At 71.0% G+C, this 57,356-nt stretch carries 51 protein-coding genes, 3 tRNA genes and 1 pseudogene (1 of these 55 running past the window's edge); 25 read left to right on the top strand and 30 right to left on the bottom strand.

Annotation, left to right across the window (positions count from 1 at the left end):
- Together KG111_RS00275 and KG111_RS00270 are read right to left on the bottom strand one after the other, a co-directional pair.
- On the bottom strand, positions 1 to 1,024 hold the 5' portion of the coding sequence (locus tag KG111_RS00275; RefSeq protein ID WP_205291195.1) for a flotillin family protein. The gene continues 503 nt to the left of window position 1, outside the view; only the first 1,024 of its 1,527 coding nucleotides appear in the window; its start codon is at positions 1,022 to 1,024; the stop codon falls past the left edge of the window.
- Positions 1,025 to 1,118: 94 nt separating this feature from the next.
- Positions 1,119 to 1,616, bottom strand: coding sequence for an NfeD C-terminal domain-containing protein (locus KG111_RS00270; RefSeq protein ID WP_205291196.1), 498 nt, complete (start codon positions 1,614 to 1,616; stop codon positions 1,119 to 1,121).
- Positions 1,617 to 1,730: 114 nt separating this feature from the next.
- On the opposite strand from KG111_RS00270, the gene KG111_RS00265 reads away from it, so the two are divergent.
- Both KG111_RS00265 and KG111_RS00260 read left to right on the top strand, forming a co-directional pair.
- Positions 1,731 to 2,315, top strand: coding sequence for a TetR/AcrR family transcriptional regulator (locus KG111_RS00265; RefSeq protein WP_205291197.1), 585 nt, complete (start codon positions 1,731 to 1,733; stop codon positions 2,313 to 2,315).
- Between the two features lie 66 nt (positions 2,316 to 2,381).
- On the top strand, positions 2,382 to 4,781 hold the full coding sequence (locus KG111_RS00260) for an MMPL family transporter (RefSeq protein WP_205291198.1): 2,400 nt from the start codon (positions 2,382 to 2,384) through the stop codon (positions 4,779 to 4,781).
- Positions 4,782 to 4,851: 70 nt separating this feature from the next.
- On the opposite strand, the gene KG111_RS00255 is transcribed toward KG111_RS00260, so the two are convergent.
- The 5 genes from KG111_RS00255 to KG111_RS00235 all read right to left on the bottom strand — a co-directional run bounded on the left by KG111_RS00255 (position 4,852) and on the right by KG111_RS00235 (position 9,863).
- Complete coding sequence (locus KG111_RS00255) at positions 4,852 to 5,343, bottom strand: glutathione peroxidase (RefSeq protein ID WP_205291199.1); 492 nt, start codon at positions 5,341 to 5,343, stop codon at positions 4,852 to 4,854.
- Between the two features lie 46 nt (positions 5,344 to 5,389).
- On the bottom strand, positions 5,390 to 5,986 hold the full coding sequence (locus tag KG111_RS00250) for a nitroreductase family protein (protein ID WP_249666228.1): 597 nt from the start codon (positions 5,984 to 5,986) through the stop codon (positions 5,390 to 5,392).
- A gap of 165 nt (positions 5,987 to 6,151) precedes the next feature.
- Positions 6,152 to 7,321 (bottom strand): GGDEF domain-containing protein, encoded by a 1,170-nt coding sequence (locus KG111_RS00245; protein ID WP_205291200.1) that lies wholly within the window; start codon positions 7,319 to 7,321, stop codon positions 6,152 to 6,154.
- 149 nt (positions 7,322 to 7,470) lie between these two features.
- Complete coding sequence (locus KG111_RS00240) at positions 7,471 to 8,604, bottom strand: phosphatase PAP2 family protein (RefSeq protein ID WP_205291201.1); 1,134 nt, start codon at positions 8,602 to 8,604, stop codon at positions 7,471 to 7,473.
- 89 nt (positions 8,605 to 8,693) lie between these two features.
- Complete coding sequence (locus KG111_RS00235; RefSeq protein ID WP_205291202.1) at positions 8,694 to 9,863, bottom strand: GGDEF domain-containing protein; 1,170 nt, start codon at positions 9,861 to 9,863, stop codon at positions 8,694 to 8,696.
- Between the two features lie 108 nt (positions 9,864 to 9,971).
- Between KG111_RS00235 and KG111_RS00230 the strand changes: the two genes are divergently transcribed.
- The 3 genes from KG111_RS00230 to KG111_RS00220 are packed head-to-tail and all read left to right on the top strand — an operon-like array spanning position 9,972 to position 13,181.
- Entirely contained in the window at positions 9,972 to 11,021 is a 1,050-nt protein-coding gene (locus KG111_RS00230) for a formylglycine-generating enzyme family protein (protein WP_249666227.1), read from the top strand.
- Between the two features lie 58 nt (positions 11,022 to 11,079).
- Positions 11,080 to 12,699, top strand: coding sequence for a sulfatase family protein (locus KG111_RS00225; protein ID WP_205291203.1), 1,620 nt, complete (start codon positions 11,080 to 11,082; stop codon positions 12,697 to 12,699).
- Positions 12,700 to 12,752: 53 nt separating this feature from the next.
- Entirely contained in the window at positions 12,753 to 13,181 is a 429-nt protein-coding gene (locus KG111_RS00220; RefSeq protein WP_205291204.1) for a nuclear transport factor 2 family protein, read from the top strand.
- A 3-nt stretch (positions 13,182 to 13,184) separates the two neighbouring features.
- On the opposite strand, the gene KG111_RS00215 is transcribed toward KG111_RS00220, so the two are convergent.
- Positions 13,185 to 13,739 carry a DUF2243 domain-containing protein gene (locus KG111_RS00215; RefSeq protein WP_205291205.1) on the bottom strand — a complete coding sequence of 185 codons (555 nt, stop codon included), beginning with the start codon at positions 13,737 to 13,739 and terminating at the stop codon, positions 13,185 to 13,187.
- Positions 13,740 to 13,838: 99 nt separating this feature from the next.
- Between KG111_RS00215 and KG111_RS00210 the strand changes: the two genes are divergently transcribed.
- From KG111_RS00210 to lhgO, 5 genes are all read left to right on the top strand, one after another.
- Positions 13,839 to 14,897: an NAD-dependent epimerase/dehydratase family protein gene (locus KG111_RS00210; RefSeq protein WP_205291206.1), complete on the top strand. Its 1,059-nt coding sequence runs from the start codon at positions 13,839 to 13,841 to the stop codon at positions 14,895 to 14,897.
- Positions 14,898 to 14,986: 89 nt separating this feature from the next.
- Positions 14,987 to 16,126 (top strand): ABC transporter permease, encoded by a 1,140-nt coding sequence (locus KG111_RS00205; protein WP_205291207.1) that lies wholly within the window; start codon positions 14,987 to 14,989, stop codon positions 16,124 to 16,126.
- Entirely contained in the window at positions 16,123 to 16,806 is a 684-nt protein-coding gene (locus KG111_RS00200) for an ABC transporter ATP-binding protein (RefSeq protein ID WP_205291208.1), read from the top strand. The genes KG111_RS00205 and KG111_RS00200 overlap by 4 nt, the downstream gene beginning before the upstream one ends.
- 82 nt (positions 16,807 to 16,888) lie before the next feature.
- Positions 16,889 to 17,518, top strand: coding sequence for a TetR/AcrR family transcriptional regulator (locus tag KG111_RS00195; protein ID WP_205291209.1), 630 nt, complete (start codon positions 16,889 to 16,891; stop codon positions 17,516 to 17,518).
- An 18-nt stretch (positions 17,519 to 17,536) separates the two neighbouring features.
- A complete protein-coding gene (gene lhgO / locus KG111_RS00190; RefSeq protein WP_205291210.1) occupies positions 17,537 to 18,745 on the top strand; it encodes an L-2-hydroxyglutarate oxidase in 1,209 nt (402 codons plus the stop codon).
- Between the two features lie 75 nt (positions 18,746 to 18,820).
- On the opposite strand, the pseudogene KG111_RS18390 reads toward lhgO, so the two are convergent.
- Positions 18,821 to 19,480, bottom strand: a pseudogene (locus KG111_RS18390) (LLM class flavin-dependent oxidoreductase); the annotation flags it as partial.
- Positions 19,454 to 19,537: transfer RNA gene (locus tag KG111_RS00180), tRNA-Leu, on the bottom strand. The gene KG111_RS00180 and the pseudogene KG111_RS18390, both read right to left, overlap by 27 nt.
- Positions 19,538 to 19,698: 161 nt before the next feature.
- Between KG111_RS00180 and KG111_RS00175 the strand changes: the two genes are divergently transcribed.
- From KG111_RS00175 to pknB, 7 genes are read left to right on the top strand one after another with little or no spacing between them, the layout of a single operon-like run.
- Positions 19,699 to 20,427, top strand: coding sequence for an FHA domain-containing protein (locus KG111_RS00175; RefSeq protein WP_205291211.1), 729 nt, complete (start codon positions 19,699 to 19,701; stop codon positions 20,425 to 20,427).
- Positions 20,420 to 20,884, top strand: a complete 465-nt coding sequence (locus KG111_RS00170) for an FHA domain-containing protein FhaB/FipA (RefSeq protein WP_205291212.1) — start codon at positions 20,420 to 20,422, stop codon at positions 20,882 to 20,884. Before KG111_RS00175 ends, KG111_RS00170 begins: the two co-directional genes overlap by 8 nt.
- The gene (locus KG111_RS00165; RefSeq protein ID WP_205291213.1) at positions 20,885 to 22,390 is read left to right on the top strand and encodes a PP2C family protein-serine/threonine phosphatase; all 1,506 of its coding nucleotides are present in this window, start codon (positions 20,885 to 20,887) and stop codon (positions 22,388 to 22,390) included. It begins immediately after the preceding gene.
- Between the two features lie 22 nt (positions 22,391 to 22,412).
- Positions 22,413 to 23,798, top strand: coding sequence for an FtsW/RodA/SpoVE family cell cycle protein (locus KG111_RS00160; protein WP_205291214.1), 1,386 nt, complete (start codon positions 22,413 to 22,415; stop codon positions 23,796 to 23,798).
- Positions 23,795 to 25,306: a peptidoglycan D,D-transpeptidase FtsI family protein gene (locus KG111_RS00155; protein ID WP_205291215.1), complete on the top strand. Its 1,512-nt coding sequence runs from the start codon at positions 23,795 to 23,797 to the stop codon at positions 25,304 to 25,306. The genes KG111_RS00160 and KG111_RS00155 overlap by 4 nt, the downstream gene beginning before the upstream one ends.
- Before the next feature lie 7 nt (positions 25,307 to 25,313).
- On the top strand, positions 25,314 to 26,843 hold the full coding sequence (locus KG111_RS00150) for a serine/threonine-protein kinase (protein WP_249666226.1): 1,530 nt from the start codon (positions 25,314 to 25,316) through the stop codon (positions 26,841 to 26,843).
- On the top strand, positions 26,840 to 28,852 hold the full coding sequence (pknB, locus tag KG111_RS00145; protein WP_249666225.1) for a Stk1 family PASTA domain-containing Ser/Thr kinase: 2,013 nt from the start codon (positions 26,840 to 26,842) through the stop codon (positions 28,850 to 28,852). The genes KG111_RS00150 and pknB overlap by 4 nt, the downstream gene beginning before the upstream one ends.
- A gap of 40 nt (positions 28,853 to 28,892) precedes the next feature.
- On the opposite strand, the gene KG111_RS00140 is transcribed toward pknB, so the two are convergent.
- Positions 28,893 to 29,588, bottom strand: coding sequence for a DUF881 domain-containing protein (locus KG111_RS00140; protein WP_249666224.1), 696 nt, complete (start codon positions 29,586 to 29,588; stop codon positions 28,893 to 28,895).
- Between the two features lie 217 nt (positions 29,589 to 29,805).
- On the opposite strand from KG111_RS00140, the gene KG111_RS00135 reads away from it, so the two are divergent.
- Positions 29,806 to 30,309 (top strand): cell division protein CrgA, encoded by a 504-nt coding sequence (locus KG111_RS00135; protein ID WP_249666223.1) that lies wholly within the window; start codon positions 29,806 to 29,808, stop codon positions 30,307 to 30,309.
- 118 nt (positions 30,310 to 30,427) lie between these two features.
- Here KG111_RS00135 and KG111_RS00130 read toward each other — a convergent pair whose 3' ends face one another.
- The 3 genes from KG111_RS00130 to KG111_RS00120 all read right to left on the bottom strand — a co-directional run bounded on the left by KG111_RS00130 (position 30,428) and on the right by KG111_RS00120 (position 32,326).
- Positions 30,428 to 30,634 (bottom strand): hypothetical protein, encoded by a 207-nt coding sequence (locus tag KG111_RS00130; protein WP_205291218.1) that lies wholly within the window; start codon positions 30,632 to 30,634, stop codon positions 30,428 to 30,430.
- Positions 30,635 to 30,858: 224 nt separating this feature from the next.
- Positions 30,859 to 31,773: a rhomboid family intramembrane serine protease gene (locus tag KG111_RS00125; RefSeq protein WP_205291219.1), complete on the bottom strand. Its 915-nt coding sequence runs from the start codon at positions 31,771 to 31,773 to the stop codon at positions 30,859 to 30,861.
- 10 nt (positions 31,774 to 31,783) lie between these two features.
- Positions 31,784 to 32,326, bottom strand: coding sequence for a peptidylprolyl isomerase (locus KG111_RS00120; protein ID WP_205291220.1), 543 nt, complete (start codon positions 32,324 to 32,326; stop codon positions 31,784 to 31,786).
- Between the two features lie 137 nt (positions 32,327 to 32,463).
- On the opposite strand from KG111_RS00120, the gene KG111_RS00115 reads away from it, so the two are divergent.
- On the top strand, positions 32,464 to 32,784 hold the full coding sequence (locus KG111_RS00115) for a hypothetical protein (RefSeq protein ID WP_205291221.1): 321 nt from the start codon (positions 32,464 to 32,466) through the stop codon (positions 32,782 to 32,784).
- A gap of 15 nt (positions 32,785 to 32,799) precedes the next feature.
- On the opposite strand, the gene KG111_RS00110 is transcribed toward KG111_RS00115, so the two are convergent.
- The 3 genes from KG111_RS00110 to KG111_RS00100 all read right to left on the bottom strand — a co-directional run bounded on the left by KG111_RS00110 (position 32,800) and on the right by KG111_RS00100 (position 35,038).
- The gene (locus KG111_RS00110; RefSeq protein ID WP_249666222.1) at positions 32,800 to 33,171 is read right to left on the bottom strand and encodes a DUF3817 domain-containing protein; all 372 of its coding nucleotides are present in this window, start codon (positions 33,169 to 33,171) and stop codon (positions 32,800 to 32,802) included.
- Positions 33,168 to 33,995 carry an SURF1 family protein gene (locus KG111_RS00105; RefSeq protein WP_205291222.1) on the bottom strand — a complete coding sequence of 276 codons (828 nt, stop codon included), beginning with the start codon at positions 33,993 to 33,995 and terminating at the stop codon, positions 33,168 to 33,170. The genes KG111_RS00110 and KG111_RS00105 overlap by 4 nt, the downstream gene beginning before the upstream one ends.
- Positions 33,996 to 34,084: 89 nt before the next feature.
- Positions 34,085 to 35,038 (bottom strand): hypothetical protein, encoded by a 954-nt coding sequence (locus KG111_RS00100; RefSeq protein WP_205291223.1) that lies wholly within the window; start codon positions 35,036 to 35,038, stop codon positions 34,085 to 34,087.
- 217 nt (positions 35,039 to 35,255) lie between these two features.
- Between KG111_RS00100 and KG111_RS00095 the strand changes: the two genes are divergently transcribed.
- The 4 genes from KG111_RS00095 to KG111_RS00080 all read left to right on the top strand — a co-directional run bounded on the left by KG111_RS00095 (position 35,256) and on the right by KG111_RS00080 (position 41,133).
- Entirely contained in the window at positions 35,256 to 36,611 is a 1,356-nt protein-coding gene (locus KG111_RS00095; RefSeq protein WP_205291224.1) for an endonuclease/exonuclease/phosphatase family protein, read from the top strand.
- Positions 36,612 to 37,425: 814 nt separating this feature from the next.
- Positions 37,426 to 37,908 (top strand): very short patch repair endonuclease, encoded by a 483-nt coding sequence (locus tag KG111_RS00090; protein ID WP_249666221.1) that lies wholly within the window; start codon positions 37,426 to 37,428, stop codon positions 37,906 to 37,908.
- Positions 37,909 to 37,969: 61 nt separating this feature from the next.
- The gene (locus KG111_RS00085; RefSeq protein ID WP_205291225.1) at positions 37,970 to 39,724 is read left to right on the top strand and encodes a hypothetical protein; all 1,755 of its coding nucleotides are present in this window, start codon (positions 37,970 to 37,972) and stop codon (positions 39,722 to 39,724) included.
- 1,100 nt (positions 39,725 to 40,824) lie between these two features.
- The gene (locus KG111_RS00080; RefSeq protein ID WP_205291226.1) at positions 40,825 to 41,133 is read left to right on the top strand and encodes a hypothetical protein; all 309 of its coding nucleotides are present in this window, start codon (positions 40,825 to 40,827) and stop codon (positions 41,131 to 41,133) included.
- Here KG111_RS00080 and KG111_RS00075 read toward each other — a convergent pair.
- From KG111_RS00075 to recF, 10 genes are all read right to left on the bottom strand, one after another.
- Positions 41,122 to 42,294 (bottom strand): DNA cytosine methyltransferase, encoded by a 1,173-nt coding sequence (locus KG111_RS00075; RefSeq protein WP_205291227.1) that lies wholly within the window; start codon positions 42,292 to 42,294, stop codon positions 41,122 to 41,124. The two genes, KG111_RS00080 and KG111_RS00075, sit on opposite strands and share 12 nt — an antisense overlap.
- Positions 42,291 to 43,565, bottom strand: coding sequence for a DNA cytosine methyltransferase (locus tag KG111_RS00070; RefSeq protein ID WP_205291228.1), 1,275 nt, complete (start codon positions 43,563 to 43,565; stop codon positions 42,291 to 42,293). The genes KG111_RS00075 and KG111_RS00070 overlap by 4 nt, the downstream gene beginning before the upstream one ends.
- 147 nt (positions 43,566 to 43,712) lie before the next feature.
- Positions 43,713 to 43,788 (bottom strand) — tRNA-Ala (locus KG111_RS00065).
- 12 nt (positions 43,789 to 43,800) lie between these two features.
- Entirely contained in the window at positions 43,801 to 43,926 is a 126-nt protein-coding gene (locus KG111_RS00060; RefSeq protein ID WP_213450015.1) for a DLW-39 family protein, read from the bottom strand.
- Positions 43,927 to 43,982: 56 nt separating this feature from the next.
- A tRNA-Ile gene (locus tag KG111_RS00055) sits at positions 43,983 to 44,059 on the bottom strand.
- 111 nt (positions 44,060 to 44,170) lie between these two features.
- The gene (locus KG111_RS00050; RefSeq protein ID WP_205291229.1) at positions 44,171 to 44,689 is read right to left on the bottom strand and encodes a DUF3566 domain-containing protein; all 519 of its coding nucleotides are present in this window, start codon (positions 44,687 to 44,689) and stop codon (positions 44,171 to 44,173) included.
- Complete coding sequence (gene gyrA / locus KG111_RS00045) at positions 44,689 to 47,310, bottom strand: DNA gyrase subunit A (protein WP_240195655.1); 2,622 nt, start codon at positions 47,308 to 47,310, stop codon at positions 44,689 to 44,691. The genes KG111_RS00050 and gyrA overlap by 1 nt, the downstream gene beginning before the upstream one ends.
- Positions 47,311 to 47,436: 126 nt before the next feature.
- Positions 47,437 to 49,560, bottom strand: a complete 2,124-nt coding sequence (gene gyrB, locus KG111_RS00040) for a DNA topoisomerase (ATP-hydrolyzing) subunit B (RefSeq protein WP_205291360.1) — start codon at positions 49,558 to 49,560, stop codon at positions 47,437 to 47,439.
- Positions 49,561 to 49,877: 317 nt separating this feature from the next.
- A complete protein-coding gene (locus KG111_RS00035) occupies positions 49,878 to 50,501 on the bottom strand; it encodes a DciA family protein (protein ID WP_249666220.1) in 624 nt (207 codons plus the stop codon).
- The gene (gene recF / locus KG111_RS00030) at positions 50,494 to 51,645 is read right to left on the bottom strand and encodes a DNA replication/repair protein RecF (RefSeq protein ID WP_205291231.1); all 1,152 of its coding nucleotides are present in this window, start codon (positions 51,643 to 51,645) and stop codon (positions 50,494 to 50,496) included. The genes KG111_RS00035 and recF overlap by 8 nt, the downstream gene beginning before the upstream one ends.
- A gap of 78 nt (positions 51,646 to 51,723) precedes the next feature.
- Here recF and KG111_RS00025 point away from each other — a divergent pair, with 78 nt between their 5' ends.
- Both KG111_RS00025 and KG111_RS00020 read left to right on the top strand, forming a co-directional pair.
- On the top strand, positions 51,724 to 52,257 hold the full coding sequence (locus KG111_RS00025) for an NINE protein (RefSeq protein WP_205291232.1): 534 nt from the start codon (positions 51,724 to 51,726) through the stop codon (positions 52,255 to 52,257).
- 23 nt (positions 52,258 to 52,280) lie between these two features.
- The gene (locus KG111_RS00020; protein ID WP_205291233.1) at positions 52,281 to 52,712 is read left to right on the top strand and encodes a DUF2752 domain-containing protein; all 432 of its coding nucleotides are present in this window, start codon (positions 52,281 to 52,283) and stop codon (positions 52,710 to 52,712) included.
- Between the two features lie 45 nt (positions 52,713 to 52,757).
- On the opposite strand, the gene gnd is transcribed toward KG111_RS00020, so the two are convergent.
- The 3 genes from gnd to dnaA all read right to left on the bottom strand — a co-directional run bounded on the left by gnd (position 52,758) and on the right by dnaA (position 56,994).
- The gene (gene gnd, locus KG111_RS00015; RefSeq protein WP_205291234.1) at positions 52,758 to 53,666 is read right to left on the bottom strand and encodes a phosphogluconate dehydrogenase (NAD(+)-dependent, decarboxylating); all 909 of its coding nucleotides are present in this window, start codon (positions 53,664 to 53,666) and stop codon (positions 52,758 to 52,760) included.
- Between the two features lie 123 nt (positions 53,667 to 53,789).
- Positions 53,790 to 54,929: a DNA polymerase III subunit beta gene (dnaN, locus tag KG111_RS00010; RefSeq protein ID WP_205291235.1), complete on the bottom strand. Its 1,140-nt coding sequence runs from the start codon at positions 54,927 to 54,929 to the stop codon at positions 53,790 to 53,792.
- Between the two features lie 562 nt (positions 54,930 to 55,491).
- Positions 55,492 to 56,994, bottom strand: coding sequence for a chromosomal replication initiator protein DnaA (dnaA, locus tag KG111_RS00005; RefSeq protein ID WP_240195658.1), 1,503 nt, complete (start codon positions 56,992 to 56,994; stop codon positions 55,492 to 55,494).
- Positions 56,995 to 57,356 lie beyond the last annotated feature (362 nt).

The raw sequence follows: 57,356 nt of genomic DNA, 5'->3' as shown, positions 1-57,356 counted from the left end.
CCTCGGCCTTGGCCTGGGCGGCGGCGATGGTCGAGGCCTTGCGGGCGTCGGCCGCCGCGATCTCCGCCGTACGACGTGCCTCGGCCTCCTGCTCGACGCGGTAGCGCTCGGCGTCGGCGGGCTTGCGGACCTGGGTCTCGAGCTGGCGCTCGGTCAGCGCGGCCTGGCGCACGGCGACCTTCTCCTGCTCCAGCAGGATCGCCTGGTCGCGGTCGGCCTGGGCCAGCGGGCCGGCGGCGGCGGCCTGCGCGGAGGCGGCGTCGGTCTCGGACTTGATCTCGGCCTGCTTCAGCGCGAGCTGGCGCTGGGCGATGGCGATCTCCTCCTCGGCGCGGATCCGGGCCTGCTCGGCGGCCCGGCGGGCCTCGGCCTCGGCGATGGAGGCGGCCTGCTCGATGCGCGCGGCCTCGGGGCGACCGAGGTCGGCCAGGTAGGTGCCGTCGTCGGTGACGTCCTGGATCTGGAAGGCGTCCAGGATCAGGCCCTGCCCGGTCAGCGAGCTCTCCGACTCGTCGGCGACACGCTGCGCGAACGCGGCGCGGTCACGGATGATCTGCTCCACCGTCAGGCCGCCGACGATCGAGCGCAGCGCGCCGGCGAGCACCTCCTGGGTGAACGGCTCGATGTCGGCCTGCTGGGAGAGGAACCGCTGGGCGGCCAGCCGGATCTGGTCGGCGTTGCCGCCGACCTTCACGATCGCGACCCCGTCCAGGTTGAGCTTGATGCCCTGCCCGGAGACCGCGCCGCGGATCTGCACCGAGATGCGGCGGCTGGAGAGGTCCATCGTGGCCAGCTTCTGCACGAACGGCACCACGAAGACGCCGCCGCCGAGCACGACCTTCTGCCCGGACAGGTCGGTGGACAGCTCGCCGGTCTCCGGGTTGATCACCGCCTTGCCCTTGCGGCCGGTGACGATGAACGCCTGGTTGGGCCCGGCCACCTTGTAGCGGCTGGTGACCAGCAGCACCAGCAGGACGAGCAGGACGACGATGCCGGCGATCGGCACCAGGACGGATGAGCTCATGAACTCCACTTTCACTCGGGGCGGGGTGGGTGGTGCGGGGCTGGGTGCGGTGCCGGGTGGGCGCCGCGGGTCGAGCTCGGGGCAGCCGGGTGGCTCAGGGTTGCCAGACCTGGGTGACGCTCACCGCGGTCGGGGACAGCACCCCGGTGACGTCGACGGTCGCGCCGGCGGGGATGGGCTGCAGCGCGCTGGCGTTGACCTGCATGGTGTGCCCGCCGACCACGACGCGGACCACGCCGTACCCGTCGGCGGGGATGTCGGTGACCACGCGCGCGGAGCGACCGACGGAGTCGGTGATCGAGGGCGTGGCGTCGCTGGGACTGTCCTTGACCAGGCGGGTCAGCCACCAGGCGAACCAGCCGACCACGAGCCCGGAGCCGGCGCCGACCCCCAGCGCGAGCGGCAGGGGCAGCCCGGCGCCGTCGGCGGCCGCCCCGCCGAAGCCGAAGGCGGAGACGAAGCCGCCGATGACGGCGGTGGAGATCCAGTCCCCCTCGAGGGCGTCGAAGGCTCCGTCGAAGAGGTCGCCGACCACCAGGGACAGGGCGAGCACGACGATGCCGACGATGCCGACGACCAGGAAGACGGTCACGAACCCTCCGGGGATAGTGGGATGCGGCGATCGTAGCCGGGAACGCGGCGCGCGGAGATGGTGACCGGCATCACATTTGTGCACTTTTTGGGGGGCAGTGCAAGAATCGTGCCCGTGCCCGCCACCCCCAACCGCCGTCAGGCCAAGCGGCACCAGACCGCGCAGCGTCTGCAGCAGTGCGCGCTGCGGCTGACGCTGGACAAGGGGTACGACGGCTGGACCGTCGACGACCTCGCCGAGGAGGCCGGGGTCTCGCGGCGCACCGTGTTCAACTACTTCGACGGCAAGGCCGAGATCGTGCTGGGCCCGCCCCTGTACCTGGACCGCGAGCAGGCGGAGGTGTTCGTCGCCGGCGGCCCGACAGGCAACCTGCTCGCCGACGCGCTGGCGCTGGCCGCGGACATGATCGCCGCGCACACCACCGACGAGATGTTCTCGGCGAGCCGCAACGCCATCCTCAGCGACGTCGTACTGATCAAGCTGGTGCACGAGCGCTTCACGGCGATCACCGACGAGTTCGTCGACCTCATGCAGCAGCGCGAGGGCGACGCCTTCAACCCCGCCCGCGCCCGGCTGCTGACCAACCTCGTGGTCGCGATCTTCGACAACGCCGCCGAGCGTGCCGAGGCCCAGCCGGACCGCCCCTTCTCCGAGCACTTCCACGACGCGGTCATCGACGCCCGCGCCGTGCTCAGCTGACCCCCGCACCCCACCCGCGCGGCCGGTGAACCCCCGGCGCACGACGCACCCAGGAGAGACCTGACCATGGCCCGCCTGCTCTACCGACTCGGCTCCACCGCCTTCCGGCGCTGGCCGCTCTTCATCGCCGGATGGCTGGTGCTCATCGTCGCCGTCGGCGCCATCGCCGCCTCGGCCGCCAAGCCGTTCAGCGACGAGTTCACGATCCCCGGGATCCCCTCGGAGAAGGCTGCGGACATGCAGCAGGAGCTGTTCCCCGACGCGGGCAGCGCCTTCGACGACGCCACGGTCAACGTGGTCGTCGCCGCGCCCGAGGGCAGCACCTTGGACGAGCCGGAGTACGCCGACGCCATCGCCGGCCTGATCGCCGCGATCCCCGAGCTGCCGCAGATGGACCCCGAGGCCCCGCAGGCCGGCCTGGCCGACCCCACGGTCGCGGCCGAGCAGCTGGAGAAGTCCTTCGTCAAGGGCGCCAAGGCGGCCGGCGGTGACGTGGCGCAGGCGCGCGACAACGCCGCTGCGCTCTCCCCGCTGTCGAAGGACGGCCGGATCGGCACCTTGTCGTTCGAGTGGGACGTCGAGTCCGTCGGCGACCTCAAGCCGACCTCGGTGGAGGAGCTCAAGGAGCTGCTGGCCGAGACCAGCGACGAGTCCGGCCTCACCGTCGAGGCCAACGGCCAGGGCATGGCCGTCTTCGAGACGCCCGGCGGCACCGCCGAGCTGATCGGCCTCGGCATCGCGCTGCTCGTGCTGCTGCTGACCTTCGGCTCCTTCATGGCCGCCGGCCTGCCGCTGGTCAACGCGATCTTCGGCGTCGGCCTGAGCCTGGCCGGCGTGAGCGCGATGACCGCGTTCATGGACCTCAACTCCTCCACCACCGCGCTGTCCACGATGATCGGGCTGGCGGTCGGCATCGACTACACGCTCTTCATCCTGGCCCGCTACCGCACCGAGCTGCACCACACCGACGACCGGCGCCACGCCGCCGGCATCGCGGTCGGCACCGCCGGCTCGGCCGTGGTCTTCGCCGGCCTGACCGTCCTCATCGCGCTCGCCGCACTGTCGGTCGTCGGCATCCCGTTCCTCACCACGATGGGTCTCGCGGCGGCGGCGACCGTGCTGATCGCGGTGCTGGTCGCGCTCACCCTCCTGCCCGCGATCCTGGGCATGACGAAGTCGAAGGCGTTCGCCGGGCGGTTCCGCCGCTACAACCCGAAGCGCGACGACCACGGCCGTGTCCTGAACAACGGCGTGCGGTGGGCCCGCGTGCTGGCGAAGGCGCCCGTCGCCTGGATCGTGGCCGTCGTGGTGGTGCTCGGCGCGATCGCCGTGCCGATCTCGCAGATGTACCTGGCGTTCCCCAGCGACAGCACCGCACCGAGCGAGACCACCGAGCGCAAGGCCGCCGACCTCACCGAGGAGGCCTTCGGCCCCGGCCGCCAGGGCCCGTTCGTGGTGGTCGTCGACGGCCGCGACATCGACGACGACGACGAGCGCACCGCCGCCTTCAACGAGGTCGTCGCCTGGGCCTCGGAGCAGGACGAGGTCGCCAACGCCCAGATGGTGGCGACCAACGCACCGCTGGGCAAGGACGGCGCCCCGACCGGTCCCGCGACCGGCGCGATCATCCAGCTCACGCCGACCTCGGGCCCCGACGACCCGGCCACCCTGGACCTGCTCGACACCCTGCGCGACACCGAGGGTGACATCGAGGCCGCCACCGGGACCACCGTCGGCGTCACGGGGCTCACCGCGATCACCACGGACGTCTCCGACCAGCTCAACGGCGCCCTGCCGGTCTACCTGGCGGTGGTCATCGGCCTGGCGTTCATCCTGCTGACGCTGGTGTTCCGCTCCATCCTGATCCCGCTGACCGCCACCCTGGGCTTCCTGCTCTCGGTGCTGGCCACGCTGGGCGCGACCGTGGCGATCTTCCAGGAGGGCTGGTTCGGGATCTTCGAGGGCCAGCCGATCGTCAGCTTCATCCCGATCTTCGTGATCGGCGTGGTGTTCGGCCTGGCGATGGACTACCAGGTCTTCCTGGTCACCCGGATGCGGGAGGCCCACGTGCACGGGCTGTCGACCCACGAGGCCGTCGTCGACGGGTTCCGCAACAGCGCCCGGGTGGTCACCGCCGCCGCGGCGATCATGATCGCGGTCTTCTCCGGCTTCGTCCTCGAGGACGACGCGATCATCAAGTCGATGGGCTTCGCCCTCGCGCTGGCCATCGTCTTCGACGCCTTCGTCGTGCGGATGGTGCTGATCCCGTCGCTGATCTACGTGATCGGCGACAAGGTCTGGTGGCTGCCGAAGTGGCTGGACCGGATCCTGCCGAACGTCGACGTCGAGGGCGAGTCCCTGGAGCGCGACTCCGTGCCGGTCAACGTCCACGCCCACGACGCCAAGGACGACAAGGACGACAAGGACGACAAGGACGACAAGGACCGCGAGTACGCCGGGGCCTGATCCCGCCGCGACACCACGACGCCCCGCAGCCGACCGGCTGCGGGGCGTCGTACGTCTCGGGGCGTGTGTCTCAGGCGCCGGGGCGGCCCAGTGCCTTCTCGATGTCGCCGGTGAGCTTCTCGGGCTTGGTGGTCGGCGCGTAGCGGTCCAGCACCGTGCCGTCCTTGCCGATGAGGAACTTCGTGAAGTTCCACTTGATCTTGTTGCCCAGCAGCCCGCCCTGCTGCTCGCGCAGCCACCGGAACACCGGGTGCGCGTCGCCGCCGTTGACGTCGACCTTGGAGAACATCTGGAACGAGACGCCGTAGTTGCGCTGGCAGAAGTCCGCAATCTCGTCCTCGGTGCCCGGCTCCTGGTTGGCGAACTGGTCGCAGGGGAAGCCGAGGATCTCCAGGCCCTGGTCGGCGTAGGCGTCGTACAGCTCCTGCAGGCCCTCGAACTGCGGGGTCAGGCCGCACTTGGAGGCGGTGTTCACGACGAGGACGACCTTGCCGTCGTAGGCGGAGAGGTCGACCTCGTTGCCGTCGATGGCGGTCGCGGAGAAGTCGTGGAGTGTGGTCACCCCTGCATCCTGACAGGTCAGGGTGCACCTCGACCCGGACTCGTCCTCAGCTCTCGGTCAGGCCCGGCCACGGCGTGCCCCAGGCGTCACCGAAGGCGGTCTCAGCCAGCGGGCGGCGGGTGCGCTCGCGGCTGTCCCGCTCGGCGTCCCGCTCGCTGACCGCGCCCGGGTCGCCGCGCACCCCGACCGCGATCCCGGCGAGCAGGCGGGCGTGCTCGGGCAGGCCCAGCTCCGCGGCCACCGCGTCGTGGTCGAAGCCGGAGAACTGGTGCGCGGCGAGCCCCATGGCGTGCGCCTGCAGGGTGAGGTGGGCGCTGGCCTGGCCCAGGTCGTGCACCGCGTAGGCGGGGTCGCGCGGCTTCTTCGCGTCGGGCTCGGTGACCGCGACCGCGAGCAGCACCACCGACGCCCGGGGCACCCAGCCGGAGTTGCCCCGGCTGAGGTGGGCGACGAGCACCTGGTGCGCCCGGCTGCCACGCGGCGCGACCAGGTAGCGCCACGGCTGGGCGTTGCCGGCGCTCGGCGCCCACTGGGCGGCCTGCAGCAGCCGGGTGACCTGGTCGTCGCCCAGCTCGTGGGTCGCGTCGAAGACGCTCGGGCTCCAGCGCGAGCGCATCGGCTCGCTGGTCGGCACGGGGTTCACCCGGCCGATTCTCCCCAGTGCCTGGTCGCGGCCACCGCACCCCGGTGCACCGGCCGGGGCGGGGCGGGCTCAGATCCAGCCCAGGCCCCGGCGCCACGGATGCCCGAGGAGAGAACTCGTGACTCCGGCCCCCCACATCGAGGCGTCCACACCGCGGCGGCGGTGTCAGCTGCGGGCCGGGGAGTCGGTGGCGGTGGCGTCGGTGGCATGCCGGTCCTTGCCGGCCGCCTTGGCGCGGTACATGGCGCGGTCCGCGGCCTCGAGCAGGTCGCGTGTGCTGCCGCCGGGCAGGTGGCTGGCCACGCCGGCGCTGAAGGTGACGCCCAGGGTGCTGGCGTCGGGCAGGCGGGCCGGGCCGCGGCAGTCGCTGCGGAGCTCGGACAGCACCTGCGTGGCCTCGGCGGCGTCGCGCCCCGGCAGCAGGAGGACGAACTCGTCGCCGCCGAAGCGTCCGAGCACCGCGTCCGGGATCCGGGCCTCGCCGATCGACTCGGCGAGGCCGCGCAGCACCCGGTCACCGGCGAGGTGGCCGTCGCGGTCGTTGACGGTCTTGAGGTCGTCGACGTCGAGCAGGGCCAGGCTCAGCGGCTGCCCGGTGGTCTCGGCGAGGGTGAGCGCGTGGCCGAGCGCGGCGTCGAGGGAGGCGCGGTCCAGGCAGCCGGTGACCGGGTCCAGGCGCGGCAGCCCGCCCACGCTCCCGGCGGGCGGCACCTCGGTGAGCCGCTCCACGAGGACGCCGTACGCGAGCGCCCAGGTCGCCAGCGCCGCGAACAGGCTGATGTGGTCCGTGCCGCTCGGGGCGGCCTGGGCGACCGCGGTGACGCCGAGCAGGGCGAGCACCGTGACGACCACCCACCGGTCGCGGCCCGCGGAGGTGGTGAGCCGGGCGATCAGGAAGTAGAGCGTGGCCGAGACCAGGAGGGTGTCGTAGAAGACCACGACGTACCAGCCCGGACCGGGCACGAGGTCGCGCCGTCCGCCGACCTCGGCCCAGCCACCGAGGACGTCGAGGTCGCTCAGCGCCAGGTCGACGGCGGCGACCAGCAGCGGGACGCCGACGAGGACCGCCGCGAGCGCAGGCCTCGGCCGCCATCGCGGGGTGGTCATCCGCCGGCTGAGCACCAGCAGCGCCCCGCACCAGCCGGCCACGGCGGGCAGCCAGTGCACCGAGGTCCACAGCTCCTCGCCCGTCCACTGCTCGGACTTCAGCAGGCACCACGCCCCTGCGCACCCCAGCGCCACCGCGAGCAGCACCGAGTCCGGGCGGCGCCACAGCAGGGCCGCGAGGGCCAGTGCGGCCGAGACCGCGGCGAAGGACAGGGACAGTGCGAGCACGAGGGGACTCCAAAGGGCGACGTCGGCGCCCCGGACCCGCCTGCCCTGCAGGTCAGGGCCACCGGCTCAACGAGCGAGCCCGCGACGGGTCACTCAGCCGGTCACTCAGCCGGTCACCCAGCCGGTCACCCAGCCGGTCACCCAGCCAGTCACTCGGCCGGGACGGTCGGCCTGCTGTCCGGCTGCGGCTGCGGCTGATCCGCCGTCGCACGACGCGCGCCGGCGCCGGGCAGCGGACGGTGCCCGGTGGCGAGCGCACCGAGGTAGAAGGCGACCACCGCGATCGCGATCCCGCCGAGGTCGTCGGCCAGGTAGTGCCACCCGAAGTAGATGGTGGCGAGCACGGTGAGCCCGAAGTTGGCCCAGAAGATCACGTGCACGATGCGGCTGCGGATCGTGTACTGCGCCATCAGCGCCCAGAGCAGCGAGATGGCGGTGTGCAGGCTCGCGAAGCCGGCGACGCCCTGGTAGGCGCCGTCGGCCCACAGGAACCGGTGCCGGGCGTTGACCAGGGAGTCGACGAGGTCGCCGGTGGCCGTCGGCGTCAGGTCGGTGAACAGCGACGGGTACGCCAGGCCCGGGCCCAGCGTCGGCAGCGCGTAGTACGACAGCACGCCGAGGGTCCAGGCGATCGCCTGGGCGGTGACGAACCACCAGCCGAAGCCGATGTTGCGCGACCAGACCAGCCACACGGTGACCAGGATCGCGACCAGGGGGATGTAGGTCAGGTAGACGAACGACAGGACGTGCGCGGCGACGGTGGTGCCGAGCACCTCGTGCAGCACCGCGGACGGCTCGGTGCCGAAGAAGGCCACGCGGTCGAGCAGGAAGAGCTCACGGTCGTAGGTCGCGTCGCGCACCAGGGGCAGCATCGACTTGAGGTTGCGGTAGCAGACGTAGGTCACGTAGAAGCACGAGATCCCGACGAAGACCAGCGTCACCCGCTCGCGGGTCCAGTGCTCGCGGATCCGGGAGCGCACCACCGCCACCGTGCGGGAGGGGTGCAGCCGGCCGAGCCACAACGCCCGGGGCAGCAGGTCGACCACGACGGCGGAGAAGCAGAGCACCGGCAGCCGGACCCACGAGGGGCCCAGGAAGCTGCCCTCGGGGTCGGAGACCTTCTGGTCCAGCACGATGCCCGCCACCAGCGTCGTGACGCCGATCACGAAGGCGATGACCACGAGCGTGACCCACCGCCACCGCACCGCCCCGTCGACCACCTGCATCCGGTCGGCGGGGTGGCCCGTGCGCGCCTCGGTGGCTGCCTGACCTGTTCCTGACAAGGCTGCGAGCTCTCCGTTCCGCGCGTGCTTGGTCCCCCGTGGACGGTAGTGAACCACGCGCCCGGCGCCAACTCCGGGCCGGCGTGAGATCAGTCCTCCGGCACGCTCGCGGCGTGGCACCGGTCGCCGCCGGCCCGTTTGGCGACGTACATCGCGGCGTCCGCCGCGCCGAGCAGGTCCGCCACCGAGCCCCCGGCGGCGTGGGACGAGACGCCCGCGCTGAAGGTGGCCGGGGCCGTGCGTCCCTCGCCGACCCGGACCGGTTCGCGCGCAGCCTCCTGGCAGCGCCCGACCACCTGGTGCGCCCGGAGCAGGTCCGTGCCGGGCATGATCACGACGAACTCGTCCCCGCCGAAGCGGCCGAGGACGAACCCCGGGCGCAGCGCTCCGCTGATCCGCTCCACCGCGGCGCGCAGCACGGTGTCGCCGACGAGGTGACCGTGCTCGTCGTTGACGACCTTGAGGTTGTCGAGGTCGAGCAGCCCGATGCTGAGCGGGCGGCCGGTCCGCTCGGCGGCGCTCACCTCGGTGGCCAGGACCTCCTCCAGCGCAGCCCGGTCTAGGCAGCCGGTGACCGCGTCGACGCTGCGCACGACGCGGCGCACGGGAACGGGTCGCGAGGTGAGCCCGCCGAGGAGCGCGGCGTGCGCCAGCATGGCGGCGACGAGCACGCCGAACAGGTGCGTGTACGGCGTCCCGTCGGGCGCCGCCTGGGACACGAAGGTGCAGCCGAGGGCCGCCAGGACCGAGACCAGCAGGCCGCGATCACGCCGGGACGCCACCGCCACCCGGTCGATCAGGAAGACCAGGGCCAGCCCCACGAGCACGATGTCGTAGGCGGTGACGACGTACCACCCGGCTCCCTGGGTGATGACGTGCTCGCCGTCCTCCTCCCGGGCACCGCCGAAGACCTCCAGCGGAAGCAGCACCAGCTCGATCGCGAGGATGAGGAAGGGCACCGCCACCAGCACCCGGGGCCACGTGCCGGGGGGTCGCCAGCCCGGCACCGCGGTGCGCCGGGCCAGCACCATCACCGCGGCGCACCAGCCCGAGACACAGGGCAGCCAGAGCGCCGACCACCACATGAAGTCCGGCGCCCCAGGGTCGCTCTTCGCTGCGGCGACGCACCACCCGGCGCTGCAGCCGAGGGCCGCGGCGACGACCAGCGAGTCGCGGCGGCGCAGGAGCGCCACCACCACGGCGGCGCCGGCGGCCAGTGCGGCGACGACCAGCGAGACGACCACGGAAACGGGCAGCACGGGTCTCGATCTCCTCGGCGTGGACGCGGGCGGCGGTCTCCGCCGAGTCGGTGAACCTTTGCCAAGCGTACTCCGGACCAGCGGCCACCCCGGCCCTAGGCTCGGCCGGTGCCTCCGCACGACCCCGCTGCCGCCCCGACCACCAGCCCCCTCGCCAGCCATGACCTCGTGCCGGTGCCCGGGGGCGAGGTGCTGATGGGATCGGCGCGGTTCTACGCCGAGGAGCGGCCCGTGCACCGCCGCCGGGTGGAGGCCTTCGAGATCGACCGGCACCCGGTCACCGTCGCGCAGTTCCGGCGCTTCGTCGCCGCCACCGGGCACGTGACGACCGCGGAGCGCGCCCCCGACGCCGCCGACTACCCCGATGCCCTGCCGGAGCTGCTGGTGCCCGGCGCCATGGTCTTCACCCCGCCGGCGCACCCGGTGCCGCTGCACGACCCCGGCGCCTGGTGGTCGTGGGTGCCGGGCGCGTCGTGGCGGCAGCCGCAGGGCCCCGGCAGCACGGTTCCGGGCGAGGACCACCCCGTCACCCAGGTCTCGTACGACGACGCCAGCGCCTACGCCGCCTGGGCCGGGCTGTCGTTGCCGACCGAGGCTGAGTGGGAGCACGCCGCCCGCGGCGGGCTCGTCCAGGCGACGTACGCCTGGGGCGAGGAGGCGATGCCCGGCGGCCGGGTGCTGGCCAACACCTGGCACGGACAGTTCCCGCACCAGAACCGGGCGCCCGACGGGCACACCGGCACCTCGCCGATCGGCTCCTACCCGGCCAACGGCTACGGCCTGCACGACATGTGCGGCAACGTGTGGGAGTGGACCAGCGACGTGTGGACGCCGGACCACAGCGCCGCCGCCCGCACCGGACCAGCGACGGCAGTGGCCGCAGCCACGCCGTCGTGCTGCGCCCCGCCCGCACCGCGGGCACCCCTGCCCGAGCCGCCGGCGGCGCACGTGGTCAAGGGCGGCTCCCACCTGTGCGCGCCCAGCTACTGCCTGCGCTACCGCCCTGCCGCCCGGCAGGCGCAGACCACCGACGCCGCCACCACGCACCTGGGCTTCAGGTGCGTGCGGCGCCCGGCGTCCCGGGCGACCTCGCACGGTGCCACGGTTTTCCTGTCGCTGGAGCCACGGCCGGCACCCCCGAAACGCGAACAACCCTAAGTCGACCAAGTAACCTCACTTTTGGTCTCCCGGGGCCGGGACCGAAGGGGGGTGCGCCATGACACGGCGACGGGCACGGCGACGGGCACGGCAGCAACGGCGGACGGGGGAGCTGCGCGCCGCGCTGAGCATCAGCGAGCGCGCGCTGCTCGGCATCGAGGAGGCGCTCGCGCCGGTCCCGGGCACCGGCGTGCCGGTCGTGGCGCCCTCCCCGACCCCGGAGCTCGCGCCGGGCGTGGCGCGGCCGAACGTGCTGGTGATCACCGTCGACGACCTCGCCGCCATCGACATGCCCTACCTGCCCCGGGTGCGCCGGCTGATGGAGGCCGGCGGGGTCGCCTTCGCCGACGCACTGGCCCCCACCCCGCTGTGCGCGCCGTCGCGGGCCTCGCTGCTCAGCGGGCAGTACGCGCACAACCACGGCGCGCGCACGGTCAACGGCGTCGACGGCGGCTACCAGGCGTTCTCCGACGCCGACACCCTCGCCACCGCGCTGGCCGGCGCGGGCTACGACACCCTGTTCACCGGCAAGTACATCAATGGCTACGGCAAGGACGGCACCGAGCGCGACGTGCCGCGGGGCTGGAGCGACTGGCGGGCCACGGTGGACCCGTCGACGTACAACTTCTTCGACCCCAAGATGAACGTCAACGGCGTCGTGGCCCGCGCCCGGGGCTACACCACCGACGTGATGACGGCGCACGCGCGCGAGATGATCGGCGCCGACCGCGGCGGCCGGCCCTGGTTCGCCTGGGTGAACTATGTGGCCCCGCACGTCGGCGGCCCGGCGGGCAAGGGCGACCCGAAGCAGCTCTTCGGTGGCACCCCGGCCGGCGACCTCGAGACCACCGTGCCCGCGCCCCGGGACCGCGGCCGCTACCGGCGCGTGCCGCTGCCGCTGTTCCCCAGCTCCTTCCCCGACGGGGACCCCACGGTGCCGGCGCACGCGCCGGCCAACCAGCGCCGCTTCGACGCCCTGCAGCGCCGCGCCTTCGACGTGGTCTACCAGCGCCGGATCGAGGCGGCCCGCGGCCTGGACCGCGCGGTCGCCCGGCTCTTCGCCACCCTGCGCCGCACCGGACAGCTGGACCGCACGCTGGTCGTCTTCCACTCCGACAACGGCTACGCCATCGGGCCGCACAACATGAACGGCAAGCGGTTCCACTACGACGAGTCGCTGCGGGTGCCGCTCTACATGCGCGGGCCCGGCCTGCCCCGCGGCGTGGTGGTCTCCACCGCGGTCACCGTGCCGGACCTGACCGCCACGATCCTGGCCGCCACCGGCGTGACGCCGCCCCGCCCGCTCGACGGCGTCGACGTCCGGCCGTGGGTCACCGCCGCGCCGCACGTGCGGGTGGTCCCGATCGCCGCGTGGGGTGCGGTGGGGGCGCGCAAGGTCGCCAAGCAGATCTACGCCGGTGTGCGGGTCGGCAGCTGGACGTACGTGGAGTACCGGCGCGGTGGCGCCGAGCTCTACGACCGCGCCCGCGACCCGTTCGAGATCCACAACCTGGCCGACGACCCGTCGTACGGCGAGGTGCGGGCGGTGCTGTCGCGGCTGAGCGCCCGCTACGCCGAGTGCGCCGGGCCCACCAGCCCGCGCGAGCTGTTCGCCGTCGACCGCCTCGAGCCCGGGCCGGCCACGCCGCAGCGACCGGAGGAGGTCGCGACGGGCTGAGCCGCCCGCGGACAACCGCACCACGCGAGCGCCGCGGAGCGGAGAATGCCGTCATGACCGACCCGGCCGCACCTTCGGCCAGCCCCGCGCCCATCGCCGTGCCCGACCCCGAGGTGCTCGCCGCGAACGCCGCCCTGGCCCAGCGGTGGCTGCCGGCGTTCCTCGCCGGCGAGCGCGCGGACGAGGACGTCTACGCCGAACAAGTGACCACCTGGCACAACATCGGCGAGCGGACCGTGGAGGTGCAGCGCACGCCCTCGCGCACCCGGCTGAGCGACGGCGGCGCGGACCTTCGCACCGTCGACGTCCGGCTCCGGGTCGACGCGGACGGCTGGGTGCTGCAGGCGACCACCGTGGGCACGAGTGCCGCGGGGGAGGCCGTGCGGATCCCCGTGTGCCTGGTGGTCACGGTCCGCGAGGGCCGGATCGCCCGGTTCGAGGAGTACGCCGACTCCGCCGCCGTACGTCCGCTGCTCGGCTGAGACTCAGCGCTGCTCCGCGCTCCCCCGGCTCCCGGCCGGGGCGGGCGCCGGGCCGCGCTCCAGCGCCTGCATCCCGGCGCGCTGGAGCAGCCAGCCGGCAGCGATCAGCGCGACGGCGAGGGCGAGGAACCCCAGGTCCCACGCGAGCGGGCCGCCGAGGTCGTCGCGGACGTGGTGGATGCCGAGGATCTGGTGGTCCACCAGGCCCTCCACGAGGTTGAAGCCGCCCCAGCCGATCAGCAGCCCGCCGAGGTGCAGCCGCCAGCTGGGCGCGAGCCGACCCTGCTGCCACTGCGCGAGGGTGACGATGGAGGCGCCGACGACGCACAGCCACGAGAAGACGTGGAAGAAGCCGTCGGCGAGCGTGTTCACCTCCAGGCCGGCCACCGTGTCCACCGGGTTCCCCGCGGTGGAGCTGAGCATGTGGTGCCACTGCAGGATCTGGTGCAGCACGATGCCGTCGACGAAGCCGCCGAGCCCGATCCCGTAGAGGATGCCGGGCGCGCGCGAGGGGCGCTCGGGCGGATCGGGAGGCACCGGACGGGACGGGACGGTCATGCCTGCGCCGTACCCACGCGCGGCGATCCCAGAAGCCTGGCGCTTGACGGCCTTGGCACCGGCGGGTCCAATGTGGGCCCCGCCACCCCGAGGACGCCCATGACCGACGCCACCCGTCCGCGCCACCACCTCGTCATCGGCGCCTCGGGCTTCCTCGGCGCCCACGTCGTACGACGTCTCGCGGCCGCCGGGCACCCCGTGCGCGCCCTGCTCCGACCGACGAGCTCCACCCGCGGGCTCGAAGGGCTCGAGGAGCTGGCTGGGCCGGTGGAGGTGGTGCACGGCGACGTGCACGACGCGGACTCGATCCGCGCCGCGATGGCCGGCGTCGACGTGGTGCACTTCTGCGTCGTGGACGCCCGGCCGTGGCTGCGGGACCCGGCGCCGCTGTACCGGACGAACGTGGACGGGCTGCGCACCGTGCTCGACGTCGCCCGCGAGCATGACCTGCACCGGTTCGTGCTCACCAGCTCCATCGGCACACTGCCGATCGGCGAGCGTCCGGTCACCGAGGACGACGGCCCGCACAACTGGTTGCACCGCACCGGCCACTACATCGCCTCCCGGGTGGCCGCCGAGGAGCTGGCGCTGGGCTACGCCCGCGAGCACGGCGTGCCGGTCGTCGCACTCTGCGTGGCCAACACCTACGGCCCCGGCGACCACCTGCCGACCCCGCACGGCGGGTTCCTCAAGGCGGCGGTGCGCGGGCGAAGCAGGTTCTACGTGCGGGGCGCGGCGGCCGAGGTCGTCGACGTCCGCGACGCCGCGCAGGCGTTCCTGCTGGCCGCGGAGCGCGGCCGGGTCGGTGCCCGCTACATCGTCTCCGCGGGCTGGATGAGCACCGAGGAGATCCTGCGCACCGGCGCCGAGCACGTCGGCGTGCCCGCCCCGCGCTGGGGGATCCCGCTGCCGGTGCTGTCCGCGGTCGGCGCGGTGGGCGAGGTCGTGGCCCGGGTCCGCGACCGAGAGTCACGGCTGACCCGGGAGACGGTGCGCCTGATGCACGTGATGACCCCGCTGGACCACAGCCGCGCACTGACGGAGCTGGGCTGGCAGCCACGGCCGCTGGCGGACACGGTGCGCGACGCAGCGGAGTTCTTCCTCCGCCGCCGCGCCCGGCCGCCGGCGGCACCGGTGCCACCGGTGCCGGTCGACTGAGGAGCGAACCGGGCGAGACCCGCCGATGACAGTATCCCGACACGGTGTCGGTATCATGGGGACATGGCGTCGACAAAAGGTGGGCCGCGATGAGGCCCCAGTTCCTAGCCGTCCGTGAGCTCCGCTTCGCGCGGGGCCGCTTCGCCCTGATGGGCAGCGTGGTCGCCCTGATCGCCGTGCTGATGGTGCTGCTCAGCGGCCTGTCCTCCGGCCTGGTCAACGACGGTGTCTCGGGCCTGCAGAAGATGCCCGTCACCTCGCTGGCCTTCCAGCACGACGTGGAGAAGGGATCGGCGTTCTCCCGCAGCGTCGTGGGCCCCGACGCGGTCGAGACGTGGTCGAAGCGCGACGACGTCGCCGAGGCCGCCCCGCTCGGCAACACGCTGGCCAACGGCCGCACCGACAAGGGCGTGGAGATCGACCTCGCCCTGATCGGCGTCGAGCTCGGCTCCTTCCTCGACCCCGATGTCGTCGACGGCGAGCCGCTGAGCGGCGACAACGAGATCGTCATCTCCGAGACCGCCCTGGACGAGGGCGTCGAGATCGGCGACACCGTCGTGCTCGAGCCCAGCGGCATGGAGCTGCGCGTCGTCGGCGTGCTCGACGGCCAGCACACGTTCGGCCACGTCGACATGGCGTACCTGTCGCTGCCCAGCTGGCAGGAGGCCAAGGCGGGCGTGCGACCCGGTGACCAGGTCCCGGACCGTGTCTACGAGGACATCACCGCCGTCGCGGTGCAGGCCAAGGACGGCGACGCGACCGACCTGGCCGCCGCCGACAAGGCGGCCGACACCACCTCGATGACGCTGGAGGAGTCGTTCGGCGCCTCGCCCGGCTACACCGCCGAGACCTCGACGCTGCAGCTGATCAAGGTCTTCCTCTACCTGATCAGCGCCCTGGTGGTCGGAGCCTTCTTCACCGTGCTCACCATCCAGCGCAAGGGCGAGATCGCCGTGCTGCGCGCCATGGGCGCCGGTCGCCGCTACCTGCTAGGGGAGAGCCTGCTGCAGTCCTTCGTCCTGCTCGTCGTCTCCGCCGGCCTCGGCATCGCGGTCGGCGTCGGACTGGGCCTGGCGATCGGGACCACCAGCATGCCCTTCGCCCTGGAGGCCGGACCGATCGCCTTCGCCGGGATCCTGCTGCTGGTGCTGGGCATGCTCGGCGCCGCGGCGGCGGTGCTCCGCATCACCAAGGTCGACCCGCTGAGCGCCCTGGGAGGCAACCGATGACCACCGCACTCCAGCTGAGCTCGGTCACCCTCGTCCACGGCGACGGCGACGAGACCGTCACCGCCCTGGACGACGTCAGCCTCACCGTGGCCCGCGGCGAGCTGGTCGCCATCGTCGGCCCCTCGGGCTCGGGCAAGTCCAGCCTGCTGGCCGTCGCCGGCGCGCTCACCACACCGACCTCCGGCTCGGTGGTGCTCGGCGACGTCGACCTGGTCGCGGCGTCCCCGCGCCGTCGCAGCGAGATCCGCCGGGAGCGGATCGGCTTCGTGTTCCAGAGCTCGAACCTGGTGCCGGCGCTGACCGCGCGCGACCAGGTGCGCCTCCCGGCGACCTTCGGTCGCCTCGGCGAGGGCAAGGAGCTGCGCGACCCGATGGAGCTGCTCACCGAGGTGGGCATGGACCACAAGGCAGGGCGGCGCCCGCACGAGCTCTCCGGTGGCGAGCGGCAGCGGGTGGGCATCGCCCGCGCGCTGGTGACCCGTCCCGAGCTGCTGCTCGTCGACGAGCCGACCGCGGCCCTGGACCGGCAGCGCAGCCAGGACATCGTCGCGCTGCTGGCCCGCGAGACCCGCGAGCACGACGTCGCGGGCGTGATGGTCACCCACGACCACGAGGTGCTGCACCACTGCGACCGGGTGTATGAAATGGTCGACGGTCGGTTGGAGCCCCGGGCTGACTGAGCCGGGGTTCCGTGAGGTCGTCGCGACCGGGCTCCGTCCCGGTCGCGACGGCCCCGGACAGCGGGCGGAGAGGAGATCGGTCATGCCGCGCATCGACGCACCCACCGTGGCCGAGCACCACGCCCGGCAGCGCCGCGTCCTGCTGGACGCGGCGCGCGTGCTGCTCGCCGAGACCGGGCAGGCCCCGTCCATGGCGGCGCTGGGCCGGCGCGCCGGGCTGGCCCGCAGCAGCGTCTACCAGTACTTCTCCTCCCCCGACGACCTGCTGCGCGCGGTCGTCGCCGACGTCTTCCCCGACTGGGCGCGGCAGGTGCAGGAGCAGGTCGCGAGCGCCGGGAGCCCCGCGGAGCGGGTCTGGGCGTACGTCGAGGCCAACGTCTCGCTCTTCGCCAGCTCCGAGCAGGCGGTCGCCCACGCCCTGACCCGGGTGGTCGAGCCCGCCGTGCTGCAGGGCCCCATGGAGCAGTTCCACGCCGAGCTGCAGGTGCCGCTGCGCGCGGCGCTCACCGAGCTCGGCGAGCCCGAGGTCGGCGCGATGGCCGAGCTCGTCGACTCCCTCATCGTGCAGGCCTCGCGCAACGCCGGCAGCTGCGAGACGACCGGCGACGGGCAGCCCTCGCACGAGGTCGTGCTCGCCCGGTTGCGCCGGCTGCTCGGCGGCTACCTGGGGCTGGACGGCGCCCCGCCGGCGTGGGCCGGCGACGCCTCGTAGCGAGGCGGAGGGCCTGCCGTGCGGTACGACGTCGTCGTGGTCGGTGGCGGCATCGTGGGCCTGGCGACGGCGCACCGGCTGCTGAGCGAGCGGCCGGACGCGAGCGTGCTGGTGCTGGAGAAGGAGGACGCGGTCGCCGTCCACCAGACCGGGCACAACAGCGGCGTGATCCACTCCGGGATCTACTACGAGCCCGGCAGCCTCAAGGCGCGGCTGTGCCGGGCGGGTGCGGCGGCGACGAAACGCTTCACCGCCGAGCACGGCATCGCGATGCGCGAGTGCGGCAAGCTCCTGGTCGCCACCGACGAGACCGAGCTGGCCCGGCTGGCTGCCCTGACCGAGCGGGCCGCGGCCAACGGCATCGAGGCTGAGGTGATCGACGCGGCCGAGCTGCGTCGTCGTGAGCCCGCCGTCGCCGGGCTGGGCGCCCTGGCGATCGCCGGCACCGCGATCACCGACTACGTCGCGATCACCCGCCGCCTCGCCGAGCTGGTCGCCGCGGCGCCCGGCGGCGAGGTGCGCACCGGCGTCGAGGTCGTCGGAGTGGGCGAGGGCGCCGAGGCCGTCACCGTGCGCACCGCGACGGGCGCCGGCACCGGCTCGTTCACCGCCGAGCGCGTGGTCTTCTGCGCCGGCCTGCAGGCCGACCGGATGGCACGGCTGTGCGGCATCGACGTGGACTTCCGCATCGTGCCGTTCCGCGGCGAGTACTTCGACGTCGTACCGGCCAAGCAGGACCTGGTCTCGACGCTGATCTACCCGGTTCCCGACCCCGCGCTGCCGTTCCTGGGGGTGCACCTGACGCCGACGGTCGACGGCACGCTCAACGTGGGACCGAACGCGGTGCTGGGGCTGAGCCGCGAGGGCTACGCCAAGGGGTCGGTGCGCTGGGCCGACGTCCGCGACCTGGCGACGTTCCCGGGGACGTGGCATGTCGCCCGCACCCACGCCGCCACCGGTGTGCGCGAGCTGCGCAGCTCACTGTCCAAGCGCGGCTACCTGGCGCTGTGCCGCAAGTACTGTCCTTCGCTCACGTTGGCCGACCTGCGCCCGCGCGAGGCGGGCATCCGAGCCCAGGCCGTGCTGCGCGACGGCTCGTTCGTGCACGACTTCCTGCTGCGCCGCACCGCGCGGACCCTGCACGTGGTCAACGCACCCTCCCCGGCCGCGACCTCGGCCTTCCCCATCGCCGCCATGCTCGCTGCCGAGGTGGGTCGGCTCGGCTGACGCCGCCCGAGGGGTACGACGTGCCTCAGCCGCGCAGCGCGGGCAGCACCCGCTCGCCGTACGCCGCAGCACCTGGGCGAGCTCGCCGGGCAGGCCGGCGTTGGGCCAGAGCCGGTGCGCGTGCGCGACACCCTCGTCCTCGGTGTCGGCCCACGCCACCTTGAAACCGGCCGCCATCGGTTTGCCGGACTCCCGGAACGCGTCGACCACCCCGCCGCTGGGCATCATCGTGATCAGTCCGTCGCCCATCCGGGTGGCCAGCTCGGCCGCCCGGGGTCCGAAGGCGGAGATCCACACCGGCGGCGGGTCCTCACGCCGGGTGTAGATCCGTGCGTTCTCCACCGTGTAGTGCGGGCCGTGGTGCTGCACCGCCTCCCCGGTGCCCACCCCGAGCCGGAACCGGCCCTTGAGCAGGGCGTGGGAGGTCGCCGCGGCCTGTGCCAGCACGGCGGGGTGGATGCGCACGGTGGGGCAGGTGACCGCCGTGGTCACCGGCAGCTCGGTGACCTGGGAGAGCGCCCCGATCAGCGACCACACGAACGCGCTCTGGTGTGTCGTTCGCCATGGTGCCTCCTTGCGCCGGAGCGGCGTTTCGCCGACGTCTCGGTACCCGGCCTGCCGGAGCGCAGCCGAGCAGGAAGGACCCGCCAGAAGGACCGTGGCCAAAAAACAACGAAGCCCCAGTTTCCTGGGGCTTCGCCTCTTCTGTGCGCGAGGGGGGAGTTGAACCCCCACGCCCTTTCGGGCACACGGACCTGAACCGTGCGCGTCTGCCTATTCCGCCACTCGCGCTTGAAGCAGTCGGAAGGCTATCCCAGCCAGGGCCCATCGCCCAAACCAGCGCGGTCCCCGGCTCAGCGGGCCCTCACCGATACGATCATGGGGACTTGATGGGACAGGTACGGCGCGCCTTCGTTGGACGGCGAGGCGCACGAGCGGAAGGAGGCGTGCACGTGGGCGGGCTGCAACGTTTCGAGCAACGGCTCGAGCAGGCGATCTCCGGCGTCTTCGCCCGCACCTTCCGCAGCGCGGTGCAGCCGGTGGAGATCGCGGCCAGCCTGCAGCGCGAGCTCGACAACAAGGCGCAGATCCTCTCGCGGCAGCGCCGGCTGGTGCCGAACACGTTCGTCGTCGAGCTCGCCGAGTCCGACCTCGAGCGGCTGGCGCCGTACGACTCGGCGCTGGAGAGCGAGCTGACCCATCAGCTCAACGAGCACGCCGAGCTGCAGTCCTACGTCTTCCCCGGTCCGCTGCGGATCTCGTTCGAGGCCGCCGAGGACCTGGGCACCGGGCGGTTCCGGGTGCGCAGCAAGGCGGAGGCCGCGGTCACCGGGCACGCCCGGGGCGCCACCGGCCGGCGCACCCGTGCCGTCATCGAGGTCAACGGCACCCAGCACCCGCTGTCGGCGCCGGGCCTCGTCGTCGGCCGCGGCAGCGAGGCCGACATCCGGATCAACGACCCCGGCGTCAGCCGGCGGCACGCGGAGTTCCTGATCACCTCGGCCACGGGCCCCGGCGCCGACGGACCGGTCTCGGTCGAGGTCCACGACATGGGCTCGACCAACGGCATCCGGGTCGACGGGCAGAAGGTGGCCCGCGCCGTGCTCCACGACGGCTCCCGGGTCCAGGTGGGCCACACCTCGCTGGTCCTGCGACTGCTGCAGGAGGCAGCCGATGTCTGAGCTCACCCTGTTCCTGGTCCGCATCGCCTACCTGGCGATCCTGTGGATCTTCGTGCTCTCGGCGATCTCGGTGATCCGCTCGGACATGTTCGGCGCCCGCGTGCCCGCCCCCGCAGGGCCCGGCAAGCAGCCCCGTCCGCCGAAGACGCCGAACCCCAAGCGCGGCCAGCCCACCCGGGCCGAGGTCGTCCAGGGCGTCAACACCGGCATCGTCGCCTCCCTGGCCGACGCCCCGATCCTCATCGGGCGCGGCAACGACGCGGCCATCCGCCTCGACGACGACTACGTCTCCACCCGGCACGCGCGGATCGTCTCCTCCGGCGGCCAGTGGTACGTCGAGGACCTCGGCTCCACCAACGGCACCTACCTCGGCAGCCAGCGACTGACCCAGCCCGTCCCGATCGGACTGGGATCCCAGATCCGCGTCGGCAAGACCATCGTGGAGCTGAGGAAGTAGATGAACGACCCCACGCCCCTCGACGGCTCGGCTGTCCCGGAGTCGCCCGCGCTGGCCGCGGACACCGCGGAGGTGCCGCCGCAGCAGCCCGACGCCGACGGCGCCCCCGGCGCCGGTGAGCAGCGCAGCCCGCTGGAGCTGGCGTTCTACGCGGTCTCCGACGTGGGCCGGGTCCGCAAGGACAACCAGGACTCCGGCTACGCCGGGCCGTGGCTGCTCGCGGTGTGCGACGGGGTCGGTGGCGCCGCACGTGGTGACATCGCCTCCAGCATCGCGGTCAACGAGCTGCGCCAGCTCGACGAGCCGCCGGGCTCGGTCGACCTCATCGACCGGATCAACGACGGCCTGCACGAGGCGCACGTCTCGATCGGCGTCCAGGTCGACCAGGACCCCTCCCTCAACGGCACCAGCACCACCGCCACGGTGGCGCTCTTCGATGGCCGGCGCCTGGCGCTGGGCCACGTCGGGGACTCCCGGGCCTACCTGCAGCGCGACGGCGAGCTGTCCCAGCTGACCAGCGACCACACGTTCGTGCAGAGCCTCATCGACGAGGGACGGATCACCGAGGAGGAGGCGCGGGTCCACCCGCACCGCAACCTGATCCTCAAGGCCCTCGACGGGCTCCACGACGTCGAGCCGGACCTGTTCACCATCGAGCTCGTCGCCGGGGACCGGCTGTTCCTGTGCAGCGACGGGGCGTGCGGGGTGCTGGACGACCGCCGCATCGCCGACATCCTCACCGGCGGGACCCCGGAGTTCTCCGCGATCGAGATGGTCCGCGCCAGCCTGGAGGCCGGCAGCTCCGACAACGTGACCTGCGTGGTCGCCGACGTCGTACCGGCGCCGCTGGCACCCACCGGCGACATGGCCGACACCACCGACGCGCCGCTGCTGTTCGCCGAGCCGCAGGTGGTGGGCGCCGCCGCCGACCTCAAGCAGCGCCGACCGCGCGGACTGTTCCGCGGCCACCGCTCCGGCGACACCGGGGAGCTCGAGCCGATCCCCGCCGACATCCCCGTCGGCGTCTCGGCGGTCTACGCCGACCCGCCCGACCTGGAGACGATCCGCTACGCGCCGCGCCCGCCGCGCCGCTTCAGCCTGGCCCGACGGCTGCTGGCGCTGGCGGTGCTCGTCGGCCTGGTCTGGATCGGCGTCGCGACCGCCTACTGGTGGAGCCAGAAGCAGTACTACGTCGGCACCGACGACGACACGGTGGTGATCTACCGCGGCGTGCAGGTGCCGGGCCTGTCCAGCGTCTACCGGGTCTCCGACCTGTCCGTGAACGACCTCAGCGACACCGAGCGGCGCAAGGTCGACGAGGGCATCGCCTACGACAACTACCGCGACGCCGAGCGCAAGCTTCGCCAGCTCGGCAGCGACCGTGCCGAGCAGTCCACGGACCCGGCCGACCTCGACGAGCCCGACGAGCCCGCGCCCTCCAGCGGCGCCGAGACCGACGGTGGCGGCTTCACCGGCGGGCTCGGCTCCCTGAGCGACGCGTCCTGAGGCGCGAAGGACGCATGCACTGATGGCCACCAACTCCGCCCTGATGGGCTTCGTCCACCGCCGCCGCCGCGGCGCGGAGCTCTTCCTGCTGGTGCTGGCGCTCGTCGTCGGCATCGGCGGGTACGCCGCGGTCGGGCTCGGCGTCGACGGGGAGGTCCCGGCCAACCTCGTCGGGTACGGCGGCTGGCTGACGGTGCTCATCGTCGCCGCCCACGTCGCGGTGCGTCTCGTCGCGCCGTACGCCGACCCGGTGCTGCTGCCCGTGGTGGCTGCGCTCAATGGCCTGGGCCTGGCGGTGATCCGCCGCCTCGACGTCGCCAAGGACACCGACCTGGCCGCCCAGCAGCTGACCTGGATGACGCTCGGGGTGATCCTGTTCGTCCTCACCCTCGTGCTGCTGCCCGACCACCGGCTGCTGGCCCGGTTCACCTACACCTCGGGCCTGGCCGCGATCGCGCTGCTGGTGCTGCCGATGCTGCCGGTGCTGGGCACCGAGATCAACGGCGCGCGGATCTGGATCTCGCTCGGCCCGTTCAGCTTCCAGCCCGGCGAGGTCGCCAAGGTGCTGCTGGTGATCACCTTCGCCGGCTACCTGGTGGTGCACCGCGACGCGCTGGCGCTCGCCGGGCGCCGGGTGCTGTTCCTGGACCTGCCGCGGGGCCGCGACCTCGGCCCGATCCTGATGATGTGGGTGGTCAGCCTCGGCATCCTCGTGCTGCAGCGCGACCTCGGCTCCAGCCTGCTGTTCTTCGGCCTCTTCCTGGTGATGCTGTACGTCGCCACGGAGCGGCCCGGGTGGCTGGTGGTCGGCGGCCTGCTGTTCTTCGGCGGTGCCGCGATGGCGTTCCGTCTGTTCTCCCACGTGCAGCGCCGCGTCGACATCTGGCTGGACCCCTTCGCCGACGCCAACGGCACCGGCTACCAGCTGGTGCAGGCGCTCTACGGCTTCGCCTGGGGCGGGATGATCGGCCGCGGCTTCGGTGACGGCATGCCGGAGCGGGTGCCGTACGCGGAGTCGGACTTCATCATGGCCGCGATCGGTGAGGAGCTCGGGCTCACCGCGGTGATGGCGGTGCTGCTGCTCTACGGGTTGGTGGTGGAGCGGGCGCTGCGGGCGGCGCTGATCTCCCGTGACGGCTTCGGCAAGCTGATGGCGACGGGGCTGGCGGCGATCTTCGCGCTGCAGGTCTTCGTCGTGATCGGCGGCGTGACCCGGCTGATCCCGCTGACCGGTCTGACCACGCCCTTCCTGTCCTACGGAGGATCCTCGCTGATCGCGAACTGGGTGATCGTGGCGATCCTGCTGCGGATCTCCGACCAGGCCCGTCGTCCGGTGCCGGACCTCGACGTGGCCGGTGAGGACCCCGACGAGCAGGCCACGCAGATCGTGAAGGTGGTGAAGTCGTGAACAAGCCGATCCGTGCCGTCTCGATCTTCTGCATGTTCTTGTTCCTCGCCCTGATGGCGAACGCGACCTATCTGCAGTTCTTCAAGGCCGACGACCTCAACGACGACGGCCGCAACGCCCGGGTGACGGCAGCCTCGTTCAGCCGCGAGCGCGGCCTGATCCTGGTCGGGGACAGCCCGGTGGCGCGCAGCGAGCCGGTCGACGACCGCTACAAGTACCTGCGCGTCTACCCGGGCCGCAAGGTCTACGCCCCGATCACCGGCTACCTGCAGCTGGGCGCCCAGACCGGCATCGAGCGCAGCCAGAACGCGGTGCTCTCCGGTGAGGACTCCCGGCTGTTCGTGAACCGGCTGGTCGACCTGCTCAAGGGCGACACCAACCAGGGCGGCAACGTGGTGCTCACCCTCGATGCGGACGCCCAGAAGGCCGCCTACTCCTCGCTGCGCGACACCGTCGGCCCCGAGGGCGAGGGCGCGGTCGTGGCGATCCAGCCGAAGACGGGCCGCATCCTGGCGATGGCCTCCTACCCGTCGTACGACCCCAACGAGCTGGCCTCGCACGACCGGGAGACCCGGGAGAAGGCCTACGACCGGCTCAGCGACGACGACCACCAGCCGCTGCTGAACCGGGCGATCCAGACCCGGCTCTTCCCGGGCTCGACGTTCAAGATCGTCACCGCCGCCGCAGCGATCGAGGCGGGTCTCTACAACGCCGACGACCGGATCCCCTCCGGCGCGACCTGGCAGGCGCCCGGCACCCGGGGCGAGAACAACGTGATCGACAACGAGGGCCGCGGCGGCTGCAGCCCCAAGGAGATCTCGTTCGCGACCGCGATGGGCCAGTCCTGCAACACCGCCTTCGCCAAGATGGCCGTCGAGGTGGGTCCGGAGCGGCTGCGGGAGACCGCGGAGGCGTTCGGGTTCAACGAGGAGTACCTGCGCGACCTCGGCCCGCAGGCACGGTCGGTGTTCCCCGAGGAGGTCGTCGACCGGGTCGACGGCGAGGCGCGCGACCCCCGTGAGCTGAACGACGCCGAGACCGCCCGCGCCGGCTTCGGGCAGTTCGACGTGCAGGCCACGCCGCTGCAGATGGCGATGGTGGTCGCCGCGATCGCCAACCGCGGCGCGCTGATGCGGCCCTACCTGGTCCAGGAGGTGCAGACCTCGACGTTCGACGTGCTGGAGACCACCGAGCCGGACAAGCTGCGCGACGCGATCTCCCCGCAGACCGCCGCGCAGGTCACCGACCTGATGGTGGCCACCGTCGACGACGGCACCGCCTCTGCCGCCGCGATCCCCGGGGTCAGCGTCGCCGGCAAGACCGGCACGGCGCAGAGGGGCGTCGAGGGCAAGGCGCCGTACGGCTGGTTCACCTCGTTCGCCCCGGCCGAGGACGCCGAGGTGGCGGTCGCGGTGATGATCCAGGAGGCCCCCGGCAGGAGCATCTCCGGTGGTCGGCTCGGCGGTCCGATCGCGAAGGCAGTGATGGAAGCGGTGTTGGAGAAGTGATCACCCAGTGAGCGACGAGCAGCAGCCCACCTACGCCGACCCGGGCCGGCGCTACCGGCTCGACTCCATGATCGCCACCGGCGGCATGGGCGTGGTCTGGCGCGCCACCGACACCCGGCTGGACCGCAAGGTCGCGGTCAAGGTGCTCAAGGCCGAGTACGCCGACGACCCGACGTTCCGCACCCGGTTCGAGACCGAGGCGCGCAGCGCCGCCGCCCTGCACCACCCCGGCATCGCCGGGGTCTACGACTACGGCGCCCCCGAGGGCGACGGGCCGACGCAGCCGCCGTTCCTGGTGATGGAGCTGGTGGAGGGGCAGCCGCTGTCCGCGCTGCTGGCCACCGCCCGCGACGCCGGCCGCACCCTCGACACCGGGGTGGTCGCCGACCTGCTCGCCCAGGCCGCCGACGCGCTCGGCGTCGCCCACGCCGCGGGCATCGTGCACCGCGACGTGAAGCCGGCGAACCTGCTGGTCACCCCCGACCGCAAGGTCAAGATCACCGACTTCGGCATCGCTCGCGCCGCGGACGCCGTCGCGCTGACCCGCACCGGCTCGGTGATGGGCACCCCGCAGTACCTCTCCCCGGAGCAGGCCCGCGGCAACCCGTCCACGCCGGCCTCCGACGTCTACTCCCTCGGCGTGGTGGCCTACGAGTGCCTGACCGGCCGCCGCCCGTTCGAGGCCGAGACGCCGGTCGCGACCGCGCTGGCGCACCTGCAGCAGCCGGTGCCGCCGCTGCCGGACACCGTGCCGCCGGCACTGGCCGCCGTCGTCACCCGGGCCCTGGCCAAGGACCCCGCCGAGCGCTTCGCCGACGGTACGGCGTTCGCCGCCGCGCTCCGCTCGCCGGAGACCGTCGCCGGCGTGGCCGCCGTGGCCGGCGCGGACGAGAGCGCCACGCAGGTGCTCGACCCCGTGACCCAGCAGGTGGGCGCCGCGCCGATGCAGCGCCTGGACGCGCCCACGCCGTACGCCGGGGACCCGGCGACCGGGGAGCTGGCCCAGGAGGAGGACGAGGAGCACAAGCGCAAGCCGTGGCTGGCCGTGGTGGCCGCGATCGTCGCGGTCGTCGTCATCGTCGCGGTGCTGGCGCTGGTGCTCGGCGGCGGAGGGGACGACGACCCGAAGGTCGACGACACCCCCACCCGGACCACCAGCGAGCCGACCACGGAGCCGACCACGGAGGAGCCCACCTCCGAGGCACCCTCCGAGACCACGACCGCGCCTGCGACGGTCCGGGTCGACGACGGGCGCTACCGCTGCCGCACCGACTACCGCGACGCGGTGGCGGACCTGCAGGACGAGGGCCTGCGCGTGTCCTGGGAGCAGGTGGGCGAGCCCAACGACGGCCGCTGCCCCGCGGACTCCGTGGCCCGCTTCGCCCCCAACGGGACCCTCGAGGAGGGCGACTCCGTGACGGTCTTCTACTGGGGCCCGGAGCAGGCCCCGACGACCGCGACCGCCACGCCGACGACCGAGCCGACCGAGGAGTCGTCGGAGCCGACCGACCCGAGCACCGAGGAGGGAGACGAGTGAGCACCCCCACCGAAGGCGGCACGCAGAACGGTCCCCTGATCGGCGGTCGCTACCAGCTGGCCGAGCTGCTCGGACGCGGCGGCATGGCCGAGGTGCGCAAGGGCACCGACACCCGGCTCGGCCGGGTGGTGGCGGTCAAGCGGCTGCGCACCGACCTGGCCAGCGACCCCACCTTCCAGGCCCGGTTCCGCCGCGAGGCGCAGTCCTCGGCGTCGCTGAACCACCCCTCGATCGTCGCGGTCTACGACACCGGCGAGGAGCGCACCACCAGCCCGTCGGGGGACGTGGAGGTCGTGCCCTACATCGTGATGGAGTACGTCGCCGGGCGGACCCTGCGCGACATCCTGCGCGAGGGCCGCAAGATCCTGCCCGAGCGGGCACTCGAGATCACCTCCGGCGTGCTGTCCGCGCTGGACTACAGCCACCGCGCGGGGATCATCCACCGCGACATCAAGCCCGGGAACGTCATGCTCACCCCGTCGGGCGACGTGAAGGTGATGGACTTCGGCATCGCCCGGGCGATGAGCGACGCCCAGTCGTCGATGACCCAGACCGCGGCCGTGGTCGGCACCGCGCAGTACCTCTCCCCGGAGCAGGCGCGCGGGGAGACGGTGGACTCGCGCTCCGACGTCTACTCCGCGGGGTGCCTGCTCTACGAGCTGCTCACCGGCCGTCCGCCGTTCGTCGGCGACTCCCCGGTCGCCGTGGCCTACCAGCACGTGCGCGAGCCGGCGGTCCCGCCGTCGCGGCACGAGCCGGACCTGACCCCGCAGATCGACGCGATCGTGATGAAGTCGCTGGCCAAGCGGGTCGAGGACCGCTACCAGTCGGCGGGCGCGATGCGCGCCGACATCGAGCGCTACCTGGCCGGGCGACCGGTGCAGGCGATCGTGCCGGACCGGACCTCGGTCGCGGCCGGGGCTCCCGCCGCGGCGGGCTCGGGCGGCCCGGGCGGCTCGGGCCCGGAGACGGCCGTGCGCCGGCCGCTGCCGCCGACCAAGGAGGACGACCGGCGCAGCCGCACGCTGCTGTGGGTCGTGCTCGCCGTGCTCTTCGTGGCGCTGCTCGCCACCGCCGCCGTCGTGTGGCCACGGCTGTTCCCCTCCGAACCGGCCGACGTCAAGGTGCCCTCGGTGATCGGGCTGGACAGCCAGGTCGCGCGCAACCTCATCGGCGACAAGGGCCTCGCGGTCGACGACCGCGCCACCGAGTGCAGCGACCAGTATCCCGACGGGGGCGAGGTGATCGCCCAGGACCCGCCCGCGGACCGCTACATCGAGCACGACGGCACCGTGTTCCTCACCCTGTCCAGCGGGCCCTGCGACTTCCCGATGCCGTCGGTGACCGACCAGAAGTACAAGCAGGCCGTCGCCACCCTGGTCGAGGCCGGCATCCCGCAGGCCAACATCACCCGCACCGAGTGCGACGAGGACGAGCCCGAGGGCACCGTCGTCCAGCAGAACCCGACGGCCGGCACCGCGGTCGACCCGACCGCGATGATCGAGCTGTGCGTCTCCGACGGCCCCGAGGCGGTGCCGAACGTGGTGGGCCGCAAGCAGGCCGCCGCCGAGGAGGCGATCCGCGCGGCCGGGTTCAACCCGGTGGTGCGCAACGCCGCGGCCGACGACGACTCCCAGCCCAAGGGCCGGATCACCGAGCAGCTGCCCGCGGCCGGCGAGAAGCGCGACCGGGGCACCGACATCCTGCTCTTCGTGTCGATCTACGAGAAGCCGGCCGCGCCCACCGACTCCGACGCCGACGGCCTCTCCGACGAGGACGAGGCGACCCGTGGCACGGACCCGGCGAACCCGGACTCCGATGGCGACGGCGTCAGCGACGGCCAGGAGGTCGCCGGCGGCACCGACCCGCTGAACCCGGCCGACCCGGCCCCCTCGGACGGTCCGGACGCCGGGGTGCAGGACCCGACGCAGCGCGGGCAGACGCCCACGCCGGTCCGGACCTTGCCGGGCGCCACCAGCACCGAGCGGAGTCGCGGGACCGGACGCTGAGCAGGCGGACGCCGGGTCGGCGTCCGCACTCGGCGCCGGCTCAGCGCAGCGGCTTGGCGTACTGCAGGTCCAGCACGGCGTCGTAGGCGGGAGCGCGGACGTCCGCGACGCTCTCCATCTCCCAGCCGATGCCGATCTGCGGGTCCGCGGAGTCGGAGCGGTAGAGCGAGACCAGCTCGTCCGAGTCCACCGCGGCGAGCAGGTCGGAGACCTCCCCGACCGCCTCGATCACGTACGGCTGGGGATAGGGCACGCCCTGGAGCTGGACGACGGGCCCCTGGCACCGGATCCCGGTGGTGGACACGACCCGCTGGCCGGCGATGGTGACCGCCTCGGCGCCGCCGGTCCACAGCGCGTTGACCACGGCCTGGATGTCCTGCTGGTGCACCACGAAGCGATTCAGCTTCACCACCCCGGACGCGACGGCCGCGTCCAGCAGCTCCTCGGGCGCGTCGGAGAGCGTGATCCGGATGCCGGGGCCGCGCCGGGGCGTCGCACCGGCGCGATCACGCAGCTCGCGCTGCTCGCGGCGCAGCCGCTCGACCCGCTTGTCACTGACGCCGGCGCCGAGCCGGTCGACCTCCTCGGAGAGCTCGTTGAAGCGGTCCTCGATGCGCTGGTAGTCGCTGGCCTCGCCGGCGACGAGGCCGGCGAGGTCGGTGTAACGGCCCGGACGCAGGTCCGTGCCTTCGCTGTCGGTGCCGGAGACCGCGAAGAGCAGGCCGCTGAGCAGCACGACTGCGGGCGTGCCGATGCGCCAGACCGGCGATCGGCCGGACCGGCCGGATCGGCGGCCCGTCGGACCTCCGGCGTGTGCACCCGTCATACTGACAGTGTCCACCACGGCATCACCGCTGCGCGCACCTGCCCGTGCAGGAGCGCGGCGCGCGTCGCGGAGGTCACCGACCGTGCACGACCCTGCGTCCAGACGAACCGACAGAGGAGCCCTTTTCGTGGCCAAGCTGCCCCGCCTGCCGAAGAGCAAGGACCGCGACCCGCTCGCCGGTGACCGTCTCGCGGTGCTCACGCCGCGCACGATCATCGCCGCGCTGCTGGTCATCGCCGGGATCGCGCTGATCGTCTACTACTACTTCGGCATCCGGCCCACCGACGGCTTCGGCTCGTTCAACTCCGACGGCAAGCCCAACCAGCCGGGCGGGCCGGCCTTCCTGGCCGACCTCGAGGGCTACAACTACCTGATCGGGTTCATCGCGATGTTCCTCGGTCTGGCGATCTCCGCGCACCCCTCGACCCCGCTGGGCCGCGGGCGTGGTGTGGTCGTGGGAATGCTCGGCTGCTTCCTGCTCGGGCTGCTGTGGATCTGCATCTTCTACATCTTCCTCACCGGCAATGACCCCAAGGACATCCCGATCTTCAACGACCTGGGTCAGAAGAACCTGTTCGTGGGCATCGGCTTCATGGCGGTCGGCTTCACCTTCGCCACCCGCTGGGAGTAGGCCGGAGCAACCCCAGGCAGACGTACGACGGCGCCGGCGGACCGAGGTCCGCCGGCGCCGTCGCCTTTTTCGTCACGGTTCCCGCGAGCAAGGGCAGGGTCTCGCGGGCTCCGGTAGGTCAGTTGTCGTCGACCTCGCCACCCTCGTCCCCGGAGCCTTCTTGCTCCTCGGCGGGCGTCGGCGGGGTGACGGAGGCGGTGTCGTCGACCGGGTCGTTGGTGACGTCGTCCTTGGCACCGTCCTCGCCGCAGGCGCCCAGCGTGAGCGCGGCGAGCAGTGCGACGGATCCGGCGCTCCAACGGGCGGCGACCTTGCGGTGGGTCACGGGGTCTCCTTCTGCGTCGGCGTGCGGTACGCCTCGACCGGTACCCAGCCCGGCCGGCCGCAACAGCCGCGCCACCCACTCCACTCTCTCCAGGACGGAGTTATCCACAGGTTTCTCCACCGCTGGGGAGAACTACACGTGTGTAGTTCCTCCACAGCGGTGGAGAAACCTGGGGATGAACTGGGTGGACTGCGCCGGACGGACCGAAACCGGGCGGGACGGCGTCAGGTCAGCACGAGGGCGCGGGCCACGATGGCCGCCACGAGCAGCAGCGCGAAGGCGCTCAGCCCGGCCGCCTGCACCTGGGCGCGGCGGGTACGCGGGGCGAGGACGATGATCGCGGTGACCACCGACCCGCCGAGCAGCCCACCGAGGTGGCCCTGCCACGACAGGTTCGAGACGGTGAAGGTGAGCACGACGTTGATGCCGAGCCACAGGAACAGCGACTGCACGTTGGCGCGGACCTTGAGGCCGACCACGATGAGGGCACCGATCAGGCCGAACACCGCACCCGAGGCGCCCACGGTGGCGCCGTACTCGTTGGAGAGCCAGTAGACGGCCACCGATCCGGCGAGCCCGGAGAGCAGGTAGACGGCGAGGTAGCGGACCCGGCCCAGCACCTGCTCGAGCTGCGGGCCCAGCACCCAGATGGCCAGCAGGTTGAAGCCGAGGTGCAGCGGTTGGACGTGGGTGAACGTGCTGGTCACCAGCTGCCAGAAGGCGCCGTCGGTGACGCCGGGCAGCCACTCGGCGCCGGCGCGCGACTCGCAGACCTGGCGGGAGACGGAGTAGGCCAGGTTGCCGTCGACGCACAAGCCGCGCGGGCGCAGCAGGATCCAGTCGAGGAGCCGGCTGTTGCCGCCGCCGGTCGCGGTGATCAGCACCCACACGACGGCGTTGATGCCGATCAGCGTCAGGGAGGTGGCGCCGGGGTTGCGCGAGGGCGCGCCGCCGTACGCCGCCTGCGCCTGCCGCACGGTGCGCCGGCCCTCGGCGACGCAGTCGGGGCACTGGAAACCGACCGCGGCCTCGTTCATGCAGTCGGGGCAGATCGGGCGCTCGCAGCGCTGGCAGCGGATCCAGGTCTCCCGGTCGGGGTGCCGGTAACAGGTCGGCACCCCGACCGGAGGATTGCTCATCGGTGCTGGGTCAGCCCTTGATCTCGATCGTCTCGATGACGACGGGCTCGACCGGCTTGTCGTTGCGGCCGGTCGGCACGGCGGCGATCGCGTCGACGACGTCGCGGCTGGCCTGGTCAGCGACCTCACCGAAGATGGTGTGCTTGAAGTTCAGCCACGTGGCGGGGCCGACGGTGATGAAGAACTGCGAGCCGTTGGTGCCCGGGCCGGCGTTGGCCATCGCGAGCAGGTAGGGCTTGTCGAAGGTGAGCTCGGGGTGCGGCTCGTCCTTGAACTGGTAGCCCGGGCCGCCGGTGCCGATGCCGTCGGGGCAGCCACCCTGGATCATGAAGCCGGGGATGATGCGGTGGAAGGTGATGCCGTCGTAGAAGGGGCCCTCGCCGGTGCTGCCGCCGCGGCGGTCGGGGGTGTAGGGACCCTCGGGGGTGACCTCGACCGGGTTCCCGGTGGCCAGGCCGACGAAGCTCTTGACCGTCAGCGGCGCGTGGTTCGGGAACAGGTTGACCGTGATGTCGCCCTTGTTGGTCTTCAGGACGGCCTGCTGGTCTGCCATGGGGTTTCCTCGTCTCTGGGTTGGTCTCGCACCGGGCGTCGGTGTCCGGCGACGCCTCGATCCTACGGTCGGGCGCGCAGCCGGGTTTGCCCGCCTGGGACATGCTGGGACCCCCACCCACCCATGAAGGAGTGCTCGTGAAGAAGCTCAAGAAGCTGGTGTTCGTCTCGCTGGTCGGTGCGGGGGTGGCGGCCGTGGCCAAGAAGCTGCAGGCCGGCAAGGTGCAGAGCGGTGCGGTGTGGCAGTCCGCGGACTCCTCGGGTCCGGTCACCACGACGCCCCAGGGGTCGGCACAGGGGTCGGCACAGGGATCGATGCAGGGGTCGACCGAGACGAGCGTGCCGCCGGCCAGCCCGGCGTCGAACCTGGCCGAGGCGCCCACGGACACGCCGCCGGCCACCGGCTACTCCACCGGCCCCGACCCGGACCCCAGCGACGAGACCGAGCGGCTCGCCTGAGCCGCCCCGAGTCGCTCAGTGCGCGGCGAGCTCCTCGCCGAACTCCTCGCGCACCCGCTTCGTGGCGCGGTGCTCGGCCCAGAAGCTGAGGATCGGCACGGTGCCGCAGGCCAGCGTGACGAGGGTGAACGGGGTGTCCCACTCAGCCTTGCGGGAGAGCAGGAACGCCGCGATCAGGAAGATCATGTAGAGCCAGCCGTGCGCGACGCCGAGGTAGGCGGAGATGTCGGAGCCGAGCTTCCAACCGTCACCGGTGCCCTCGGCGAGGAACGCGGCGTCGCTGATCAGGTAGCCGTAGTGCAGCGGCAGCCCGACCAGCACCAGCACCACGAGGAGCACGCCGACGATGGAGGCCATCACGCGGTAGGCGAGCAGGTTCTTCTTCACGTCCGGGAGCCTACGACGTCGGTCTCGGTGTCCTCGTCGTCCGTCTGCACCACCCGGCGCGCGTGCGTGGTGCCCGCCACAACGTCGCGCACGTGGCGCCACCAGATGAACGCGGCGAAGGCGGCGAAGACCCACCACTCGACGGCGTAGAGGATGTTGCGCAGCCCGGTGAACCGGCTGGCGGGGGGCAGCTGGTCCAGTGTCGCGGCGACCACCCCGGCCTCCTCGTCGGTGGCCAGCGGCTCCTTGGCGAGGACGAAGGCGCCGTACATGTCCTGGCCGGGCTCGACGCGCTGCAGCAGGTCGGCGACGCGCAGCAGCGGCACGATGTCGTCGGTCGGGTCCTCGTCGGGGTCGTTGCCGCCCTCGGTGGGCTGCAGCCAGCCGAGCACGTCGACCTCGCCGGTCGGCGGCGCGGGCAGCTCGTCGAGGTCGGTGTCGTCGTCGACCCAGCCGCGGATGACCGGCACCGCGGGAGCGCCGGGCTCGCCGACGGTGATCGGGGTGACCAGCCAGCGGCCGTCGCGGCCGCCGGCGCCCTCACGGTCGTCGATCAGCACCGTGCCCTCGGGCAGGAAGGTGCCGCGGACCTCGACGGGATGGCTGAGACCGGCGCGGGGGAAGGGGTCGTCGGGCCCCATCAGCTCGGTGATGGCCACCGGCTCGGAGCGGGTCAGGTCCTGCTGCTCCGCGGCACGGCGCTCGGTGAACGCGTCGTACTGCCACAGGCCCATGCCGACGGCGAACCCGACACACAGCAGGCCGAGGAGGTGCACGCCCCACAGGCGCGGGCTCCACGGACGCAGCTTCGAGCTCTCCGACACCCTCCCAGGGTACGATCCGGACGCCGTCTGGGCCGATTTCGGGACGCCCCCGCTGGCTCAGTCGGCCCAGGTCTCAGCCGGTGCCGGTTTCAGCCGGCGCAGACCGCGAACGGCAGCTGCCGGGTGCGGGTGAGCTCGGCCGCCGCGGCGGGGTCGTCGAGGGTGTAGCCGAGGCGTCCCGTGGAGGGGTCCGCGACGGGACGGGTGAGGGCGACGTTGAAGTCGGGGACCGTCGGCGGCAGGTTCTCGGCGAGCCTGACGCGGTCGAAGGCGTCGCGGCGCTTCGGACCGAGCTGCACGGTGGCCAGCTCGCTGCCCATCGCCAGGGCGAACCCGTCGAGCTCGTCGAGGTCGCGCAGCGCGGCGGCCGGCTCGGCCGCCAGCTTGGCCTGCACGCCCTTGCCGAAGACGGAGTCGACGTCGAGGCAGCCGCGCGAGAGGTACGTCGCCACGGCCTCCTGGCCGCCGAGCGCCGCCAGCGCCGGCTCGGCACCCCACGCGGCCTCGGGCTCCGGTGGCTTCGCGGAGGTGACCAGGCGGCGGTCGGCGTCCACGACGGCGTCCGCCAGCGGACCGACTCCGGCCTTCACGGCGCGCGCGACGGCATCCATCGAGGTGCCGTTCCGGAACGCGAGGATCCAGCCCTTGGCGGCGCCGGTGTAGCGCGCCTCCCACGCGACGTCGTCCTGGGTGAACCCGAAGTCGGCGCGCAGCCTGGCGTCGACCCCGCGCAACAGGCCGCGGGACAGGGTCGCGGTGCGGGGGAGCCGGCGCCAGAACCGGGCCACGTCAGCGGGGGACGCCTCCTGCATCGAGCCGAGCCCGAGCACGAGGCGCAATTGCTCGAAGTCGGTGACCGACACTGTCTGGGCCTCCGCGGGCACCAGCGCGAGCACCGCGGCCGAGGGCTCCAGCTGTTCGTCGTACGTCGTGATGACGGCGCGGGCGATCGGCTCCTCCTGGTAGACGGGCTTGGCCTCGCTCGCGCAGGCGCTCAGAAGCGCCAGCCCGGCCAGAGCTGCAGCGAACCGGGCTCCCCTCACGGCGACGATCTTGCCATGGGCTCACCGGTCCACCGGAACGAGATCCTCACCACGTTGCCAACACGCTCAGGGATGCGTCCGATCGGCCGTCGCCCTCGGGGACGGGGTGACCGGAAGTGCCCGTCCGTCTGGGTCGTCTGCAATACAGTCGACAGACCTGATCACGGCGCGCGCATCACGGCGTGTCCCACGCGCAGCACCGTCTGGAGCTCTCCCCATGTTCACACGCCCGATCCGCCGCGCCGTCCAGGCCGTCCTCGTCATGCTGCTGTGCGGTGCGCTCGTGGCCGGCTTCGCCGACGCCGGGGGCGCGGCCCGCAAGGCCAAGTCGAACCCGACGGGGGTGGCGTCGGGCAGCTACCAGAACGGCACGAAGTACCTGAAGCTGAGCCTGACCAACACCCGCGACGGCCGGATCAAGGTGTCGTGGAAGAAGCCGGGCAAGTACGTCAAGAAGTACGTCGTCAAGGTCGGTGTCAGTCGCCAGCTGGACGTCGAGACGCGCAAGTACAAGGTGAGCCGCAAGAAGCGGTCGGTGATCGTGTCCCGCGCTGCCGGGGCCTACCCGCAGTCGGGCAACTACACGTTCGTGAAGGTGTTCGTCTACCGCAAGGGCGGCGGGCGCAGCGAGACCCCGACCAAGTGGATCCAGACCCCGATCGGCGCCGCCTGCACCGCGGCGGCCACGAACCGGGTGACCGTGGGTGCGTTCAACATCCGCACGTGGACCGCCGACAAGGGCGCCTTCAGCTGGGCGAACCGGCGCGCCAACGTGGTCAACGAGATCCGCCGCAGCGGTGCCCGCGCGGTCGCCATCCAGGAGGCCAGCGGCCAGCCCGACCAGGGCTACGGCTCCCTGCCGCAGAACGAGGTCGTCCTGCGCGCACTGAACGCCGCCGACACCAGTGCGGACTGGAGGGACGCGATCCCGCAGGAGTGGTACCGCCCCCTGCCCGGCTCGCTCGGCGGCACCCGCGTCTTCTACGACGCCAACCGTTTCCAGATGCTCGCCGGCACCGACGCCGACAAGGGCAACGGACGCGGGCTGCTGCGGATCGATGACAGGGGCGCCCCGAAGGACACGATGGTGCCCTGGGTCCGGCTGCAGGCGATCGACGCCGCACGCCGACCGACGCAGGCGCCTTTCATCCTGGCTTCCGTGCACATGCACCTCGGCGAGCGCCTCGCCGACGTGCAGACCCGCGGCCGGCAGGTCAACCAGGTGATCACGCTGCTCAAGAACCTGCACAAGAAGTACGGCGACCAGGTGGTCCTGGCCGGCGACCTGAACTCCACCGCCGCCACGAAGCCCAACAACAACGTGCAGCGCGCGCTGATGCGGGCCGGCTTCTACGACGCCTTCGCCTCCGCCCGGATCTCGGGGGCGAAGTACCAGACCACGAACCAGTTCAAGTTCCCGCTCAAGGCCAGCCCGCTGCGCCGCGACTACATCCTCACCTACGGTCGGGTGAAGGGCTCCTGCGCCTTCGTCAACCGGGTCTACGGCTTGAAGTCGCAGGTCGCCTCCGACCACTTCATGCAGGTCGCGTCGCTGCCGCTGCCTCCGCGCTGAGCCCTTCCGGCCCCCCGGAGTTTCACGGGAAACACTCACGAGGGGCGCCTGAGCCGGTCGGGAGCGTAAAGGAACTCGAGAATCGCGCCGGCGGCACGAGCGGGTGGTCACCCTGTGCGCCATGACCGCATGGACGGAGATCGACGATGCGACCCAAGAGCTCTGCTGGCAGGTCCTCGACCACGCCGCGGACGCGTTGGCCGGCGGCGGGCCGTTGCCCCCGTTCGCCGTCGTCGTCGCGGCGAGACCCTGCACCGGTCCATCGCCGGGACGCTTGGGCAGGACTTGCCGGAGGCCTGGGCGCTCCGGAGAGGCCACCCCGGCGCCGAGGCGGCAGCCCCCGCCTACGACGGCTACCTGCCCGTGAGGGCGCGCACCGACGCGACCTACGTCGAGGTGCACCGCAGGGGTCGGCCGGCTGCCGGATGCCTGGCGCACCGCTACAACCCCAGGCGCACCCCAGTTGATCGGCCACGCCGCGGACTGAGGCGACTTCCCGTCGTTGTTCGGACGAGGGTCACCACCGAGGCAGACCGCGGCTCCCCGCAAGAGGCGGCTGTCCGGCGCTAGACGTACCCGGTCATCAGGTCACTAGCAGTCGCGGGACCTCCCAGCGGGAGCCGCGCATTGCCGCACTTCAAGGCCACTTCTGCCGTCCGGCCAGACACCCAAGACGTTGAGGGACAGCTAGAGACGTTCAGCAGCGACCAGCACCAATGAGTACTGGAATCTCCTCGATAGTCGTCTCATCGTCTCACCGGCGGTGCCGCCTGTCCGACTTTGCTCGCCGCCTGCGCCGGGCGAAGATGGAGAGGTGCCGGCGTACCAGAGTTGGGCGAGCAGCCCTGCCTCGCGCAAGGTCATGCAGGGCAACAGGTCCCGAGACACCTCTCCCGAGCTCGCCGTTCGTCGGCATTTGCACGCCGCCGGACTTCGCTACCGCGTCGACTACCGCCCTGAGCCGTCCCTGCGGAGAACGGCGGACATTGTGTTCCCGAAGCGGCGGATCGCGATCTTTATTGACGACTGCTACTGGCATTCGTGCCCTCAGCATGCGACCAGCGCCAAGTCGAACGCGGCCTACTGGTCCAAGAAGCTCGCGGAAAATGTTGCGCGCGACACCGAAACCACAGAACGACTCCGCGACGCCGGATGGCTCGTCCTCCGGTTCTGGGAGCATCAGGATCCGCGCGAGGTCACTGCGGCCGTCGTTGCCGCGGTCGTTCTTCACTCCGAGCCAAGTCCCCGGCCGGGGCCCTCTGCCGCAGAGGATGAACCGGTCAAGAAAACCGTGTGATGGGCTGCCAGATCGGACGAATCCTCATTGCGGCGGCGCAGCTACGTGAAAGCATCTCCACATGACCGATGGCCCATCCGCGAATCTCGTACCGACGCCGACTGCCTTCGAGGAAGCAATCAACAACCGCGCCGAGGAGATCCTTGAGCTCGGCAAGACGGGCTATAACTGGTCCTCCGTGGATGCGCTTCTGGATGAGGAGCTCGCCGCGGATGCTGGTCGACACCTGAAGACTCGGTGCAAGACGGCCAACAGTTCCGGTCGTGCCGCGAACGTCCTTACCGAGAGCATGGACAAGGACATCGATCTGTACCTGGTCTTCATCTCGGCGCCATACACGGTCGCCAAGTTCGTGGGAGCGGCTCGCAAGCGAATCAGCCGGTTTCCGAAGGTGCGCACCGTCGCCGTCGCTGAAGTCGTCGGCGGCATGTGGAGAGTGACCACCGTGATCCACCGAATTGACGACGACCTAGTTGAGCGGATTGCGCCCCATTTTCCGATGTTGGGCTCGCCCAGCATCCACTCCGTGACAGATCTCCCATTCGACGGCCATGCGGTCGCGCCGAGCGTGGGCCAAGTCGATGAGGAGGAACTTGTCGGGCGCGCTCTTGCTACCCCGTCCGAGCTGGCTGGGCTTTCGGAACTCCCGACCGGGCTGGTTGCGTACGCCGACTCACATGGCATCGCGTTGGATCTTGCTACTGCAACAGATGTCCTTGCCTGTGCCCTGTCCAGCCAACTCGTACTCTTCGCGGGTCCCAGCGGAACTGGCAAGAGCACAATCGCTCGTTTGCTCGCGGGGTTTTTGAGCGTCGAAGCTGCGACAGCGGTTCTCGATGCGCGCTCCGGGTGGTCCGGACCCGAAGACGCGTTCGGCTACTACTCCAGCCTGACTGCGCAGTTCGCACAGACTCCTGACACACCCAAGCTCGTTGCCCTGCACGAGTTCACCGTAGGAGCACTTGGCGGAGACGAAGCAGAGCTTTCTAAGGCGGCATCGACAGTGCTGATCGTCGAAGAGGCGAACCTTTCGCCGATTGAGGGATACCTAGCACCCGTAACGCACGGTCTTAGCGCAGTGAGCGTCCCGATGCTGACATGGCCGCTACACGCCCAGCGCGCTGGTGCCGAAGACTCGGACGAGATGCTCGACGTTCCGCCCGTCGCGACCCTTGGACCCTGGCCGCGCGTGTTCGCCACAATCAACGTTGACGCGAACAGCACGGCACCCGCCCGCAAGGTGACGGCCCGCGGAGCGGTAGTGCTCCTGGAGCCCGAAGAAGCATGGGACCCGTCGGCCGAGGCCGCACGGCTCGTCGAGCCATCCCCAGCGAACGGCGCGAATGGCCCTGCGGTCGTTGCGCCCCGTGCGGTGCGCGCGCCGGTCCGCTGCATGGGAGATCCGTCCGCCGCGCGGCGGGCGCTAAGCCTCGATCAGCTCGTCGCAATGTTGAAGCATCTGGGCCGGCTTCTGGAGTTGATCGGTGGTGGCACGCCATTCGTTCCTAGTCGCCGTGATGCGGAGCGTGCAGCCAACTACATGGCTTACTTCCTGGCCCTTGCGGGGGCCGAAAGCACCGACGCCGCGGCAGAAGTCGCGGCGGAGAATGCCGTTGTCCACGTACTGCTGTCACAACTTCCAACCCATGCCTTCGCGGGGAGCGTAGAGCGGCTGGCGTCGGACAGCCAGCTCACAGCGTCAGGTGGAGCCGAAGGTCTGGGAGGAGGGCTCCGCCGAAGGATTGACGCCCTGCGCGGGGCGACGTCAGGGATGCTCTTCGCCGACTCGATGGATTTTTGGGCCGCGCTGTCATGAGCCCGTGTCGGGTCGTGTTCCGCGATAAGTGGCGCACTGTCTCCTTGGATCTACCCTCGGAGCCACTCGTGGTTCCACCTGAACTGCAGTTGACCTCTCGATCCCCCGGCCTCGTGGTTCTCGGCCCGCCCGACACGACGGTGGAGATGGCCGCGGACGTTGTGGCTGGCTCCGTTCCGGTCGTCTACCTTGACGGCGACCGGCCCAAGCTCGCGTGGCTCGATATTCCTCCACCTCCACCCCTACGACTCGCTGATCTGCACCACATGTGGCGCCAGCTAGTCGAGGCCGGCCTCCCAATACCGTCGTCGGTTGGTACACAAGGACGACTGCCTTCCGGACTCCTTGAGCCACGCCAGCACTTGTTGGCCGAGTACGTTGAACTTGGACACCGCCTTGCACGCAGTGCCTTAGCAACGTGGCCAACCCGACGAAAGACCCAGATCCGCTGGCAACACCTTGAGCTTCCCGGCGGTCGTGAAGATCCGGTCGTGACCGCCCGGGGAGCTGCTCGGTATCCGGGCCTGTCCGCGGGGGGACGCACTCTGCCCGCACGGAGCGCTCGACGTGTTGGTGCCGCACCGGCCTGGACGTCTAAGGCTCTGGCTCACGCCGCAGCCAGCGCGGCGCGATTGCTTCTTGAGGCGGAGTGGCTCGGCGACATCGCGGAGCGGCGCACCGTCGTTCGGCCATTCTTGGAGGTGGCAACTCAAGCAACTGGGGACCCAGGTCTTGCTGATCCACCGCTATCCAGTTGGCCAACCCTGACGCGCCAGCTATTCGAATGCCTGGTGGCGTTGCAGGCCGTTGCGACTGCCACGGTCCATCACAGACCGACGAGTGCTCCGTTGTGCTACGTGTGGCGGCTTTACGAAGCGTGGATCGCATCCGAAGTGCTACTTGGATTGGATTCGCTCGACGGCGCGGTCCGCACCGAGTTGCATGCCGCATCTCCTGGGTATGAGTGGCTCGCCCGCTGGACTATCCCGGCGGGCGATCTCTTGGTGTGTGCCCAGTTCCGAGTCGGATCTGATCCTGACGACCTCGGTCATCGGCTCCCACACGGGCTCCTGTCCAACACGAGCATTTTGATCCCAGACGTGAGCGTCTTCCTCAGCAGCGCGGAGCGACTCAGATGCGTCGTCGTCGACGCGAAACGTCGGTCCTCGGTCTCGATGCGGGCAGATGACGCAGCCGAGGCAGCCAGCAAGTACGTATGGGGGTTGCGGATCGACGGCCCCCGTTTGGATGAGCCTCGGATCGACGTCGCTCAAGTCATAATCGCGACGACCGCATTGGCGCCCTCCATGTTCTCTGCGAGGAGCAGGATCACGGCAGCGAGGGTCATTCCAGGATCCAGTGGCGCGCTCACCAAAGCCGTGGTTGGTGCGCTGGGACTAGACTCCTGAGTTCACAGCCATCTCGCCTGCGTGCTGACGAAGGGCTTCAAGGAACCCATCCGAGAAGCGCAGCTTGCCGCGCTCAGCCCGGTTAAGAAAGCCGAGGGTCGCGCGCTCCGACAGTGGCTTGAGCGGTAGTGCGAGGAACTTGCGCAAGCTATATGTCTCGTCGAACGGTCGCATACCCACAGGTGCCACCCATCGCTTGCCACCGCCACCGTAGGCAGCAAAAGGCCACCGTGCTCCTGATAGCGGCATCCCCCAGTCGCCAGCGACGGGTTCGCCGGGCTCGGCCAGGCGTCGGCCGAGCCACTCGCTCATTGGAACGCATACGGCGTTGCCGATCTGCTTCCACCGGTGTCCCGCGCGCCGGCCATCCTGTGTCATGGCTGGAGCTGTCCATCCTGTCGGAAAGCCCTGAAGTCGCTCACCGTCCTCAATTTGAGGAGTCCCAAACTCGCCGGTGGCAGGGAACCACACCGCCGGCGGAGAGGGGATACCGATGGTCGAGCCACCCTTGATCGTTGGCACTGCGTCATGCACCCAACCCAGGCCGCGAAGTCCCTCGGTCCAGTAGAACCCGTAGCCACGGTCGAGGTCGATCGGCCCGATTGGATCCTTGAAATCAGGCTCGCCGTGATTGTCAGCAAAGAGGACCGAGCGCGGATCCTCCGTCCGGGACGCTACGAACAGGACCCGTTGCCGGCGCTGGGGCAGGCCGAAGGCACGTGCGTCGACCACGCGATATGCCCATCGAAACCCCAGTTCCTCAAGGGACTGCACCACGTGACGCATGCCGCTGCCGCGATCGAGGCGCAGTAGATAGCTCACGTTCTCGAGCACGAGCCATTTCGGCGATGTGTCACCAACGAGCCGGAAGACCTCATCAACCAAGCCCGACGCCGCGCCGCCAATCCCAACTTTTCGACCAGCTTGGCTGATGTCGGTACATGGAAATCCCGCGGTTAAGACGTCGACCTTGGGCAGCGATCGGATCGCGCGCACATCTTCAGTGAGATGCGCGTTGGGGAAGTGCGCGGCGAGCACCTGCCGAGCCGTCTCATCGATTTCGTTCAGGAAGACAGTCCGATGCCCGGCCCGATGCAGGCCCTCTTCGATCCCGCCGATGCCTGCAAACAAGCCGGCGACTTCAAGCGAACTGGCACTCACCGGAGGAGACTCGCAATTGCTGCGTACGCCAGTCTTGAGGGCACTGCGTTGCCGATCATCTTCTGCAACGCCCCTCGCTTCTCGACGGACTCAAACGTGAACCAATCTGGGAAACCCTGCAGCCGAGCAGCTTCGTGTGGGGTCAGGGTCCGCCGTTCGAGGGGGTGAACGAACCTCCCCTGGCCAGTACTGCCGAAGCCAGAGGTAATCGTGGGCGCGGGCCGATCCGCATGCATCCGGCCGTAAACCGAAACGTAGCTATGAGGCTTGAGTCGGTGGCAGTCGGGACGTTCCTCGTTGGGGAGGTCCCAAAGAGCATTGTCGAAGAGGAAGTTGATTCGGCGCTCGTTGACGGCCGAATGCTGGGCCGGCGTGTCGAAGATGCCGCCCGACGGCTGAACACGTAGGTCGCCAATAGCATCCATGATCGTCCGCCCCGGACTACCGAAGTTCTGGAGGAGATCGTCGGCGGTAGGTGCGCCGGCGCCAGCCTGAGTGGCGAGGAGCACATGGCGCCGCCGCGACTGAGCTGCACCAAAGTCGGTCGCCGTGAGCACCGCTGCCTCTACAGAGTAGCCCGCAGCAACCAAGGTCTCCTTCGTTCGGTGAACGACTCCGGACTTGTCGTGCGCGACTCCAGGTACGTTCTCAATGAGCACGTGCCGGGGGCGCACGACCTCGACGAATCGCGCCATTCTGAGGTACAGAGCATTCCGGGGATCGGCCCGTCGCGTGTGGTTGTTCAGGTCGCTGTGCCCCTGGCAAGGCGGGCCACCCATCGCGATGTCGAGTCCAGCAAGGCGACTGGCCAACCGGCGCTCGTTGCGGCTGGGACCGTCCCCCAGGTCGCCGTCGACGAGCTCCTCGATGCCACCCGCATGGAGATCGGCCTCAGGGAAGTTCTGTCCAAAGACCCCGAGCGCGTCCTCGTTGTTGTCGGCAGCAAGCACGTGGACCGCCAGATGCCCAGTCGCTCGCGCCGCCTCATGTGCTCCGACAGAGAGGCCGCCACATCCGCTGAACAGGTCTGCGATCGTGACGGGTGTCCCCGCCGCCTCGACATGACGTGTTCTCCGCAACCAAAGATCATTGAAGACCGCCCCCAGGTTCGTCGCCGCAGGCAGTCTGTCGACGCCGCGCGCAGACTCAGCCGTAGTGACCGCGCGACCGTCGGACATCACCAAGGTGCGGCGCACGGACTCTCTGGACGCCGCGAAGGTCTCGACGGGACTAGCCGCGTCGCCCAAGTGTTCAGAAGCGACGGATGACATGAATGTGATTCTAGGTCCAACCGCCGACGGTTCCGAGTTGCCGCACTGTTCGCACACCACTCTTCCCCAGTCCCGACGCACGACCCGGAAATAGCAGGGGATAGCCAAAAGGGCAGAAACCGCAGGTCGATGACCTGCGGTTTCCCATGGTGGAGCCTAGGGGACTCGAACCCCTAACCCCCTGCTTGCAAAGCAGGTGCGCTACCAATTGCGCCAAGGCCCCGGATGGGGAGGATCAGGCCTTCGGCAGCGTGTCGGTGGCCTGGGCCCAGAGGTCCTTCTCGGCCTTGGACTGCTGCAGCTTCTTGCGGACGACGATGGCGCCGACGGCGGCCAGGGCCGCGATGAGGACCTTCTTCACGTTCCGCCTCCTCCTTCGAAGAAGCCCCGGTCCGCAGTGTCTGCGGCCGGGGCTCTTGGTGGGCCTAAGAGGACTTGAACCTCTGACCCCCACATTATCAGTGTGGTGCTCTAACCGTCTGAGCTATAGGCCCGGGTGGAACGCTGCATCTGGGTGGAAGCCCCTCCGCAGCGAACCGAGGTGGAACACTACCCGACCCCAGCCAGCGCCGACAAAACGGGGTCGGCCGCTGCTGGGAGCAGGCTCAGTTGTCCTCAGCCAGGGTGACCTCGACGCCGCCGAGCAGCGCCGCGGACATGTTGTAGAGGAACGCCATCAGGGTCGCCGCCGCGGTGATCAGTACGACGTCGATGGCCGCGACGAGCATGGTGAAACCGAGGACGCGGCTGGTGCCGACGTAGTCCTCGATCCGGAAGCCGGCGACGTCCTCGCCGCCGATGCTCTCCTGGATCGTGGAGTTGATCGACTCCCACACGCCGGCGGCGCCGAGCACCTGCCACACCATCGCCACCGACACCACGGTCACGACGGCGAAGGCGATCGACAGCAGGAACGACGTCTTCATCACCGTCCACGGGTCGACCCGGGTCAGCCGCAGCCGGGCCCGGCGCGGTCCCCGGCCCCGGGGAGCCGGGGCCGGGCCGGAGGGCTTGGCCGACGGCGCGGGCTGCGCTGCCGGGCCGGAGGGACGCGACGGCGCATCGGCGCCGCGGCCGCCCGTCACTGCCGGACGGGTCGCGGTGTCGTCGATGCTCTCGGTCATCAGCCCTCAGTCTCCCCCGGATCGCCGTCAGCCTGTCCGGCCTGGTCGGTGTCACCGATTGTCGCACCCGAGTCCTGAACCGGCGACTCCGACGATTCGCCGGCGTCCGCCACAGCGTTCTCCGTGACGTTCTCCGTGACGTTCTCCGCCACGTTCTCGGTGGCCTCGTCCTCCTCGTCCTTGGCCTCCACGGAGCGGGCCACGACCGCGACGGCGTCGCCCTTCTTCGGGCTGACGAACTTCACGCCCTGCGTGGAGCGCCCGGTCGGGCGGAAGTCGTCGTTGATCGGGCTGCGCACGACCTGGCCGGACTGGGTGATGGAGAGGATCTCGTCGCCGTCGACCACGATGAACGCACCGACGAGCGAGCCGCGCTCCTCGTTGGCCAGCGCCATCGCCTTGATGCCGGTGCCGCCGCGGTTCTGGAACTTGTACTCCGAGATCCGGGTGCGCTTGGCGAAGCCGCCGTCGGTGATGGTGAAGACGTACTGGACGTTGTCGTCGCTGTCCTCCGCCGCGGTCTCGGCGGCACGGATCACGGCCATCGAGAGCACCGCGTCGTCGGCGATCTTGAACTTCATGCCCGTCACGCCCGACGTCGCCCGGCCCATGGGGCGCAGCTGGTCGTCGTCGGCGGGGAAGCGGATCGCCTGGCCCTTGCGGGAGACCAGCAGGATGTGGTCCTCGCTGTTGACCAGCTCCGCGCCGATCAGCTCGTCGTCGTCGTCGCGGAAGTTGATCGCGATGACGCCGGCCTGGCGCGGGGAGTTGTAGTCCCCGAGCCGGGTCTTCTTGACCAGGCCCTTCTTGGTGGCCAGCACCAGGTACGGCGCCTGATCGTAGTCGCGGATCGCCAGCACCTGCGCGATCGACTCGTCCGGCTGGAACGACAGCAGGCCGGCGACGTGGCCGCCCTTCGCGTCGCGCGAGGCCTCGGGCAGGTTGTAGACCTTGGTCCGGTAGACGCGCCCGGCGGTGGTGAAGAACAGCAGCCAGTGGTGGCTGGTGGTGGAGATGAAGTGGTCCACCACGTCGTCGCCGCGCAGCGAGGCGCCCCGCACACCCTTCCCGCCGCGCTTCTGCGTGCGGTACTGGTCCGCGCGGGTGCGCTTGGCGTAGCCGCCGCGGGTGATGGAGACGACCTGGTCCTCGTCCGGGATCAGGTCCTCCATCGACATGTCGCCGGCCGCCGCGATGATCTGGGTACGACGGTCGTCGCCGTACTTCGCGACGATCTCGCCGAGCTCGTCGATGACGATCTGCCGCTGCCGGGTGATGTTGGCGAGGATGTCCTTGAGGTCGGCGATGACCAGCTCGAGCTCGGCGAGCCGGTCGATGATCTTCTGCCGCTCCAGGGCCGCCAGGCGGCGCAGCTGCATGTCGAGGATCGCGTTGGCCTGCAGCTCGTCGATGTCGAGCAGCTCGATGAGGCCGCGGCGGGCGTCCTCGACCTCGGGGCTGCGCCGGATCAGCGCGATCACGTCGTCGAGCATGTCGAGCGCCTTGACCAGGCCGCGCCAGATGTGGGCGTCGGCCTCGGCCTTCGCCAGCCGGAACTCGGTACGACGCCGGATGACGTCGACCTGGTGCTCGACCCAGTTCGAGATGAACTGGTCGAGGGTCAGCGTCCGGGGCACGCCGTCGACCAGGGCGAGCATGTTGGCGGAGAAGTTGGTCTGCAGCTCGGTGTGCTTGAGCAGGTTGTTGAGCACCACCCGGGCCACCGCGTCGCGCTTGAGCACGATGATGATCCGCTGGCCCACGCGCGAGGACGTCTCGTTGCGCACGTCGGCGATGCCCTGCACCCGGCCGGCGTCGGCCAGCTCGGCGATCTTCACCAGCAGGTTGTCCGGGTTGACCATGTAGGGCAGGTCGGTGATGACCAGGACGGTGCGCCCGGACTTCTCCTCGTCGACCTCGATGATCGCGCGCTGGGTGATCGAGCCGCGACCGGTGCGGTAGGCCTGCTCGATCCCCTCGCGGCCCACGATCAGGGCGCCGTTGGGGAAGTCGGGGCCCTTGATCCGCTCGAGGAGCGCGTCCTGCAGCTCCTCACGCGAGGCGTCGGGGTGCTCGAGCGCCCAGATCGCCCCGTCGGCGACCTCGCGCAGGTTGTGCGGCGGGATGTTGGTCGCCATCCCGACCGCGATGCCGGCGGAGCCGTTGACCAGCAGGTTCGGGAACCGCGCCGGCAGGATCGTCGGCTCCTCGGTCTTGCCGTCGTAGTTCGGGGTCATGTCGACGGTGTCCTCGTCGATGTCCCGGACCATCTCCATGGCCAGCGGCGCCATCCGGCACTCGGTGTACCGCATGGCGGCGGCGGGGTCGTTGCCCGGCGAGCCGAAGTTGCCCTGCCCGTTGACCAGCGGGTTGCGCATCACCCACGGCTGGGCTAGGCGCACCAGGGTGTCGTAGATCGCCGAGTCGCCGTGCGGGTGGTAGTTACCCATCACGTCGCCGACGACGCGGGCGCACTTGTTGAATCCGCGCTCGGGGCGGTAGCCGCCGTCGTACATCGCGTAGAGGACGCGACGGTGCACCGGCTTGAGGCCGTCGCGGACGTCCGGCAGCGCGCGGCCGACGATGACTGCCATCGCGTAGTCGATGTAGGAGCGCTTCATCGACTCCTGCAGGTCGACGGGACGGATCCGGCGACCGCCGTAGCCCGGGAATTCCTCGATGGGGGTCTCGCTCACGATTGCTCTCTCTGATCTGGTCTAACGAAATCTAGGGGTTCTTTTAGAGACCTAGATATCGAGGAATCGGACGTCCTTGGCGTTGCGCTGGATGAAGGAGCGACGCTGCTCGACGTCCTCCCCCATCAGCACCGAGAAGATCTCGTCGGCCTGGGCGGCGTCCTCCAGCGTGACCTGGAGCAGCACCCGCTGGTCGGGGTCGAGCGTGGTGTCCCACAGCTCGTCGGCGTTCATCTCGCCGAGACCCTTGTACCGCTGGATCGAGGCGTCCTTGGGCAGCTTCTTGCCCTGCTCGATGCCGTCGCGGATGACCGCGTCGCGCTCGGCGTCGGAGTAGACGTACTCGTGCGCGTGCGGCTTGTTCCACTTGATCCGGTACAGCGGCGGCTGGGCGAGGTAGACGTAGCCGGCCTCGATCAGCGGGCGCATGAACCGGAAGAGCAGCGTCAGCAGCAGTGTGTTGATGTGGTGGCCGTCGACGTCGGCGTCGGCCATCAGCACGATCTTGTGGTAGCGCAGCTTGTCGGCGTCGAACTCGTCCTGCACCCCGGTGCCGAGCGCCGAGACGATCGCCTGCACCTCCTGGTTGGCCAGGACCTTGTCGATGCGCGCCTTCTCGACGTTGAGGATCTTGCCGCGGATCGGGAGGATCGCCTGGATCCGGTTGTCCCGGCCCATGACGGCCGAGCCGCCGGCGGAGTCACCCTCGACGATGAAGACCTCGCACTCCTCGGGGCTGCGCGAGCTGCAGTCGCGCAGCTTGCCGGGCAGGCCACCGCCGCCGAGCAGGCCCTTGCGGTTGCGGGCCAGGTCGCGCGCCTTGCGGGCCGCGAGGCGGGCGGTCGCCGCCGCCTGGGCCTTGCGGATGATCTCCTTGCCGTCGGAGGGGTTCTGCTCGAGCCAGGCACCGAGCTGGTCGTTGACCACCGACTGCACGAAGCCCTTGGCCTCGGTGTTGCCGAGCTTGGCCTTGGTCTGGCCCTCGAACTGCGGCTCGGAGATCTTGAGGCTGATGATGGCGGTCAGGCCCTCGCGGATGTCGTCCCCGGTGAGCCGGTCCTCCTTCTTCTTGATCAGGCCCCACTCCTCGCCCCAACGGTTGACCAGCGAGGTCAGCGCCGCCCGGAACCCCTCCTCGTGCGTGCCGCCCTCGGGGGTGTTGATGTTGTTGGCGAAGGTGTGGACCGACTCGTTGTACGACGTGGCCTGCCACTGCATGGCGACCTCGAGGCTCATCGAGTTGGGCGCATCGGGGCCGGTCTCGGCCTCGAAGTCGATGATCGGGGAGATCGGCTGCTTGCGCAGGTTGAGGAAGTCGACGTAGTCGGCCAGGCCGCGCTCGAATTGGAAGACCTGCTCGAGCACCTTGTGGTCGTGGCCCTCGACGGCGTGGATCTCGCCGGAGTTGAACGCCGCCTGGGTGGTCGGGCTGAGCTCGGAGGTGCCGTCCTCGACAGCCTCCAGCACCTGCTCGGCCTTGGGCCGGGCGTCGCGCAGGATGATCTTGAGGCCCTTGTTGAGGAAGGCCATCTCCCGGAAGCGGGCGGAGACCGTCTCCAGGTTGTACTCGGTGGTCTCGAAGATCTCCGGCGAGGCCCACCAGGTGATGGTGGTGCCGGTGCGCTCGCCGTCCTCCAGGGTCCGGACCTCACGCAGGTCGTAGTCCGGGACGCCCTTGGTGAACTCCTGCTCCCACAGGTGCCCGCGGTTCTTGATCTCCATGTGCAGGTGGGTCGACAGCGCGTTCACCACCGACGAGCCGACGCCGTGCAGACCACCGGAGACCTTGTAGCCGCCGCCGCCGAACTTGCCGCCGGCGTGCAGCACGGTCAGCGCGAGCGTGGCGGCCGGGATCTCCTGGCCGGGAGCGGTGTCGGTCGGGATGCCACGACCGTTGTCCTCGACGCTGACCGAGCCGTCGGCGTTGAAGGTGATCAGGATCGTGTCGCAGTGGCCGGCGAGCGACTCGTCGACCGCGTTGTCCACGATCTCCCAGATCAGGTGGTGCAGGCCGCGCTCACCGGTGGAGCCGATGTACATGCCGGGTCGCTTGCGGACCGCCTCGAGGCCCTCGAGCACCTGGATCGCGGAGGCGTCGTACGCCACCTCGGTGGTGAGCTTGGGCGTCTCGCCACCGGGGGCACCGGCCTGGGGCACCGAGCCCTCGCCGGGCATGGACTGGTCGTCGTTGGACACGCAAGACCTCTCTGAGTGTCGACCTCTCGGTCGTCATGCCCGAGGCATGACGAAGGCCGAGGCGAGCGTGCAGGAGACGCGATCTCGGCCAGAGTCCCATTCTATCCTGCTGAGGGCCTCAGAGCACGCGTGTCGCCCCGCGGGACGGGGTGCGTCTGTGGAAAATCCACCCTGAGGACCCCAGAACGCCGGTTTGCAGCGCCGAGCGGGTCTCGGACGGACCCCGGTACGGGCCGGCGGGCGCTCAGGGCGTCAGATCGGCGCGCAGCGCTCCCGGACCGGACCGAGGTGGCTCCTCACCCGTAGGTGTCGCGCGGTCCACGGGCGTCGCGCACCCCGCGCCGGCCGTGCTTCCAGCTCGGCGCCAGCGGTCCGAGCACCTCCACCACGGTCACCGTGCCGTCGCCGAGCTCGGTGTTCAGCCGCTTGACGATCGTGCTCGCCAGCAGCTTCAGCTGCGTGGCCCACGCCGTGGAGTCGGTGCGTACGACGAGCACGCCGTCGGTGAGCGACTCCGGGGTGGAGTGCGCGCCGATCTCGGCGCCCACGATCTCGCTCCAGCGGCCGAAGACGCCGCGCACCTGCAGGTCCAAGCCCCAGCCGCGCTCCCCGATGAGCCGGGCGACCTCGCCGGAGAGCCCTTGCGGGTCGCGCCCGTCGGGGTGCGCGCTGCTCAGCTGCGGCTCGCCGCGCCGTCCGCGGAAGCCGAGGAAGGCTCGGCGCGGGTCGCCCGAGCGCGAGCGCGGTCGCTTCGCCGGCGTCGTCGCGGCGCCCGCGGCGCTCGAGGTCTGGGCCCGGGCCAGGTCGAGCCCGTCGGGTCGGTGGTCGAGATCGGCCGCTTCGGCCGACTCCCCGCGCCCGGTCGGGTCGGGTGCGTCGGGGCCGGGCACGGGGTCGGGCCCGGCGTCAGGATCAGGCACGGCGCACCTCCCCCGCCTCGACGATGAACGTGGCGCCCCGCAGCTGCTCGGGCACGTCGGCGGCGACCGCGGCGGTGACCAGCACCTGCTCGGCACCGGCGACCAGCTCGGCGAGCTGGGTGCGGCGGTCGCGGTCGAGCTCGGCGAAGACGTCGTCGAGGATCAGGATCGGGTCGTCGCCGTCGGCGCGCAGCAGGTCGTAGCTGGCCAGGCGCAGGGCCAGCGCGAACGACCACGACTCTCCGTGGCTGGCGTAACCGCGCACCGGCAGCCGGGCCTCGTCGCCGGGACCGAGGGTGAGCACCAGGTCGTCACGGTGCGGGCCGACCAGCGTCACTCCGCGGCCGATCTCGTCCGACTGCCGCCGGGCCAGCTCGGCCCGGAAGCCGGTCACCAGCGGGTCGGCGTCGGGGTCGTCGGGATCGGCTTGGGGCAGCACGTTCGCGGCGTACTCCAGTCGGGCGTCGTCGCGGGAGGCGCCGCGGGCCACCGACTCGTACGCCTTGCCCAGGTACGGCGCCAGGTCGGCGGCCAGCGCCTGCCGGGCGCGGAGCAGCTCGGTGCCCGCGCGCACCAGGGCCTCGTCCCACACCGACAACGTGGCCAGGGCGGCCTCGCGTGCGGAGCCGCGGGCGGCGTACATCGTCTTGAGCAGGGAGTTGCGCTGCTTCAGCGCACGCTCGTAGTCGGCGATGACCCCGGCCATCCGCGGGGTGCGGAGCACGAGGAGGTCGTCGAGGAAGCGCCGGCGCTGACCGGGGTCGCCCTTGACCAGGGCGAGGTCCTCGGGGCTGAACACGACCGTGCGCACGATGCCGGCCAGGTCGCGCACCCGCGGCAGCGGCGAGCGGTTGACCCGGGCCCGGTTGGCGCGGCCGGGGTTGAGCTCGACCTCCAGCGTCGCTGTCCTGCCCTCGCGCACCACGGCGGCCCGCACGACCGCCTGGTTCGCGCCGGCGCGGATCAGCGGGGCGTCGGTGGCGACGCGGTGCGAGGAGAGCCGGGAGAGGTAGTCGATCGCCTCGACGAGGTTCGTCTTGCCCTGGCCGTTGCTGCCCACGAACACGTTGACACCGGGCTCCAGGGCGACGTCGACGGCCGGATAGCTGCGGAAGTCGTGCAGCTGGAGGTGCGCGACATGCATGGGCAACCTCCTCCACGATGTCTCGCACGACGTACGCACGATGTTTCGACGCGCGCCGCCAAGCCTAGGCTGCGTCCCATGACGCAACCACCCAACCCGCCCTACGGCGACCAGCCGGACCCCTACGGTCAGTCCGGCTCCTCCAACCAGCCCTCCGGCCAGCCCTACGGCGGCCAGCCCGGCCAGCCCTACGGCGGCCAGCACTACGACCCCTCCCAGCCCTACGCCGGCTCCTACGGCAACGCCGCCGCCGGCCCGTTCTACATCAACGTGCTGGGCCAGGAGTACGGCCCGATCGACTACGCCAGCCTCGCCCAGCAGGCGATCTCCGGCCAGATCAAGCCCGACACCGCGGTGCGCACCGCCGACAGCCAGCAGTACTTCTCCGCGCGCGACGTCCCCGGGCTGTACTCCGACAAGGAGTGGCTGACCACGCTGCTGATCTCGCTGTTCCTCGGCGGGTTCGGCATCGACCGGTTCTACCTGGGCCAGACCGGCCTGGGCATCGCCAAGCTGCTGACCTGCGGCGGCTGCGGCGTGTGGTCGATCATCGACCTGATCCTGATCGCGATGCGCAAGCTTCCCGACGCCCAGGGCCGGCCGCTGCGCTGAGCACCGCCTCCCCCGGTACGACGATGAGCACCCTGCTCCGCCGCCCCGCCGGCGACCTGCCTCCCATCCGCCCCCGTCTGGGGAGCGCGGAGGCGGTCGCCGTGCTCGGGGTGCTCGGGCTGGGCGTCGGGGCGCTGCTCTCGCCGTACTCCATCGAGGACGGGCCGGTCCTGTGCCCGTTCCGCCGTCTCACCGGGCTGCCGTGCCCGGGCTGCGGCATGACCCGCTCATGGGTCTACCTCACCCACGGCTGGTGGCAGGACTCGTTCCTCGCCCACCCCTTCGGAGCCGTCGCTGCGGCCACGGTGCTCACCCTGGCGGTGCTGGTGCTGCGCGCGCGGCTGCGCCGCACCCGGCCGCCGTCGTTGGACCGGCTGGTGCGCCACCCGGTCGCGATCGGTCTCGTCGCGGCCTGGCTGTCCTTCTCGCTCGTCCGCGCGGTGCTCGCGCTCTGAGCTGAACCGCTCCGATCCGGACGACCAGCCTCAGACGATCCGGGTTCAGAGATCCGGGTTGGCCTCGCCGCCCGGGGGCGGCTCGGTGTGCACGGCGTGGCCACCGAACTGGTTGCGCATCGCCGCGATCGCCTTCATCGCCGGGCTGTCGTCCTGGCGCGAGGTGAACCGGGCGAACAGCGAGGCGGCGATGACGTGCACCGGTACGGCGTTGTCGATCGCCGCCTGCACCGTCCACCGTCCCTCACCGGAGTCCTCGGCGTAGCCGCGGACCTGGTCCAGGTGGGTGTCCGCCTCGATCGCCTCGGTGAGCAGGTCCAGCAGCCAGGAGCGGATCACGGTGCCGTGGCGCCAGGATTCGAAGATCTCGGGCACGTTGTCGACGAGGTCGACCTTCTCGAGCAGCTCCCAGCCCTCGGCGTAGGCCTGCATCATCGCGTACTCGATGCCGTTGTGGACCATCTTGGCGAAGTGCCCCGCGCCCGGGGAGGTGCCGGCGTGCACGATGCCGCCCTCGTCCGGCTTGAGCGCGTCGAAGGCGGGCTGGACCTTGGCGACGTCCTCCACCGAGCCGCCGTACATGAGCGCGTAGCCGTTCTCCAGGCCCCACACCCCGCCGGAGACGCCGCAGTCGACGAAGCCGATGCCCTTCTCCGCCAGCGACGCGGCGTTCTCGGCGTCGTCGGTGTACTTGGAGTTGCCGCCGTCGACGACCAGGTCGCCCTCGCCGAGCAGCTCGCGCAGGTCGGCGATCGTGGCCCGGGTCGGCTCGCCCGAGGGCACCATCACCCACACCACCTTGGGCGAGGGCAGCGCCTCGACCATCGCGGCCAGGCTCTCGGCGTCACTGAGGTCGGGGTTGCGGTCGTAGCCGACCACCGTGTGCCCGGCGTTGCGCAGCCGGGTGCGCATGTTGCCACCCATCTTGCCGAGTCCGACCAGTCCGATGTGCATGCGCGCTCCCGTTCCTCGTGGGCCCTGTCCTACGGCGAGTCGAGGTCGACGCTAGTGGGCAGCCGGTGACGAGCGGAAGCCTCGCCACGCCCGCGCCTCGGCGCGGGTGGGGTCGGGCGCGGGTCAGGAGAGCAGGCGGCGCGGCATCAGCAGGTAGCGGAACGAGCCGCCGTCACCGGCGTCGTCCCCGGTGCCGCTGATCACCACGGGCTTGGAGGCCTGGGTGAAGGCGAGCTCGACGACCGGCTCGTCGATGGCGCCGAGCCCGTCGAGCAGGAACGCCGGGTTGAAGCCGGTGACCAGCTCCTCGCCGTCGATGTCGGCGGGCACCGACTCGGTGGCCTGCGCGTCGTCGCCGGAGCCGGCGTCGAGCGTGAGCTGGCCGTCGCCGAAGGCGAGCTGGACGGCGGTGTTGCGGTCGGCGACCAGCGAGACGCGCTTGATCGAGTCGATCAGCTCGGCGCGGTCGATGCGCGCGACGGTGACCTTCTCGGTCGGGAAGAGGCTGCGGACCTTCGGGAACTCGCCGTCGAGCAGCCGGGTGGTGGTGCGTCGTACGCCGCCGGGGCCGGTGCCCTCGAAGCCGATGATGCCGTCGCCGGTGCCCGAGGCGGACAGCGCGATGGTGATCTCCTCGCCGGAGGCCAACGACTTCGCCGTGTCGCCGAGCACCTTCGCCGGCACCAGCGCGGCGACGGAGGCGTCCGGGGTGCCCGGGTTCCAGGTCAGCTCGCGCTGGGAGAGCCGGAACCGGTCGGTGGCGAGCAACGCGATGGTGTCGCCCTCGATCTCGACCCGCACGCCGGTGAGCACCGGGAGCATGTCGTCGCGGCCGGCGGCGGTGACCGCCTGGGCGACGGCGTGGGCGAAGGCGGCGCTGGAGACGGTGCCCGTCGCGGCCGGCATCTCCGGGATCGTCGGGTAGTCGTCGACGGGCAGCGTCTGCAGGGAGAACCGCGACGAGCCGCAGGTCAGCGACACCCGGGAGCCGTCGAGGGCGAGGTCGACGGGCTTGTTCGGCAGGCTGCGGCAGATGTCGGCGAGCAGCCGGCCGCTGACCAGGGCCTTGCCCTCGTCGCTGACGTCGGCGGCCAGCGTGGCCCGTGCGGAGGTCTCGTAGTCGAACGTCGACAGCACCAGGCCCTCGTCGCTCGCCTCGATCAGCAGGCCGGCGAGGACGGGCGCGCTGGGACGCACCGGCAGGCTGCGGGCAGCCCAGGCAACGGCGTCGGCCAGGACGTCACGGTCGACACGGAACTTCACGTCGTACCTCTCACTTCGATGGGTGCGGGCTCGACCACCTCGACCCGGACCGCCGAATGACAAGTCCAGAGCCTGCGCCCGTGTGGGAGTGCATCCTGCCATGTCATTCGATCGGCCCGCACCGGCAACCGGCACACACACGCTGCCGCGGATGCGACGAGCACCGCATCCGCGGGACCGGATCAGGGGGGTTCGTCCACAGGTCGAGGGCCCGGAGGAGTTCGACGGAGGATCGATCCAATTGTCATTCCGGAGTAGCAATAGGTTCGGTGGAAACTGTGGACAACTAGTGATCGTGCAGGTCAGCCCCGCTTTTTCAGTGGACAACGCCTGTGGACTAAGTCCGTGCGAACTACGGCGCCCTGTGGACGCGAAGCCGGTTGGGGATGCCCGTACCGGTGGGTCCACGGAATCCTCCCCGTGTAGTTCGCACTAATTGCCCATGGTTTTCCACAGCTGTGCACGGGCCGGTGGAAGCACAAGAAAAAGGCGTCCGGGCCCGGCCGCACAGCGACCGGACCCGGAAGGAACAACACCAGAGCACCCCCCGGCGGCGCGGCGCTCACCCCTGACGCGCCTGCATCTTGACCCGGTTGGTCAGCTCGGAGACCTGGTTGAAGACCGCTCGCCGCTCACCGAGGAGCTGGTTGATCTTGCGCTCGGCGTACATGACGGTGGTGTGGTCGCGGTTGCCGAACTGGGCGCCGATCTTCGGCAGCGACAGCCCGGTCAGCTCGCGGCACAGGTACATCGCGATCTGACGCGCCATCACCAGGTGCCGGCCGCGGCTGGGCCCGGTGAGCTCCTCGATGGAGAGCCCGAAGTACGCCGCCGTCTGCGCGATGATCAGCGGAGCGGTGATCTCCGGCTCGCCGCCGTCGGGGATCAGGTCCTTCAGCACGATCTCGGCCAGCGTCATGTCGACGTCCTGGCGGTTGAGGTTGGCGAACGCGGTCACCCGGATCAGTGCGCCCTCGAGCTCGCGGATGTTCGTCTGGATCTTGCTGGCGATGAACTCCAGCACGTCCGAGGGCGCGGTCAGCCGGTCCATCGCCGCCTTCTTGCGCAGGATCGCGATCCGCGTCTCGAGGTCGGGTGCCTGCACGTCGGTGATCAGGCCCCACTCGAACCGGTTGCGCAACCGGTCCTCCAGCGCCTCGAGCAGCTTCGGCGGCCGGTCGGAGGTCAGCACGATCTGCTTGTTCGCGTTGTGCAGCGTGTTGAAGGTGTGGAAGAACTCCTCCTGGGTCTGGGTCTTGCCCGCCAGGAACTGGATGTCGTCGATCAGCAGGACGTCCACCTCGCGGTACTTCCGCTTGAACCGGTCCTGGCGGTCGTCGCGGATCGCGTTGATGAACTCGTTGGTGAACTCCTCGCTGGAGACGTAGCGCACCTTGGAGCCGGAGTAGATCGTGCGCACGTAGTGACCGATCGCGTGCAGCAGGTGGGTCTTGCCCAGCCCGGACTCTCCGTAGATCAGCAGCGGGTTGTAGCTCTTGCCGGGCGCCTCGCTCACCGCGACCGCGGCCGCGTGCGGGAACCGGTTCGAGGAGCCGATCACGAAGGTCTCGAAGGTGTACTTGGGGTTCAGCCGCGTCTCGCCGGTGTTGGTCGCCGACGGCCCGGCTGCGTTCGCGGCGTCGAGGTCGGGCGGCGTGAACGCGGCGTCGTAGCCGGTCGGGACGCCCTTCGGCGCGACCGGGGCGTCGTACGTCGATGAGTCGACGTGTCGATTTGTCGACATGTCGCTGTGTCGATCAGTGCTCGACCCGGCCTCGCCGCCGTCGTAGGCGTCCTGGTTGTAGGAGCCTCCCTCGAACGGCTCGTCGTGGCGCAGGGTCGTGTCGACGGTGACCGCGAGCTGGACCTCTTGGCCGAACCGCTCGGTGAGCGCGTCCTCCAGCTGTCCGCGCAGCCGGCCCTCGAGGCGCTTGCGGGTGAAGTCGTCGGGGACCGCGACGATGGCGGTGGTGCCGTGCATGGTGACCGGCCGGCTCGCCTGCAGCCATGCGCGCTGGTGCACCTGCAGGTCGGCGACGACGGCGGACCACTCCCGGGCGAGCAGCGACGTAGCGGCGTCGGTGTCCGGGGCCTGGCCTGTGGTGTCGGCCTGGGCCTGCGGTCGGGGATCGGTCTGATCGGGCTGATCGGGGTTGCCGGTCACGCCACACGCCTTTCACTGTTCTCGGTCGCGCCTCGCGGTCGCGAGCGCTCGGTGCTGCCGCGGACTCACGTCCACAGGTTTGTCCACAGGTTGTGAACATGGGGACCACCGGTTCGTGGTCCACGGCCGAGGCCGGACCGCCGCACCGCTCGGACCGGTGTCCTCGCAGGTCAGGCGGGTTCTGGTGACAACCTGCCCGGTTGCGGGAACATGGTCCGGCCGGAGCCTGCGGAGCCGGCGGGGAATCCCGGGTCAGCCGAACG

It is taken from the genome of Nocardioides faecalis, assembly GCF_018388425.1.
GTDB lineage: Bacteria > Actinomycetota > Actinomycetes > Propionibacteriales > Nocardioidaceae > Nocardioides > Nocardioides faecalis.
The sequence above is the reverse complement of the archived record's forward strand: the minus strand, read 5'-3'. Positions and strand labels throughout refer to the sequence as shown.

Excerpts from the sequence above, each read along its gene's own strand:
- KG111_RS00260 (WP_205291198.1), top strand. The coding sequence starts at position 2,382 with ATGGCCCGCCTGCTCTACCGACTCGGCTCCACCGCCTTCCGGCGCTGG.
- KG111_RS00225 (WP_205291203.1), top strand. The coding sequence starts at position 11,080 with ATGACACGGCGACGGGCACGGCGACGGGCACGGCAGCAACGGCGGACG.
- KG111_RS00220 (WP_205291204.1), top strand. The coding sequence starts at position 12,753 with ATGACCGACCCGGCCGCACCTTCGGCCAGCCCCGCGCCCATCGCCGTG.
- KG111_RS00215 (WP_205291205.1), bottom strand. The coding sequence starts at position 13,739 with ATGACCGTCCCGTCCCGTCCGGTGCCTCCCGATCCGCCCGAGCGCCCC.
- KG111_RS00210 (WP_205291206.1), top strand. The coding sequence starts at position 13,839 with ATGACCGACGCCACCCGTCCGCGCCACCACCTCGTCATCGGCGCCTCG.
- KG111_RS00205 (WP_205291207.1), top strand. The coding sequence starts at position 14,987 with ATGAGGCCCCAGTTCCTAGCCGTCCGTGAGCTCCGCTTCGCGCGGGGC.
- KG111_RS00200 (WP_205291208.1), top strand. The coding sequence starts at position 16,123 with ATGACCACCGCACTCCAGCTGAGCTCGGTCACCCTCGTCCACGGCGAC.
- KG111_RS00195 (WP_205291209.1), top strand. The coding sequence starts at position 16,889 with ATGCCGCGCATCGACGCACCCACCGTGGCCGAGCACCACGCCCGGCAG.
- KG111_RS00170 (WP_205291212.1), top strand. The coding sequence starts at position 20,420 with ATGTCTGAGCTCACCCTGTTCCTGGTCCGCATCGCCTACCTGGCGATC.
- KG111_RS00165 (WP_205291213.1), top strand. The coding sequence starts at position 20,885 with ATGAACGACCCCACGCCCCTCGACGGCTCGGCTGTCCCGGAGTCGCCC.
- KG111_RS00160 (WP_205291214.1), top strand. The coding sequence starts at position 22,413 with ATGGCCACCAACTCCGCCCTGATGGGCTTCGTCCACCGCCGCCGCCGC.
- KG111_RS00125 (WP_205291219.1), bottom strand. The coding sequence starts at position 31,773 with ATGAGCAATCCTCCGGTCGGGGTGCCGACCTGTTACCGGCACCCCGAC.
- KG111_RS00120 (WP_205291220.1), bottom strand. The coding sequence starts at position 32,326 with ATGGCAGACCAGCAGGCCGTCCTGAAGACCAACAAGGGCGACATCACG.
- KG111_RS00095 (WP_205291224.1), top strand. The coding sequence starts at position 35,256 with ATGTTCACACGCCCGATCCGCCGCGCCGTCCAGGCCGTCCTCGTCATG.
- KG111_RS00085 (WP_205291225.1), top strand. The coding sequence starts at position 37,970 with ATGACCGATGGCCCATCCGCGAATCTCGTACCGACGCCGACTGCCTTC.
- KG111_RS00070 (WP_205291228.1), bottom strand. The coding sequence starts at position 43,565 with ATGTCATCCGTCGCTTCTGAACACTTGGGCGACGCGGCTAGTCCCGTC.
- KG111_RS00050 (WP_205291229.1), bottom strand. The coding sequence starts at position 44,689 with ATGACCGAGAGCATCGACGACACCGCGACCCGTCCGGCAGTGACGGGC.
- gyrA (WP_240195655.1), bottom strand. The coding sequence starts at position 47,310 with ATGAAGCGCTCCTACATCGACTACGCGATGGCAGTCATCGTCGGCCGC.
- gyrB (WP_205291360.1), bottom strand. The coding sequence starts at position 49,560 with ATGCCCGGCGAGGGCTCGGTGCCCCAGGCCGGTGCCCCCGGTGGCGAG.
- recF (WP_205291231.1), bottom strand. The coding sequence starts at position 51,645 with ATGCATGTCGCGCACCTCCAGCTGCACGACTTCCGCAGCTATCCGGCC.
- KG111_RS00025 (WP_205291232.1), top strand. The coding sequence starts at position 51,724 with ATGACGCAACCACCCAACCCGCCCTACGGCGACCAGCCGGACCCCTAC.
- KG111_RS00020 (WP_205291233.1), top strand. The coding sequence starts at position 52,281 with ATGAGCACCCTGCTCCGCCGCCCCGCCGGCGACCTGCCTCCCATCCGC.
- gnd (WP_205291234.1), bottom strand. The coding sequence starts at position 53,666 with ATGCACATCGGACTGGTCGGACTCGGCAAGATGGGTGGCAACATGCGC.